The 54,647-nt window shown below is 60.5% G+C and carries 62 protein-coding genes and 3 tRNA genes (2 of these 65 only partly in view); 42 read left to right on the top strand and 23 right to left on the bottom strand.

Translation table 11 applies throughout. The annotated features are described in order from the left end of the window. The 3 genes from Q0837_RS12170 to Q0837_RS12180 form a co-directional block, all read right to left on the bottom strand. Positions 1-403, bottom strand: the 5' portion of a protein-coding gene (locus Q0837_RS12170) for a phage tail protein (RefSeq protein ID WP_298469435.1). It extends 134 nt beyond the left edge of the window; 403 of the gene's 537 nt are visible here — the first part of the coding sequence; it begins with the start codon at positions 401-403; the stop codon falls past the left edge of the window. Between the two features lie 238 nt (positions 404-641). Then, a complete protein-coding gene (locus Q0837_RS12175; RefSeq protein ID WP_298469438.1) occupies positions 642-1,310 on the bottom strand; it encodes a TVP38/TMEM64 family protein in 669 nt (222 codons plus the stop codon). Further along, on the bottom strand, positions 1,307-2,044 hold the full coding sequence (locus Q0837_RS12180) for an SDR family NAD(P)-dependent oxidoreductase (RefSeq protein ID WP_298469441.1): 738 nt from the start codon (positions 2,042-2,044) through the stop codon (positions 1,307-1,309). Before Q0837_RS12180 ends, Q0837_RS12175 begins: the two co-directional genes overlap by 4 nt. 105 nt (positions 2,045-2,149) lie before the next feature. On the opposite strand from Q0837_RS12180, the gene Q0837_RS12185 reads away from it, so the two are divergent. Beyond that, the gene (locus tag Q0837_RS12185) at positions 2,150-2,626 is read left to right on the top strand and encodes a Crp/Fnr family transcriptional regulator (protein WP_298469443.1); all 477 of its coding nucleotides are present in this window, start codon (positions 2,150-2,152) and stop codon (positions 2,624-2,626) included. Positions 2,627-2,783: 157 nt separating this feature from the next. Here Q0837_RS12185 and Q0837_RS12190 read toward each other — a convergent pair. Together Q0837_RS12190 and Q0837_RS12195 are read right to left on the bottom strand one after the other, a co-directional pair. Next, positions 2,784-2,859 (bottom strand) — tRNA-Thr (locus tag Q0837_RS12190). 42 nt (positions 2,860-2,901) lie between these two features. Continuing rightward, positions 2,902-2,975 (bottom strand) — tRNA-Cys (locus Q0837_RS12195). Between the two features lie 173 nt (positions 2,976-3,148). On the opposite strand from Q0837_RS12195, the gene Q0837_RS12200 reads away from it, so the two are divergent. Further along, entirely contained in the window at positions 3,149-3,928 is a 780-nt protein-coding gene (locus tag Q0837_RS12200) for a thioesterase family protein (protein ID WP_298469446.1), read from the top strand. A 96-nt stretch (positions 3,929-4,024) separates the two neighbouring features. On the opposite strand, the gene Q0837_RS12205 is transcribed toward Q0837_RS12200, so the two are convergent. The 6 genes from Q0837_RS12205 to Q0837_RS12230 form a co-directional block, all read right to left on the bottom strand. Further along, positions 4,025-4,837, bottom strand: a complete 813-nt coding sequence (locus Q0837_RS12205) for a crotonase/enoyl-CoA hydratase family protein (protein WP_298469449.1) — start codon at positions 4,835-4,837, stop codon at positions 4,025-4,027. 116 nt (positions 4,838-4,953) lie between these two features. After that, a complete protein-coding gene (locus tag Q0837_RS12210) occupies positions 4,954-5,349 on the bottom strand; it encodes a winged helix-turn-helix domain-containing protein (protein WP_298469451.1) in 396 nt (131 codons plus the stop codon). Next, positions 5,346-5,768, bottom strand: coding sequence for a JAB domain-containing protein (locus Q0837_RS12215; protein ID WP_298469453.1), 423 nt, complete (start codon positions 5,766-5,768; stop codon positions 5,346-5,348). The genes Q0837_RS12210 and Q0837_RS12215 overlap by 4 nt, the downstream gene beginning before the upstream one ends. Continuing rightward, positions 5,765-6,331 (bottom strand): hypothetical protein, encoded by a 567-nt coding sequence (locus Q0837_RS12220; protein WP_298469455.1) that lies wholly within the window; start codon positions 6,329-6,331, stop codon positions 5,765-5,767. Before Q0837_RS12220 ends, Q0837_RS12215 begins: the two co-directional genes overlap by 4 nt. Positions 6,332-6,548: 217 nt before the next feature. After that, complete coding sequence (locus Q0837_RS12225) at positions 6,549-7,157, bottom strand: hypothetical protein (protein WP_298469457.1); 609 nt, start codon at positions 7,155-7,157, stop codon at positions 6,549-6,551. 102 nt (positions 7,158-7,259) lie between these two features. Beyond that, entirely contained in the window at positions 7,260-8,459 is a 1,200-nt protein-coding gene (locus Q0837_RS12230; protein ID WP_298469459.1) for an LL-diaminopimelate aminotransferase, read from the bottom strand. Between the two features lie 281 nt (positions 8,460-8,740). Here Q0837_RS12230 and Q0837_RS12235 point away from each other — a divergent pair, with 281 nt between their 5' ends. From Q0837_RS12235 to Q0837_RS12270, 8 genes are all read left to right on the top strand, one after another. Continuing rightward, positions 8,741-10,612, top strand: coding sequence for a class I poly(R)-hydroxyalkanoic acid synthase (locus Q0837_RS12235; RefSeq protein WP_298469901.1), 1,872 nt, complete (start codon positions 8,741-8,743; stop codon positions 10,610-10,612). Positions 10,613-10,782: 170 nt separating this feature from the next. Next, positions 10,783-11,625: a phasin family protein gene (locus Q0837_RS12240; protein WP_298469462.1), complete on the top strand. Its 843-nt coding sequence runs from the start codon at positions 10,783-10,785 to the stop codon at positions 11,623-11,625. Between the two features lie 184 nt (positions 11,626-11,809). Beyond that, positions 11,810-12,223: an ATP-dependent Clp protease adapter ClpS gene (gene clpS / locus Q0837_RS12245; RefSeq protein WP_298469465.1), complete on the top strand. Its 414-nt coding sequence runs from the start codon at positions 11,810-11,812 to the stop codon at positions 12,221-12,223. Continuing rightward, on the top strand, positions 12,220-12,729 hold the full coding sequence (locus Q0837_RS12250) for a DUF427 domain-containing protein (RefSeq protein WP_298469468.1): 510 nt from the start codon (positions 12,220-12,222) through the stop codon (positions 12,727-12,729). The genes clpS and Q0837_RS12250 overlap by 4 nt, the downstream gene beginning before the upstream one ends. A gap of 115 nt (positions 12,730-12,844) precedes the next feature. Beyond that, the gene (locus Q0837_RS12255) at positions 12,845-14,089 is read left to right on the top strand and encodes an LptF/LptG family permease (protein ID WP_298469470.1); all 1,245 of its coding nucleotides are present in this window, start codon (positions 12,845-12,847) and stop codon (positions 14,087-14,089) included. 18 nt (positions 14,090-14,107) lie between these two features. Continuing rightward, complete coding sequence (gene lptG, locus Q0837_RS12260; RefSeq protein ID WP_298469472.1) at positions 14,108-15,205, top strand: LPS export ABC transporter permease LptG; 1,098 nt, start codon at positions 14,108-14,110, stop codon at positions 15,203-15,205. Then, positions 15,202-15,729, top strand: coding sequence for a GNAT family N-acetyltransferase (locus Q0837_RS12265; RefSeq protein ID WP_298469474.1), 528 nt, complete (start codon positions 15,202-15,204; stop codon positions 15,727-15,729). Before lptG ends, Q0837_RS12265 begins: the two co-directional genes overlap by 4 nt. Positions 15,730-15,791: 62 nt before the next feature. After that, a complete protein-coding gene (locus Q0837_RS12270; RefSeq protein ID WP_298469477.1) occupies positions 15,792-16,217 on the top strand; it encodes a hypothetical protein in 426 nt (141 codons plus the stop codon). 26 nt (positions 16,218-16,243) lie between these two features. Here Q0837_RS12270 and Q0837_RS12275 read toward each other — a convergent pair whose 3' ends face one another. Beyond that, positions 16,244-17,338 carry a fatty acid desaturase gene (locus Q0837_RS12275; protein ID WP_298469479.1) on the bottom strand — a complete coding sequence of 365 codons (1,095 nt, stop codon included), beginning with the start codon at positions 17,336-17,338 and terminating at the stop codon, positions 16,244-16,246. Between the two features lie 143 nt (positions 17,339-17,481). Here Q0837_RS12275 and Q0837_RS12280 point away from each other — a divergent pair, with 143 nt between their 5' ends. Together Q0837_RS12280 and Q0837_RS12285 are read left to right on the top strand one after the other, a co-directional pair. Continuing rightward, the gene (locus Q0837_RS12280) at positions 17,482-18,642 is read left to right on the top strand and encodes an N-acetyltransferase (protein ID WP_298469481.1); all 1,161 of its coding nucleotides are present in this window, start codon (positions 17,482-17,484) and stop codon (positions 18,640-18,642) included. 310 nt (positions 18,643-18,952) lie between these two features. Beyond that, a complete protein-coding gene (locus Q0837_RS12285; RefSeq protein ID WP_298469483.1) occupies positions 18,953-19,747 on the top strand; it encodes a response regulator in 795 nt (264 codons plus the stop codon). A gap of 3 nt (positions 19,748-19,750) precedes the next feature. On the opposite strand, the gene Q0837_RS12290 is transcribed toward Q0837_RS12285, so the two are convergent. Then, on the bottom strand, positions 19,751-21,430 hold the full coding sequence (locus Q0837_RS12290; protein ID WP_298469486.1) for a CHASE domain-containing protein: 1,680 nt from the start codon (positions 21,428-21,430) through the stop codon (positions 19,751-19,753). Positions 21,431-21,576: 146 nt separating this feature from the next. Here Q0837_RS12290 and Q0837_RS12295 point away from each other — a divergent pair, with 146 nt between their 5' ends. Further along, a complete protein-coding gene (locus tag Q0837_RS12295) occupies positions 21,577-21,795 on the top strand; it encodes a NepR family anti-sigma factor (RefSeq protein ID WP_298469487.1) in 219 nt (72 codons plus the stop codon). Next, positions 21,795-22,415, top strand: a complete 621-nt coding sequence (locus Q0837_RS12300; RefSeq protein WP_298469489.1) for a sigma-70 family RNA polymerase sigma factor — start codon at positions 21,795-21,797, stop codon at positions 22,413-22,415. Before Q0837_RS12295 ends, Q0837_RS12300 begins: the two co-directional genes overlap by 1 nt. Before the next feature lie 15 nt (positions 22,416-22,430). On the opposite strand, the gene Q0837_RS12305 is transcribed toward Q0837_RS12300, so the two are convergent. Next, positions 22,431-23,717 (bottom strand): cation:dicarboxylase symporter family transporter, encoded by a 1,287-nt coding sequence (locus Q0837_RS12305; RefSeq protein ID WP_366519676.1) that lies wholly within the window; start codon positions 23,715-23,717, stop codon positions 22,431-22,433. A gap of 104 nt (positions 23,718-23,821) precedes the next feature. Here Q0837_RS12305 and glmM point away from each other — a divergent pair, with 104 nt between their 5' ends. From glmM to thiD, 4 genes are read left to right on the top strand one after another with little or no spacing between them, the layout of a single operon-like run. Beyond that, entirely contained in the window at positions 23,822-25,159 is a 1,338-nt protein-coding gene (gene glmM, locus Q0837_RS12310; protein WP_298469491.1) for a phosphoglucosamine mutase, read from the top strand. 11 nt (positions 25,160-25,170) lie between these two features. Further along, a complete protein-coding gene (locus Q0837_RS12315; protein ID WP_298469492.1) occupies positions 25,171-25,395 on the top strand; it encodes a DUF1272 domain-containing protein in 225 nt (74 codons plus the stop codon). 6 nt (positions 25,396-25,401) lie between these two features. Beyond that, positions 25,402-26,151 carry a DUF3592 domain-containing protein gene (locus Q0837_RS12320; protein WP_298469493.1) on the top strand — a complete coding sequence of 250 codons (750 nt, stop codon included), beginning with the start codon at positions 25,402-25,404 and terminating at the stop codon, positions 26,149-26,151. Then, entirely contained in the window at positions 26,148-26,951 is an 804-nt protein-coding gene (gene thiD / locus Q0837_RS12325; protein ID WP_298469495.1) for a bifunctional hydroxymethylpyrimidine kinase/phosphomethylpyrimidine kinase, read from the top strand. Before Q0837_RS12320 ends, thiD begins: the two co-directional genes overlap by 4 nt. Before the next feature lie 15 nt (positions 26,952-26,966). Here thiD and Q0837_RS12330 read toward each other — a convergent pair whose 3' ends face one another. Next, complete coding sequence (locus Q0837_RS12330; protein WP_298469497.1) at positions 26,967-27,839, bottom strand: LOG family protein; 873 nt, start codon at positions 27,837-27,839, stop codon at positions 26,967-26,969. 49 nt (positions 27,840-27,888) lie between these two features. After that, a tRNA-Gln gene (locus tag Q0837_RS12335) sits at positions 27,889-27,962 on the bottom strand. A 166-nt stretch (positions 27,963-28,128) separates the two neighbouring features. On the opposite strand from Q0837_RS12335, the gene Q0837_RS12340 reads away from it, so the two are divergent. Together Q0837_RS12340 and Q0837_RS12345 are read left to right on the top strand one after the other, a co-directional pair. After that, positions 28,129-29,418 carry a Ppx/GppA phosphatase family protein gene (locus tag Q0837_RS12340; RefSeq protein WP_298469498.1) on the top strand — a complete coding sequence of 430 codons (1,290 nt, stop codon included), beginning with the start codon at positions 28,129-28,131 and terminating at the stop codon, positions 29,416-29,418. Then, positions 29,415-30,080: an RlmE family RNA methyltransferase gene (locus Q0837_RS12345; RefSeq protein WP_298469499.1), complete on the top strand. Its 666-nt coding sequence runs from the start codon at positions 29,415-29,417 to the stop codon at positions 30,078-30,080. The genes Q0837_RS12340 and Q0837_RS12345 overlap by 4 nt, the downstream gene beginning before the upstream one ends. A gap of 18 nt (positions 30,081-30,098) precedes the next feature. On the opposite strand, the gene Q0837_RS12350 is transcribed toward Q0837_RS12345, so the two are convergent. Next, positions 30,099-30,800: a cytochrome c family protein gene (locus tag Q0837_RS12350; RefSeq protein WP_298469500.1), complete on the bottom strand. Its 702-nt coding sequence runs from the start codon at positions 30,798-30,800 to the stop codon at positions 30,099-30,101. Positions 30,801-30,919: 119 nt separating this feature from the next. Between Q0837_RS12350 and Q0837_RS12355 the strand changes: the two genes are divergently transcribed. The 11 genes from Q0837_RS12355 (at position 30,920) to Q0837_RS12405 (ending at position 40,648) form a co-directional block, all read left to right on the top strand. Further along, a complete protein-coding gene (locus Q0837_RS12355; protein ID WP_298469501.1) occupies positions 30,920-31,813 on the top strand; it encodes a prephenate dehydratase in 894 nt (297 codons plus the stop codon). Between the two features lie 72 nt (positions 31,814-31,885). Beyond that, positions 31,886-32,596 carry a hypothetical protein gene (locus Q0837_RS12360; protein WP_298469503.1) on the top strand — a complete coding sequence of 237 codons (711 nt, stop codon included), beginning with the start codon at positions 31,886-31,888 and terminating at the stop codon, positions 32,594-32,596. Next, a complete protein-coding gene (locus Q0837_RS12365) occupies positions 32,593-33,858 on the top strand; it encodes a DUF4350 domain-containing protein (protein WP_298469505.1) in 1,266 nt (421 codons plus the stop codon). Before Q0837_RS12360 ends, Q0837_RS12365 begins: the two co-directional genes overlap by 4 nt. Beyond that, positions 33,855-34,817 carry a MoxR family ATPase gene (locus tag Q0837_RS12370; RefSeq protein ID WP_298469508.1) on the top strand — a complete coding sequence of 321 codons (963 nt, stop codon included), beginning with the start codon at positions 33,855-33,857 and terminating at the stop codon, positions 34,815-34,817. Before Q0837_RS12365 ends, Q0837_RS12370 begins: the two co-directional genes overlap by 4 nt. Before the next feature lie 4 nt (positions 34,818-34,821). Continuing rightward, positions 34,822-36,168: a DUF58 domain-containing protein gene (locus Q0837_RS12375; RefSeq protein WP_298469511.1), complete on the top strand. Its 1,347-nt coding sequence runs from the start codon at positions 34,822-34,824 to the stop codon at positions 36,166-36,168. Next, the gene (locus Q0837_RS12380) at positions 36,165-37,229 is read left to right on the top strand and encodes a stage II sporulation protein M (RefSeq protein ID WP_298469514.1); all 1,065 of its coding nucleotides are present in this window, start codon (positions 36,165-36,167) and stop codon (positions 37,227-37,229) included. Before Q0837_RS12375 ends, Q0837_RS12380 begins: the two co-directional genes overlap by 4 nt. Further along, on the top strand, positions 37,226-38,164 hold the full coding sequence (locus Q0837_RS12385; protein WP_298469517.1) for an RDD family protein: 939 nt from the start codon (positions 37,226-37,228) through the stop codon (positions 38,162-38,164). The genes Q0837_RS12380 and Q0837_RS12385 overlap by 4 nt, the downstream gene beginning before the upstream one ends. Next, complete coding sequence (locus Q0837_RS12390; RefSeq protein ID WP_298469520.1) at positions 38,161-38,625, top strand: GNAT family N-acetyltransferase; 465 nt, start codon at positions 38,161-38,163, stop codon at positions 38,623-38,625. Before Q0837_RS12385 ends, Q0837_RS12390 begins: the two co-directional genes overlap by 4 nt. Next, on the top strand, positions 38,622-39,536 hold the full coding sequence (bla, locus tag Q0837_RS12395) for a class A beta-lactamase (protein WP_298469524.1): 915 nt from the start codon (positions 38,622-38,624) through the stop codon (positions 39,534-39,536). The genes Q0837_RS12390 and bla overlap by 4 nt, the downstream gene beginning before the upstream one ends. 33 nt (positions 39,537-39,569) lie before the next feature. Then, positions 39,570-39,764, top strand: a complete 195-nt coding sequence (locus tag Q0837_RS12400) for a hypothetical protein (RefSeq protein ID WP_298469525.1) — start codon at positions 39,570-39,572, stop codon at positions 39,762-39,764. Beyond that, positions 39,761-40,648, top strand: a complete 888-nt coding sequence (locus Q0837_RS12405) for a fatty acid desaturase (RefSeq protein ID WP_298469527.1) — start codon at positions 39,761-39,763, stop codon at positions 40,646-40,648. The genes Q0837_RS12400 and Q0837_RS12405 overlap by 4 nt, the downstream gene beginning before the upstream one ends. 7 nt (positions 40,649-40,655) lie before the next feature. Here Q0837_RS12405 and Q0837_RS12410 read toward each other — a convergent pair whose 3' ends face one another. After that, complete coding sequence (locus Q0837_RS12410) at positions 40,656-41,702, bottom strand: isoaspartyl peptidase/L-asparaginase family protein (protein WP_298469529.1); 1,047 nt, start codon at positions 41,700-41,702, stop codon at positions 40,656-40,658. Between the two features lie 72 nt (positions 41,703-41,774). On the opposite strand from Q0837_RS12410, the gene Q0837_RS12415 reads away from it, so the two are divergent. Continuing rightward, positions 41,775-42,722: an SDR family NAD(P)-dependent oxidoreductase gene (locus tag Q0837_RS12415; RefSeq protein ID WP_298469531.1), complete on the top strand. Its 948-nt coding sequence runs from the start codon at positions 41,775-41,777 to the stop codon at positions 42,720-42,722. Here the strand turns inward: Q0837_RS12415 and Q0837_RS12420 are convergent. From Q0837_RS12420 to Q0837_RS12430, 3 genes are read right to left on the bottom strand one after another with little or no spacing between them, the layout of a single operon-like run. Then, positions 42,719-43,657, bottom strand: a complete 939-nt coding sequence (locus Q0837_RS12420; protein WP_298469534.1) for an alpha/beta hydrolase — start codon at positions 43,655-43,657, stop codon at positions 42,719-42,721. The two genes, Q0837_RS12415 and Q0837_RS12420, sit on opposite strands and share 4 nt — an antisense overlap. 45 nt (positions 43,658-43,702) lie before the next feature. Further along, positions 43,703-44,494 (bottom strand): DNA-binding domain-containing protein, encoded by a 792-nt coding sequence (locus tag Q0837_RS12425; protein WP_298469536.1) that lies wholly within the window; start codon positions 44,492-44,494, stop codon positions 43,703-43,705. Next, positions 44,491-45,354: a DUF692 domain-containing protein gene (locus Q0837_RS12430; RefSeq protein ID WP_298469905.1), complete on the bottom strand. Its 864-nt coding sequence runs from the start codon at positions 45,352-45,354 to the stop codon at positions 44,491-44,493. The genes Q0837_RS12425 and Q0837_RS12430 overlap by 4 nt, the downstream gene beginning before the upstream one ends. A gap of 377 nt (positions 45,355-45,731) precedes the next feature. On the opposite strand from Q0837_RS12430, the gene Q0837_RS12435 reads away from it, so the two are divergent. The 4 genes from Q0837_RS12435 to Q0837_RS12450 all read left to right on the top strand — a co-directional run bounded on the left by Q0837_RS12435 (position 45,732) and on the right by Q0837_RS12450 (position 47,756). Next, a complete protein-coding gene (locus Q0837_RS12435; protein ID WP_298469538.1) occupies positions 45,732-46,013 on the top strand; it encodes a DUF2282 domain-containing protein in 282 nt (93 codons plus the stop codon). A gap of 72 nt (positions 46,014-46,085) precedes the next feature. After that, positions 46,086-46,559 (top strand): DoxX family protein, encoded by a 474-nt coding sequence (locus tag Q0837_RS12440; protein WP_298469540.1) that lies wholly within the window; start codon positions 46,086-46,088, stop codon positions 46,557-46,559. Between the two features lie 11 nt (positions 46,560-46,570). Then, positions 46,571-47,101, top strand: a complete 531-nt coding sequence (locus Q0837_RS12445) for a sigma-70 family RNA polymerase sigma factor (protein ID WP_298469542.1) — start codon at positions 46,571-46,573, stop codon at positions 47,099-47,101. A gap of 1 nt (position 47,102) precedes the next feature. Further along, on the top strand, positions 47,103-47,756 hold the full coding sequence (locus tag Q0837_RS12450) for a DUF1109 domain-containing protein (RefSeq protein WP_298469545.1): 654 nt from the start codon (positions 47,103-47,105) through the stop codon (positions 47,754-47,756). On the opposite strand, the gene Q0837_RS12455 is transcribed toward Q0837_RS12450, so the two are convergent. After that, positions 47,704-48,480: a hypothetical protein gene (locus tag Q0837_RS12455; RefSeq protein ID WP_298469547.1), complete on the bottom strand. Its 777-nt coding sequence runs from the start codon at positions 48,478-48,480 to the stop codon at positions 47,704-47,706. The genes Q0837_RS12450 and Q0837_RS12455 overlap by 53 nt on opposite strands. Before the next feature lie 233 nt (positions 48,481-48,713). Between Q0837_RS12455 and ispG the strand changes: the two genes are divergently transcribed. The 4 genes from ispG to Q0837_RS12475 are packed head-to-tail and all read left to right on the top strand — an operon-like array spanning position 48,714 to position 51,861. Continuing rightward, positions 48,714-49,859 (top strand): flavodoxin-dependent (E)-4-hydroxy-3-methylbut-2-enyl-diphosphate synthase, encoded by a 1,146-nt coding sequence (ispG, locus tag Q0837_RS12460; RefSeq protein WP_298469549.1) that lies wholly within the window; start codon positions 48,714-48,716, stop codon positions 49,857-49,859. Then, entirely contained in the window at positions 49,856-50,368 is a 513-nt protein-coding gene (locus Q0837_RS12465) for a thioredoxin family protein (RefSeq protein WP_298469551.1), read from the top strand. Before ispG ends, Q0837_RS12465 begins: the two co-directional genes overlap by 4 nt. A 32-nt stretch (positions 50,369-50,400) precedes the next feature. Then, the gene (locus tag Q0837_RS12470; protein ID WP_298469554.1) at positions 50,401-51,294 is read left to right on the top strand and encodes a histone deacetylase; all 894 of its coding nucleotides are present in this window, start codon (positions 50,401-50,403) and stop codon (positions 51,292-51,294) included. Positions 51,295-51,327: 33 nt separating this feature from the next. Continuing rightward, positions 51,328-51,861, top strand: coding sequence for a TIGR02281 family clan AA aspartic protease (locus tag Q0837_RS12475; protein ID WP_298469557.1), 534 nt, complete (start codon positions 51,328-51,330; stop codon positions 51,859-51,861). Positions 51,862-51,864: 3 nt separating this feature from the next. Here Q0837_RS12475 and Q0837_RS12480 read toward each other — a convergent pair whose 3' ends face one another. After that, on the bottom strand, positions 51,865-52,353 hold the full coding sequence (locus tag Q0837_RS12480; RefSeq protein WP_298469559.1) for a hypothetical protein: 489 nt from the start codon (positions 52,351-52,353) through the stop codon (positions 51,865-51,867). Between the two features lie 71 nt (positions 52,354-52,424). Between Q0837_RS12480 and Q0837_RS12485 the strand changes: the two genes are divergently transcribed. Both Q0837_RS12485 and Q0837_RS12490 read left to right on the top strand, forming a co-directional pair. Further along, positions 52,425-53,885, top strand: a complete 1,461-nt coding sequence (locus Q0837_RS12485) for an NAD(P)-binding protein (protein ID WP_298469561.1) — start codon at positions 52,425-52,427, stop codon at positions 53,883-53,885. A 70-nt stretch (positions 53,886-53,955) separates the two neighbouring features. Then, a protein-coding gene (locus Q0837_RS12490; protein ID WP_298469564.1) for a murein L,D-transpeptidase catalytic domain-containing protein crosses the window boundary here: on the top strand, positions 53,956-54,647 show its 5' portion. The gene runs 7 nt beyond the window's last position; 692 of the gene's 699 nt are visible here — the first part of the coding sequence; its start codon is at positions 53,956-53,958; the stop codon falls past the right edge of the window.

Raw genomic sequence — 54,647 nt, forward strand, 5'->3', positions numbered from 1 at the left:
CCGCAGCTACGGCGTTGGCATAAATCTTTGTCGCGCCGGTTATCACGCCAAGCAGCCGGCCCGTCGGATCGCCCGAAGTTCCGGAATTGCTTTCTGCGTGCATCGTCGCGACGTGGTTGTGCGAGGGAAGTTCTGCCTGCGTTAGTGTCACATTCTGCCGACCGCCAGATTGTCCCAGAACGTTTGGTTGCAGTCCGGGGCCACTGCCCTGGCCGACTAAAACCCGCCCGCGCAAATCCGGCAAACCGAAAGTCGTCCGGCCGTCGCCGCCATAGTTGGTGCCGAGCAGTGAGAACAATGCGGAATTCGAGCTGATCGCAATCAATTGCCCATGACAAAACGCCCAACCTCTTGGTGCAAAATTGCCCGCAAAACCGATAACCTGCGCGAGATAACCTTCCATATTGTGCCTGTCCTTGTTCTTTTTGAAAGCGGACTATCCGCTTTTTACAGCAGTGTTCGGAGACAGGCGACCCGATTTTTGTTTTGGAAGCCCCCGCTATATTTAGAGCCTATACGAATCCACTAGTGCTGACAAAAGGAATATTGACCGGCAGAGACAATTGACGTTCTTCTATGAAATGCCTGACGCGGCCTCTGCGTTGGCTTTTGGGATGAAAGCGGGACACATGAACGTCCACTCAAACAAGCAATCGCACTCCGCCCTTCATCCAGTATCTTCGATAAATGAACCAGCCTGTCCACATCACCGCATATAACCCTAAGGCGGCAAAGATCGCCGGGCGCGGATCCTCTAAAGTGCTGACCGAACCTGCATAGGCGGCGATCCCCATATAGGGCAAAGATCCCACCACCCAGAACATAGCAAAGCGCGGCAATGGCATGCGCGTCATCCCAGCCATGCAGGCAGTCACTTCGGGCAGGATTGGAGCGGCGCGAGACAGCATGATCATGCCGGGCCCGTGCGAGGTGAAGGCACCGCGCATCTCGGCGCGCTCATCCTCATCTCGGATCACTTTGGCAAGCGCGCCTTCGCCCCAGCGCCCGCAAATCGCATAGCCGCCAAATGCAGCAATGGCTGAACCTGTCATAGCAGCGGCGAAACCCATCTCAAATCCGAGGAAGTAGCTGCCGAGGATGACAATGGTGAGTGTCGGCACAGCGACGAAAAGGTCGATGGCGAGAAGGCCTACCACCACCGCAACCACCGTGAGCGCGGAGAGAGTGCTTGCGATCTCCAGCCAGTCTCGCACATTGTCCTCGTTCAAGATGCCGAGCACGCGACCAAGAATGAAAGTGGACGCGAAGATCGCGGCGATGGTCACCATAACCTTGAGCAGAGTTTTCATGAGTCACCTTTTTGCATGATTGCGTTGGCAATTGAGGGAGAGAGACGGTTGATGACGCGAAGCAATCTGGCTTTGCCGATGTCATTGTCGGGCGTACCGCGTTCGATCCCGCGAATGATCTGACCCGCAACCTCTTGCGACGAGAGCTTGCCGTTTCCGCGCCCAGCAGTCATCGGCGTGTCGACCAGTGGCAGGAAGGCTTGCTGAACCCGTATGTTGGTCCCGCCCAATTGCGCTCGCAGACCGCGAGAGAGATTATCGAGCCCGCCTTTGGTCGCGCAGTAAACCGCCGACTCTTTCTTGGGCACGAGACCCAGGCCCGAATTGACGTTGAGGATGAAACTCTCAGGTCGTCTGCGCAGGCTACCGAGCAAACCGTGGATCAGCTGAGCTGGGCTGGTGAGATTGACCGCAATTTCTGTCGCGATGCTGGCGGGGTCAAAATCAATGTCGGTGAACTTGGGCAGGAATTGCACGGCTGCGCAATTGATCAGTCCATCGATCCCATCAGGAAAAGATTGGGTGATCGCTTCGATAGCCAGCTCAACGCTCACCTCATCGGCCAGATTTGTCGCGATATGGACAAATCCAGGCAACAATCGCACGACATCCTCTGGCGGAGCGCGGCGCGAAAGGTTGATGATAGTGTTGGACGCGCCGAGCGCGTTCAAAAGATCGAGGCCAACTCCAGAACTGGCTCCCGTCAGGACAATGGTTTTGTTTTCAAGCTTCATGGCACTAGGATATTGCCGAGGTGCAACGCGCCGTAATTAACCGAGGTTCATTTGTCGCAATTTCAAGAACTTGTGGTCCGGAACGGGCGCCACATCACATTGAAAATGGGCGACCATGCCTTCATGCAGGGGGACAATGATTCGAATGTCTACTTCGTCAAATCGGGCCTGCTAAAGGCGTATTACGTTCGCGCCGATGGCAAAGAGCACATCAAGTCCTTCCTCGCCGAAGGTTCGATAATTGGCAGCATGGTGGCTTTGGTCGACGGAGATCCGTGCACCTTTAGCCTCGTTGCCAGCGAGCCCACTTTGGTGATTGCATTGCCTTACAAAGTGTTGGCGGACGCCGCACAAAACGACATTGCGCTAGCCAATGCGCTGGTCGGGTTTCTCTCAACCTATGGCAAGCGCAAGGAGCAGCGCGAATACCAATTGCTGAGCCTTTCAGCAGAAGATCGTTATGCCGTGATGATCGAAACCATGCCTGAGATTGCAGAGCGGGTGAGCCAGGGAGATCTTGCCGCGTATATAGGCATCACACCCCAGGCGCTCAGCCGGATCAAACGGCGTTTGACTCAGTAAATGACTGATCTGCTGCCTTTGACCAGCGATTGGGCCGAAAGCCGAAAATCTGCCCCGACCCAGTGCCTGCCGATTGCGACGGTCATTTTCGCAACAGAACCCGCTACCAGCCGGTGCCGCTTTCACAGCAAGCCTCTATTTTCTCTACTGAAGGTGCTGGTGCCGCTTAGAGGATTCGAACCTCTGACCCCATCATTACGAATGATGTGCTCTACCAACTGAGCTAAAGCGGCACTCTTGGGCGCAGGGATCGTCCGCCGCGCGAATTCAAAAAGTGGAGGCCCGAGCCGGAATCGAACCGGCGTGCAAGGATTTGCAGTCCTCTGCGTAACCACTCCGCCATCGGGCCGAGCCGCCCCATTACAGGGCGGAAGCGGCGCACTAGCGATTCGCCGCCGCAAAGGCAATGCGGCAATCGCTGCCTGCTGCCTCAAGTAACGATAATCTGGAACCCTTCGCAAAAGCGCTAGCTTACGCAACGTCAGTCTGGACCACTGCGGATCGGATGGGCAGAGCACTCCCATGACGATAGCAAGCCTACTCGAACCGGTGACCGGTCAGCCCGGTCCCGCCCGTCTCGATCATGCCAGCAACTGGATGCAAGGACGCACTCTGTATGGCGGCGCTTCGGCGCTCGTGGCCTACACAATGGCGACCCGAGCCTTCAGCGACTTGCCGCCGCTGCGCGCTGCCCAGATCGGCTTCGTTGCGCCGGTCGGAGAAGAGATCGAGCTTTCCGCCGAGATCGTCCGGCAAGGCCGCAACGTCACCCAAATCCGCAGCGAAATCCTGTCCGAAGGCAAGGTTGCGCTCACCGCATTCTGGCTGTTCGGAACCGCGCGCGATGCCAATGCCGAGCGTACCGCCGATGCGCCGGAGAGCTGGCCGGGCGGCCCGGAGGAGAACGCCGCCGCAATGGGCGGGCAAGGCCCCTCCTTCATTCAGAACAACTTCGACATCCGGTTCGGTCAGGCGAAGGACGAGGATCACGGCGCGACCATTCGCCGTTGGGCACGCCTGACCGAGGATCACTCGCTCGACCCGGTCAGCAAGCTGGTTCTGATGGGCGATGTCATGCCGCCGGGCGCGATGCGCATCATGCAGCGCATGGGCCCGATCAGTTCGATCAACTGGTCGTTCAACGTGCTCGACCCGGACACCCAATCCGAAGGTGGCTGGTATCTCGCCGAGAATGCGAGTCAGCACGCCGATGCAGGCTATTCTTCGGAACGCTTACGGATGTGGGACCGCGAAGGCCGCCAAGTGCTTGACGGCCTGCAATGTGTGGCGGTTTTTGGTTGAAGAGGGGCCTCGCCCTGCCTCCCCACCCGGCCACCGATTGTACCACCAGGCTTTGGTGGCCGGGTGGGGAGGCGGGGCGGGAGGCCTCGCGCTAAATCAAACGTCCTCGAATTTCGGCGCGCGTTTCTGCATGCCAGCCATAACCGCTTCGACCTGATTCCGGGTGCGCATAATCGCGTGCTGCTCAATGCTTTCTTCGAGCAGAATGGCATCGGTGCCGCGTTCGAGCATGCCGGCTTGAAGACGCTTTGCCGCGCGGATTGCATGAGGGTTCCGATTGGCGATCTCGCTGGCAATCATGGTCGCCCGCGCGTGAGGTTCGGAATCGACATGCGTTGCCAGCCCAAGACCCTGAGCATCCGCGCCGCTGAATTCGCGATTGGTGTAAATCAGTTCACGCAGCACATCGTCGCGCACCAGCCCGCGCCACAGTGCGTAGCCGCCCATATCGGGGACCAGCCCCCATTTGAGTTCCATGATAGCCATACGGGTTTCTGGATGGACCACGCGAATATCGGCGCCGCTGGCGATCTGAAGGCCGCCGCCGAAGCAAACACCGTGCACCGCTGCGATCACTGGCACGGGCAGCTTGCGCCAGAGCATGGCTACCTGCTGGAACTTGTTCGAGTTGCCATATGTGCGTTCAGTTAGCTCAGGCTCATCGGGGCTGGGCGTACGGCTAAAGCTGGCAGTATCAAGCCCGGCGCAAAACGCCCGTCCCTCACCCGAAAGTACAACAGCACGAAGCCCTTCCATCTTGTGCAACGCGCTGCCCGCTTCGATGATCCGCTCGAACATTTCCGGATCAAGTGCATTCATCTTGTCCCCGCGCGTCATGCGCACCTGCGCGACGCCGTCCGCGTTCATATCTATCGAAATTCTGTCATTGGCCTGCATGGGCTCGGTCATCCTCGAATTCTGTTCAATTCTAGTGCCTGTGAGCGTGACCGATGCTTTTCGGCAAGTCCAGACGGAATTGTGGTGAGGCCTTTCCGCTCATTGGCAGTTCCGCTCGCGATTGAAAGTTAGTCGGGCGCCTTGCCGCCAAATGCGAACGCGCCTGGCCCCAAAGGTGTGTCGAGAAAGTATCCTCCATCCGGATGGGTCGCCAGTATCTTCGCAAGGCCAAATGACGCCAACTTCGCCCGCACCCGGGCGACATGCACGGCCACGCTGTTCGTCTCTGGCTCAATTGTGATCCGCCACACATCCGCGAGCAGCTGCTGCTTCGTCATCACTTGGCCGGGCTGTTCAGCCAAACGCCAGAGCAGCTCAAATTCGCGCGGGTGCAACGCGAGCCACTTATCCTCCACACGGCCGTCGCGATGAAACAGGTCAAGCGTTACGTCACCCGCTTCCCTGAAACGCGGGATCAGCGTGTCGCCATCGGGAAAGATGCTGTAGGCTGCTGTTGGATTCACAGGTCCCCTCCTGCGCGCATCGAATAAACAGCGCTTTCTGTGAAAATGAGATGATCGAGCAACTCGATATCCAGGGCCAAGGCGACAGCGGCCAGCCTGCGCGTTGCGTCGACGTCGATCTTGCTCGGGCGGCAGTCGCCGGAAGGATGGTTATGCGCCACGATTATGCCTGTTGCTCCAACTGTCAGCGCTCGGCCGAACAGATCGCGCATCCGCAATGAGAGAGCAGCGGCCTGTCCTTGGCCCATCGGTTCGTCAGCCAGATAAGCGCGCTCTGAATTGACGAAAATCGCGTGAAACCGCTCCATGTGACCAGGACCTTCCACGACCATATTGCGGAGGTAATCGATCATCGCCGCAATCCTCGTTTCTCGAGGATCGCTGCGCCTTTCCTGCGCGCGGATTTGAGTCATGATCATCGCTCATCCTTCTTGGCAAACAAATCATATTCAAAGACAGCCGCCAGCCGTGCTCGCAACGGATTGGCAGCGATGCGGTCGGTCCACTGCGGGGGTATTCGCCAATCTCGATAAGCCCCATATTTCCGTTTGCGCAGAATGTGCCGGGTCAGACCGATTCCAAGGAAAATCAGCAGCAACCAGCCAGGCGCTAGGACCATGGCGTTAAAGGTGACAGGTGATACCGCCTCAAACATGCTGCGAACAAAATGAACGGTCACGGCAAGAACCTGCATGCCGGCAATGAACAGCGTGTAGTTGCGGTTGGCGTACAGAGCGATACCGGTCAGCATCAGACCGGCGCAGACGTCAATCGTGATGGGGAACGGGTAGATATCGGCAAGTGCCGGACCTGCCTCAACCACAGAATCATACGCCCAGTCGCCCAACTGAAAGACGACCAACCAAGTCAGGGCAACCGCGCGCTCTGGCCCGCCTCCCAGGACAAGCGCGGCAAGACACAAAGTCACAGCCAGGATGTCCTGTGCTACAATGCGATATTCGGAGGCGAGCAGCTCTAACATCAGCCTTTCATCCAATCAGGACGGCGTGTTTACTGGCATCAGCTCGGGCAGATCTACTAACGCCGATGACATATCGGTCGATGCCGATTTGACGTTTGTAAAACTCAATCATTGGAGCAACTGCGAGCGCTTGGGTTCCGCGAACTGGCGTGCGGACGGATTGAGGTTTGCGATCGTGCGGTCGGTCACAATTGAACTCCCGCCTCATCCTCGCTCGTCAGGAGAAGCCTTGTTCGTCTGTGGGGACGGCGGCACGGCCTTCCAATGCTTCGCTGATCGAGACCGCGGCAGTGACCAGCAGGACGACCGCGGCAAGGATACCGAACGCGATTACGATGATCGCGCCCAGACGAAACAAGGCAGCGTGCTCGCCATCGAGCACCCCAGGTACGACCCTTGGCTCGCCAGGACGCAGCCAGGGCGCCTGTTCAAGCAGCGGCAAAACGTCGCTCATCACGAGTTCGCCTTGGTCGACTTGAGCACCATTAGTGCCACCAGCGCCGCCCGAAGGAACCTGAGAATTGCTGTATGCAGGTTCACTAAAGCCCTTAGGCGAATCCGCAGGTGATTGATTTTCTTCCGTTTTCCCATTCTCTTGGGCTTTAGGTTCCGTGCTCTTGGCCGGCCTGCTCGCCCGGTAGAGTTCAACCAGATCGCCGAGACTGCCAGCCCCATAGATATCCTTAAGGGCCCGAATGTGCTGGTTGATTCGGGTTTCGGACACGCCAAGTTCCTGCGCGATGACCTTGATGGGCACGCGCCGATCGATTCTTTCCATCACGGCGCCCTGACGTTCAGTCAGTTTGCGCGGCGTGGCGGGCGGCATCTCTTCCTCCTAGTCAAAACGGGTTGCCAAAGTCAGTTAACGTTTAATGTCCAATATGGCTCCGAAAACTTATCTGCAGGCTGCCGGACACCTGATTCAAGATCATGCGGCCGAACTATTGATGCCAAGAGAGGAAAGGTAACGCTTTACATTGCGCGCGGCTTGTCTGAGCCGTTGCTCATTCTCGACCATCGCGATCCGGACAAAGCCTTCGCCTTCCTCCCCGTAACCAACCCCTGGTGCGACCGCGACTTGCGCCTCGGTCAGCAATTGTTTCGAGAATTCAAGACTTCCCATGCTCGCCAGTGCCGGCGGCAGCGGAGCCCATGCGAACATCGAGGCCGCTGGTGAAGGGATGTCCCAGCCAGCGCGGCCGAATGCCTCGACCATGACATCGCGGCGTTTGCGGTACAGTTCACGGTTCTTCTCGACGATATCCTGCGGGCCGTTGAGCGCTGCACAGGCGGCCGCCTGAATGGGAGTGAAAGCTCCGTAATCGAGGTAGGATTTCACCCGCGTCATGGCTGCAATCAGCTTCTTGTTCCCGACAGCAAAGCCCATTCGCCACCCTGCCATCGAGTAGGTCTTGCTCATGCTGGTGAACTCGACCGCGATATCTTTGGCACCTTTGACCTGCATGATCGAAGGCGTCGGATTGCCGTCGTAATAAAGTTCGGAATAGGCAAGGTCGGACAGCAACCACACCTTGTTCTCTTTCGCCCACGCGACCAAACGCTCATAGAAGGCGAGATCGACAGTCTCGGCAGTCGGGTTGGACGGATAGCTCACAACCAGCACACTGGGGCGCGGCACCGTAAAGTTCATCGCGCTTTCGAGCGATTGCCAATACCGCTCGTCCGGCGTCGTGGGGACCGAGCGAATTGTTGCCCCAGCGATGATAAAGCCAAACGTGTGGATGGGATAAGACGGATTGGGCGCGAGAATTACGTCACCGGGTGCAGTAATCGCGTTGGCGAGGCTGGCGAGACCCTCTTTCGAGCCCATCGTCACCACCACTTCGGTTTCAGGATCGAGATCGACCCCAAACCGGCGCGCGTAATAATTGGCCTGGGCACGGCGCAGGCCGGGGATGCCTTTCGACTGCGAATAGCCGTGAGCATCCGGTTTACTTGCCACCTCGCACAATTTGTCGATCACGTGCTGCGGTGGGGGCTGATCGGGATTGCCCATCCCGAGATCGATGATGTCCTGACCCGCCTGACGCGCCGCATGACGCATCGAGTTTACCTCGGCGATCACATACGGCGGAAGCCGCTTCATGCGGTAAAACTGGTCATTCATTGCGATCTACACCCTTGTTCGCGCAATCAAGATGATTGACGGCGCAATGATCAGTCTAAGGCAATGTGGGTCGATGTGGGAAGGCGTTTTCGCTAAGCTTCCGTGGACTCGTTGTTTATAGCGGTCGAAATCGACTGGAAATCAGGCCGATGTCAGGTCGGGATCAGGCCAAAATCAGGAAAGTGAGAGCCGCCGTGCCCCAGAAAAATGACGGATCTGCGTTCGATGCGACCGAGCCGTTTCGCGCGTTTTTCGATATGCAGGGTGAAACCATGCGGGAAATGTTCACGCAGGCGATGGCCGGAAAGATGCCCGACATGGCTTCTGCCAGCGGCAGCGAAGAATCAGCCGGTGCCAGTTCTCTGCCGGGGGCACTCAACCCGGCAGACATGGCCGAATGGGCCAAAGCCAGCACTGAAATGCAAAAGATGTGGCTGGAGTTCGTGACGCATCAGGCGGGCCAGGCAGCGGCCAAGGCAACGGATGGGGCCAACCTGATGGATCCCGCGCAGTGGCTTACAATCTCCAAAGGCATGCTGAAGCAGCTACCGGGTGCCACATTCGAAGGCACGACCAAGCTGGCGCAGGATTCCATGCATCTATGGCAGGGCGTGCTGAGCCGCTTCGTCGCGTCGGCTGCTACCGGCGGAGCAGATGAAAGCGATCCGGCTGCCGCTCTGCCGCACAAGGACCGCCGCTTTGCCGATCCCGCCTGGAGTGAGCATCCGGCATTCGCCCTGCTCCACCAGACCTATCTGATGCTGACCGAGTATTTCCAGCAATCTGTGAAGGCGATGGGCGGCCTCGACAATGAAAAGCGCAAGCAGCTGCAATTCGCGGTCAGCGCGTTGTCGGAAGCCATGAGCCCGGCGAATTTCCTTCTGACCAACCCGGTGGTGATGAAGCGCACCATCGATACGCGCGGGCAAAACCTGGTGCGCGGCATGCGGCACCTGATCAACGATCTGAAGCGCGGGCAATTGACCCACACCGATACCAATGCCTTCACGCTGGGCGAAAACCTGGCCGCGACGCCGGGCAAGGTGGTGCACGAGACACCGCTCTATCAGCTGGTGCAATACTCGCCGTCGACCAAGGACGTGTACGAAGTGCCGCTGGTGATCTTCCCACCATGGATCAACCGCTTCTACATTCTCGACCTGACGCCAAAGAAGAGCTTCATCAAATGGGCGGTCGATCAGGGGATCACAGTGTTCGTGGTCAGCTGGAAATCCGCCGACGAAACGCTCGCCGACGTGGTGTGGGACGACTACATTCGCGGGCAGATCGAAGCAATCGACACGGTCCGGGACCGGCTGAAAGTACCGAGCGCCCACACCATCGGCTATTGTGTGGCGGGCACCACGCTCGCGGCAACCCTGGCCATCCTTGCCCGGAGGGGTGAGGCGGACAAGGTCAAATCAGCGACCTTCTTCACCGCGCAGGTGGATTTCGAAAAGAGCGGCGAACTCAAACATTTCATCGAAGACAGCCATATCGAGATGATCGGGCAGCTTTCGCCCAAGGGCTATCTCGATGGGCGCTATCTGGCCGCGACATTCAACGCACTGCGCGGCAAGGACCTGATCTGGAATTACGTCGTCAACAATTACCTGCTCGGCGAAGACTATCCCGCGTTCGACCTGCTCCACTGGAACGGCGATGTCACCAACCTGCCGGCCAAGTGGCACAATGATTACCTGCGCGATCTCTACCGCGACAACAAATTGGTCGTGCCGGACGAGATGTCCGCCGACGGCACGAAGATTGACTTGGCCAAGGTTGAAGCCCCGTGCTTCATCCAAGCGGGCCGCGAAGATCACATTGCGCCTGCGGAAAGCGTATGGCGCGCGACGCAGCACTTCTCTGGCCCCGTCGAATTCCTGCTGGCCGGTTCGGGCCACATTGCAGGCGTGGTCAATCCTCCTGTCGCCAACAAATACCAATATTGGGTCGGCGACAGCGATGCGCCTTCTCTGAGCGCCTATATAGAAAGCGCCGAAGAACATCCGGGCAGCTGGTGGCCGCACTGGCTGGCTTGGCTGGAAGGGCAGGACAATACCCGCGTCCCGGCCACTGGAAAACGCAAGCCCGGAGGGCGCGGCGACACGGTCATAGAGGACGCCCCAGGACGCTATGTGAAAACGCGTTAGCGGCGATTTGCGCGAACAGAATTTTTCGAAAATCGCCGCTACTGCGCAAGTTTTCGGTGAATTATCCTGATTTTCCAATCGCTTCACGCATCAATTGTGCAGTGCACAAAAACCTTGACTTCGCATCTGCAATCGCTATTTTGTGCAGTGCAACATGAAGCGAGGATTTTATGGCTGACGCCAACACTCAATCGAAGATCGATGCTGCCGCAGAGAAAGCATACGAAGAAGCTGCTGCCAAAAAGGCGAGCGCTGAGAAAGTAGCTGAAGCGGTCGCAGTCGATGCGCCCAAGCCCGCCCCAAAGGTCGCGGCTGTCAAGAAAGCTGTCGCTGCTCCGGCCAAGAAGCCTGCTGCGAAGAAAGCCCCGGTCGCGAAGAAAGTCGCTGCAAAGCCAGCAGTCAAGAAAGCGCCCGCGAAGAAGGCTCCGGCAAAGACCGCTGCCAAGAAAACCCCAGCACGCAAGCCTGCTGCAAAGAAGGCCGTCGCCGCGAAAACCAAGACCGCTCTAAAGAAGGCGGCTCCGAAAACCACAACTGCAACCAACCCAGTTACCAAGCTTAAGGACACTATCATGGCCACTGCTGAAAAAACCGACATCACCGCATCCGCCAAGGAAATGGCTGCCGACGTGCAAGAGCGCGTGAAGACTGCCTACGCCAAGGGCGGCGAGTTCGCTGGCGAACTGGGCGACTTCAACAAAGCCAACGTCGAAGCTGTCGTTGAAAGCGGCAAGATCTTCTTCGCCGGCGCCCAGGAGCTCGTGAAGGGTGACATCGAAACCGGCAAGACTGTCGTTGAGACCGTCACCGAAGACGCCAAGAAGATGACCGCCGTTAAGTCGCCGTCCGAACTCATGCAGTTCCAGGGCGAACTCGCACGTCGCAACTTCGACGCCGTCGTTTCGTTCGGCTCGCAGCGCACCGAAGCGCTGGTGAAGCTCTACAACGACGCTTTCGCTCCGATTTCGAACCGCGTTAGCGTTGCTGCCGAGAAGATCTCGAAAGCTGCCTAACCTACCAAGTTTCTAAGCCGGGCCTCTCCTCTCTCTCCCAAACCCGGTTTACGAAAGCGCGCCGTTCAGGCGCATGGGCCGGATGGACCGAATGGGTCCGTCCGGCCCTTTGCTTTTCGCCAAATATTCTCCCGCGTTGGAGAATCCTTGCGAATGCCCAAACGAATCCCATAATGGAGAGCCGATGCTCGCCCCTTCTCCTTCTTTTGCGGAATACGCAGCCCTGCCTGAGCTGGCCCAGCCTGAACTGGACCAGCCTGTTGCGGCGGACGATGGGGATTCCGACAAAGATGGCGGTAGCGACAGCGAAACCGGCGTAGCGACCAAGACCCGGACCAAGCCGAAGAAGCCGAGCCAGTACAAAGTGCTGATGCTCAATGACGATTACACGCCGATGGAATTCGTGGTGATGGTGCTAAAGCGCTTCTTCAGCATGGATCTGGAACAGGCCACACGTGTGATGCTGCACGTCCATCAAAAGGGCGTCGGCGTGTGCGGTATCTTCCCCTACGAAGTCGCCGAGACCAAGGTGAACCAGGTGATGGACTTCGCCCGGCAGAACCAGCACCCGCTGCAATGCACGCTTGAAAAGGCGTGAGCCTATTCGGCGGTCATCCGGAACCCGATCCGGTCGGCCTCGGTCAGGAAAGCGTGTGGGATTACCCTCGCCCCGCCATTGCCGAACCCACCGAGCGGCGCATCCAGATTGTCCATAACAGCGTCGAACTGGTCGATAGCCGATCCGCCTACCGCACGCTCGAAACCAGCCATCCGCCGACCTACTACATCCCGCAATCCGACATCGCGATGGAGCACCTGCAACCGAACCCGCGCCGCACGATGTGCGAATGGAAGGGGCAGGCGAATTACTGGGACATTGTAATCGGAGACACGCGGCTGGAGGCAGTCGCGTGGTCCTATCCCAGCCCGACACCCGGCTTTGCGCCCATCAAGGACTACCTCGCATTCTACCCCGATCCGCTCGACCGATGCATGGTCGATGGCGAGGTCATCACACCGCAGCCGGGCAGCTTTTACGGCGGCTGGATCAGCCAGTACGAAGCCGGTCCGTTCAAGGGCATTCCCGGCAGCCGCTACTGGTAGCGGAAGTCCAAGTTCAGCACTGGTCAACAGGCGCTCGCACATCACCCCATGACCGCGCCGGAATTTCGCGCTAAGGCGCGACCTGCAACTGCGAGAACTAAGGCAACGTACCGAAGTGTTCAGCTTCATCCCCAGCGTCGACCGGTACATTTTCCGGCTGGTGATATTCCCGATGATCGGGGTGTTCGCGCTCGCCGCCTCGCTGTTGCTGCTCGACAAGATGCTGCGGCTGTTCGATTTCGTCGCGGTGGAAGGCGGCCCGGTTGGCGTCGTCTTCAAGATGCTCGGCGCGCTCATTCCGGAATATGCCAGCCTCGCCATCCCGCTTGGCCTACTGCTTGGCGTCCTGCTGGCCTTCCGCCGATTGGCAACGTCGAGCGAGCTCGATGTGATGCGCGCGGTTGGCCTGTCCTATTGGCGCTTGCTGCGTGTACCCTACGCAATCGCAATCATCCTGATGGGCGTGAACATCGCTTTGGTGTTCTACATCCAGCCGGTCAGTCGTTACTATTACGAGCAGATGGAATACGAGCTGCGTTCCGGCGCGCTTGGAGCGTCGATCAAGGTTGGCGAATTCACCACCCTGGCAGACCGCATGGCGCTTCGGATCGAGGAAAGCGAAGACGATGGTCGCCGCCTGATCGGCATTTTCGCCCGTGTCGCCAATGAACGTGATCAGGTGCTATCGATCAGCGCGCGCGAAGGCGCCTTTCTGGCCACCAGCGATGATCCCGATACCATCATCCTGCGCCTGACCGACGGGACCATCGTGCAAGACACCGGCAGCAAGACCCCGCGCGTGCTCTCCTTCAGCCGTCACGACTTGCCGATCGACTTGCCTGCAATCGAGGAGTTCCGCGCCCGCGGCGACGCGACCCGCGAGTATATCCTGCCCGAATTGCTCCGCATCGGCTGGAGCGAAGAAAGTCAGGTCGAGCAGCGCGATGCGAGCCAGGCGACCTTCAATTTCCGATTGGTCGAGATTGTGATGATGCTGCTGATGCCGTTGCTCGCGCTTTCGCTTGCGATACCGCCCAAACGATCGACCAGCGCGCTCGGCGTATTTGTCTCGATTGTGATGGTGGTTTCGTATCACAAGGTGAACCAATACGGCGAAGACATCGCCTCGCTTGGGCGGGTCGACCCAATCATTGCGCTATGGGGGCCGTTCTTCATCTTCGCGAGCCTGATCTTGTGGATGTATTACCGCGTGGCGCATGTGCCCGGCGGGCAGCCAATCGGCGCGCTGGAAACGGTGTTCGCCAAGATCAGCAAACGCATCGGAAAGCTGTTTTCGCGCAATGGCGCGCGCCCAAAAACACCACCACTGCGTGACACGCAAATGGCACCGGCAGAATAGGCCCGGCACCCGCTTCCCATGCAGCTCGACTTTTTCCCTTCACGCACCCTGACCACGTATCTGGCCAAGATGTTCATCGTCCGCATTTTTGCGGTGCTGGTGATGCTGGTGCTGGTGCTGATGGCGCTCGACTTGCTCGGGTCGACCGGCAAGATCCTGGAGCCTGAAGGCAACGGACAGGCCGAGCTGATCAAGTATGCCAGCCTGCGAATACCGCAGTTAATTGCGAGGTTCCTGCCCTATTCGGTGCTGCTGGCGACGCTGATCACACTCGTGACGCTCAACCAGAACAGCGAAGTGGTGGCGATGAAAGCGGCAGGGCTTTCGGCGCATCAGGTGCTTGCGCCGCTTCTGCTTACCGCTGGTGTAGTCGCCCTAGTCAGCTTTGCCTTTAATGAGCGGCTCGTGACGCGCGCCAATGCAACGCTGAAGGCCTGGGAAGCAGCCGATTACGGCACAATCCCAGAAGAAACCGGGGTGCGCGCCAATGTCTATCTGACCGACGGCTCCAACATTCTGACCGCATCCTCTCTGGTGGGAACGGGCGAGGGAATCGAGCTCGACGATGTCACGTGGTACGAGCGCGCGCCGGGCGGGATCATCAGCAAGCAGATCCGTGCTACCGGCGCGACCTATGCTGGCCCCGGATGGGCGCTCGCAAACCCGGTCCGCTTCGATGTCGGCAGCGCGGAAACCGAGGAGGTCGAAGGGCTGATCGTCGGCGAAAGTCTGACACCCGAGCAGATCGACCTGCAATCGATCGACCCCGACGCGCAGTCGTTCTTTGAGTTATCGGAGACAATCGACGCCTTCGAAGCGGCAGGCCGGCGCACCACTGAAATGCGCGCCAAATGGTGGCACCGGATATCCGGGCCGTTGTCGGCGTTTCTGATGCCCTTACTCGGTTCAATCGCAGCGTTCGGCCTCGCCCGTTCGGGACAGCTGTTTGTCCGAGCGATCATCGGCATGGCACTGGGGTTTGCGTATTTTGTGGTCGACAATGCCGCGCTGGCGATGGGAAGTTTCGGCGGATATCCGCCCTTCCTCGCCGCATGGGCGCCGTTCTTCCTGTTCTTGCTGGTGGGTGAAACGGTCCTCATCCGCACCGAAGAGTGAGCGAGTTTACGATCCGCCTTGCGCGGCCCGGAGACGCAGCGGACTTTTTCAGGGTCGAAGACGACGCGGCGGAACTGCTGCGGAGCGAGCCTTTGCTTGAAGGCATCCCGATCCCGCCCACAACCACCGCAGATCATCATGCCAAAGTGATCGCGATGCGCCGCTCGCTGACTGCGCTGGTTGGGGACGAGATCGTCGGCTTCGCCGAATCCGGTCAGGTCGGGCGGGAATTGCACTTGCACGAAATGAGCGTCGCACGCGCACATCAGGGGCGCGGGATCGGTATGACTCTGCTCCGGGCACTCAAGATAGATGCGCGCAATTCAGGTTTCAGAGCGATCACGCTCAACACCTTTCGCGACGTGCCATGGAACGCACCGTTCTACGCCAGGCACGGCTTTGTCGAAGTGACAGAGTTTGAAGGCCGGCCCCATCTCGCTCAATCGCTCGCCAGTGCCGTCGAACTAGGCATACCGGCCGAAACCCGCTGCGCGATGATCTGCTTTCTGGATCAGGCCTCGTAGGGCGTTTTGCGCGTTAGCCAACACGCGCTATGATACGGGAGAAACCCTAGGAGACCCCCGCCATGAACCGTTTCGCGCTGACTGGAGCACTTGCACTGGGGCTGACCCTGGCGGCCTGCAATAATGAGCCTGAGGAAGAGACTGGCTCCAGCGACGACAGTGTCGCGCCGGCGGAAAACGACACAGTCGATGGCGACGAAATCGTCGGCGAAGGACCGAGCGACGATGCAACGCCCTATGCCGGGACGACGGGCGGCTCGAATGCGAGTTCCGGCGGAAGTTCGGGAAGCGGCACTGGCGCTGTTTCGAGCGGCAATAGTGGCAACGCTGGTGGAGGGTCGAGAGCGATACCCGGAACGGGCGGCAAAGATGGTGTCGTAAGCGGGTCGAGCGGTGGAACGGCTAGCACCATGACCAAAGGCGGAAGCGACAATGTTGGCACTCGCCCGCCCAAAGGTTCGAAATTGCAAAAGGCCGATCCGCGCTAGGACCGGCGCAAGGCGTCAACGGCGCGTCAGCCGCGCATCATCGTGCTGCGAGCAATGCGTCCGACCAGCGGCAGCATCCCGCCATGGTTCGCGCCTTCATAGGTCGAACCTGTACCGAGCTGCCCCGCCAGGCGCCGATGCGCCTCGGGTAGGTCGTGATACGGCATCGATGGCATCAGATGGTGGAGAGCGTGATAGCGCAGTCCAACCGGCGCCCATATCTCCGCAGCGACACCCGGCGGCGGCACGTTGACGCTGTCGAGATATTGCGCGGTCACCGTCATCGGCTCGCCTTCATTCTCCCAAAGGTGCGCGACAAGAGTGCGCAGCTGGTTGAGCGTCGCGGTGAGCGAAAGGATCGCAAGCGCCACCAGCAAAGGTTTCCAGCCCAGAACCTGAGTGCTGCCCAGCAAAGTCCATGACCACACGAACACTCCAAACTCCTGCCATGCGACCCGTTTCCTGAAGTCGCCTTCTGGTGGCTTGCGGCGAAAATCAGGGTTGATGGAAAGCGACGAGGCGCGCTCCCAGATCAAACGGCGCACGGCCGGGATCACCGCGCCAAGTGGCACAAGGATCGCCGCGCGGATCATCAACCCAATCGGTGCGAGCAAGGCCACCAACACGAAGGCGGGCAGGCTCCACGGTTTCATCAGCGCCAGCGGAAGGTATTCCGGGTCTTCGATCGTGCCATATTGCGTGCGCTTGTGATGGATCACATGAACGCCTTCATACATGAAGCTGGGCGTGAGCAGGGGGATGCCGACCAACAGGTTCCAGCCCGTGCGGAAGCCCGGCAGCGCGTCCTTCTTGATATGCGTCAGCTCGTGGATGAACATCAGCGAGCGGTACAGCGCCAAGGCTGCGATCAATCCGGCTACGATTGCCAGTGCGATATTGTCGGCAAGGATCGCAGTGGCAATTCCGGCATAGCCCACGCCGGTCGAAATCAGCATGTCGGGCCAATAAATGCTCGGCTTGGCCTCTCCCAAATCCTTGGTCAGGTCGCGCGCCGCGCGCAGCATATCCTTGTCGTCTTCAGTCTGGAACTGCGCACGCGTCGCGGGGCCGCCTTCTCGGGCAGTCGCGGTCGCGGGATCAAGGCTGTGCTGTACGTTCATCGTGTATTTCTCGGCTGCGCCCTTACAGCAAAACGCACGGGCGAGACAAATGCGTCTTGTTGGCAAGAGTGATCGACTGGGTTGCACGTATCGCCTTGGGGCGACACACACGCATTGACATAACTCAATACGGGATAGGCAGCGTGACGGACGCGGAGATAAGTATCGAAGCAGTGAGCGGCAAGCGCGGCAGGGCGCGATTTGTCGATCTGGGGCGCGTTTTCTCCGCGCGGCTGGAGAATTTCGTCCCGCAATTGCGCGGTGAGCAGCTCGAACTGGTGAATCCCGACAAGAACCCGTTTTTTGGCCATGCGCGCGCGCAGTTCTTCATCGCGCAACGCGGCGGGAAGCAAGTCGGACGCATCTCGGCTCATATCGATGAAATGGCGCTCACCATGCCGGCCGAGCAGGGCTTCGGCCCCGGCACCGGGTTCTTCGGGTATTTCGATGCTGAAGACGACGCGGTGGCAGCGACCCTGCTGCAAACGGCCGAGAAATGGCTGCGCGACCAAGGCATGAACCGCGTCGTCGGCCCGATTTCGCTATCGGTGTGGGAAGAGCCGGGCCTGCTGGTCAGCGGGCAGGATCATCCACCCATGCTGATGATGGGGCACCATCCGGCGCATTATGCAGGCTGGATCGAAGCACGCGGGTATGAACGCGCCAAGACGCTCTATACGTACGATCTCGACATCCAGGGCGACTTCACTCCGCTGATCCAGCGCATCATCAAATCGGGAGAGCGCAACGAACGGATCAATGTTCGCCGGGTCGACAAGTCACGCTGGGACGAAGAAGCAGCAATCGTTCTTTCGATCCTGAACGATGCCTGGTCGGACAATTGGGGCTTCGTGCCCTTCACGCCGGAAGAAGTCGCCTATGCCGGCAAGAAGCTGAAACCGATAATCTTTGAAGAACTCAACATGATCGCCGAAGTCGATGGAAAGCCCGTTGCCTTCATGCTGACCTGGCCCGATATGAATGACGCGCTCGCCAAGATCGATGGCAAGCTGTTCCCGTTTGGATGGTTCCATATGCTGCGCTGGCTTAGGGGGCCGCGTGGATCGGGCATGCGCGTGCCATTGATGGGTGTGCTGAAAGAGCTGCACAATTCGCGGCTCGCCAGCCAGCTCGCTTTCATGATGATCGAATATATTCGACGCGAAGCGACCGGAAAATTCGAGGCCACGCGCGGCGAGCTGGGCTGGGTTCTCGAAGACAATCAGGGCATGCTGGCGATCGCCGATACGATCAAGAGCAAGGTCAATCGCGAATACGCGATCTACGAAAAGCCGCTCGCCTGATCGAACCGCCCCAAACCGAACAGATCAGAGTACCGCAAGAAAAAAGGCCTCCACTTGGGAAAGTGGAGGCCTTTCGGGATCGTATCACCAACCGCTTGGACGGGAGGGGGGTCTCGGCGGTGATATAGTACAAATGCACGTCTCAAAAAGCGGTTCCCGCCGTTTCAATTTTTTCTTCGAGTGCTTCAAAAGGCTCTGACCTCAGGTGGTTCTGCCACTTTGAGGAGACGACAGAGCAATCACGCGCTATGGCCGCGAATCATGGGTTTAACAGGCGCGTCCCCGCGGCGTGCGATGAATGAGGATCGCTATGAGTTTGGGCCAGCAGGTAGCCACCAACCTCCCTTTTCTACGCCGCTATGCCCGCGCGCTGACCGGCTCGCAGGCAACAGGTGATGCGTTTGTTCGCGCCACGCTTGAGGCTGCGCTGGAAGACGAAGAATTGAAGGCCTCGCTCGATGGCGGCCGGATCCCGCTTTACCGCGCTTTCAACAAGGTCTGGTCCAGCGCGTATCTCCAGATCGAAAACGAGGGCGCTGCGTCAAGCGAGCACGAACTCGGGGCGCAGGATAGCCTCGGCACGATCACACCGCTCAATCGCCAGGCGCTGCTCCTCACCACGCTAGAGGATTTTTCGGCAGCACAGGCTGCTGAAATCATGGATCTGGAGCCATCGGAAATCGAGGCGCTCGTAAGCGAAGCGGTGAGCGAGATTGATCGCGAGCAGGCAACCTCGGTGTTGATCATCGAAGACGAACCGCTGATTTCGATGCAACTTGAAGACATGGTCCAATCGCTCGGCCACGAAGTCTATGGCACTGCCGCGACCCGGACTCAGGCGCAAGAGATCGTCGCAAACGGAAACCCCGGTCTTGTGCTGGCTGACATCCAGCTCGCAGATGGATCATCGGGGCTGGACGCGGTCGATGACATTCTTGCGATTGGCAGCGTCCCGGTGATCTTCATCACGGCGTTCCCCGAACGTCTGCTGACCGGCGATCGCCCGGAGCCGACCTACCTCGTGACGAAGCCTTTCGAAGAACGCACCGTACGCGCGGCAATCAGCCAGGCGCTGTTCTTCGGATCGAGCAAACCGCTCGCGTAAACTTCAGCTGCCGGGCCGGTCCTGGCGAATCTGAAAATCGCTCAGCCGGCGGATCGGGACCCGCATGATACAACGGACGCCTTGCGGGTCGAAATCCAGCTGAACCGGCTGCTTTAGCTCGAGCGCCACGATCTTCTCGATCAGATCTGTGCCAAAACCGCGCTCGCGTGACGCGCTGACGACGGGTCCTTCCCGTTCGCACCACTCAACCTCGGCCAGTTCCTCGTCGACGAGCCTCCAGGTGACCGAAACCGATCCGCCTGCGACACTCAAAGCGCCAAACTTGGCGGCGTTGGTTCCCAACTCGTGCACGGCCAGTCCGAACGACAAAGCGTTGTTCGGGGCCAGCTCCACTGCTGGACCTTCGAGCGTCATCGCATGATCGCTGACGGCGTTGAAATGCTGGAGCTCTGCTTCGATCACCGCCCGTAGCGGAATCGTGCCCCAATCGGACCGAGTGAGCAGATCATGCGTCGCCGACAGTGCGCGGATGCGCCCATCGAGACTATCCGCAAACTCATCAAGATCGTTTGTGCGGCGGCGCGTCAAAGACATGATCGAAAGCACGTTGGCGAGAGTGTTCTTGACCCGGTGGTTCAGCTCGCGCGTCAGCGAATTTCGGATCGAATACTGCTCTTCGAAAAAGGCTAGCCGGGTCTGATCTTCCAAGGCTTGCTGGGTCTGAAGCCGCACCAGCAGCATGAGCAGGCTAGCCACGGCAATCCCGAACAGCAGCGTCACCATCGATAGCGGCGCAAGCGTCTTGATCCGGGGTGAATCGACCACCAGAAGCAGTTGGCGATTGGCAATCGTGACCAGCTGCTCCACCTGCCGCCGACCTGGATTGTCGAGGCTGCGTGAAACGAGCAGATTGTCGGTGCCAGCCTCGCCATCATAGAGCCGCACACCGAGTTCGCTGGGTTCGGCAAGGTCGATGGCGGAATCGAGAAACCGCGCCGCGTTGAACGGGCTGTAGACGAAGCCAGCCAGCTGCTGATCACTCTCGACCGCTTTGTAGACCGGCATGAAGATCAGGAAACCCGGCGCTTCATCTGCCCCTTCCTGAGCAAGCACAACGCGTCCCGACGCAGTGGGTCGGACCGTCCGGCGTGCTTCCTCCAACGCTGCGGCGCGCACGGGATCGGAATACATGTCAAATCCCAGCGCCCGGCGGTTTCGCTCGGTGTCAGGGGAGAAATAGGTGACCGGGGCAAGCGGGCTAGTAGGTGTGCCGGGATTGGGCCGCACACCTTCAAACGCATCATGGGCGGCGCGATTGCGAGCGAGATAGTCGGTAAAGTCATCAGGCTGCACAACTTCGATCCAGCCAATCCCTTCAGCGCCGCGATATTCGACATCGAGCCTTAGCTCGGCCACGAATTGGCGGAACATCTGAGGGCGCACCTCATCGAAGCTTGAGAAAAACGCCGCGCCCGCGCGAATGTAGGAGGAATAGCTGTTGCCCCGACGTTCAAGGGCCGAAGCCACTGACGTGGCGTACTCCTCAACTTGGGCGTTCTCCCGAGCTCGCGCATTGCTTTCGATCGCGAACACACTGAGAGCGGTAATCGCTGCGATGGCTAGAAAGATGGCAATGGGGACCGCGCGCGGATAGCGGACCAGCCAGCGCCGGGCGCGACTGATCGACGGAGCTTCGCTGTCCAAATTTGCGTCTTCTCTCATTGACCCCACAATCCCTGAGTGTTTGAGGGAACCGAGGAAGCGCTTGATCGTTCCCATTTTGCCCGAGTTCGATGTGTCACACTATCCGCTGGGCAACTACGACATCGAGCGACGGAGAACGGGACCAAGGGTGGTCGAAGAGGCGCATGACATCCGACAAGAAATCGACTGAGACCGCTTCAGACGGTGACCTGGCATCGAAAGATGGCCAGTCTCCCGAATGGGCGAACGGCCTGAAGCAGCTCTACGACTCGGTCGTGGACGAGCCGCTGCCCGATGCGTTCAAGGATCTTCTCGACAAGCTGGATGACGTCGATTCCGCAGACGATGCGCCAAATGCCGCCGAGGGCGGTGGCGATTCTTGATGGCGGACAAGAAAGAAATTCCCAGCCGAACGCCGAGTGAGAAGGCAGACTTCAAGCGAGAGCTTACCGAAGTCGTGCCGCATCTGCGTGCGTTTGCACGCGGGCTGTGCGGCCGTCCCGACATGGCTGACGATCTGGTGCAGGAAGCGCTACTGAAAGCGTGGGCCGCGCAAGATCGCTTCGAACCGGGCACATCCATGCGTGCATGGACATTCGTGATCCTGCGCAATGCTTATCTCACCGACATGCGCCGGAACCGGTTTCGCGGCGAATATGATGAAGGCGTGGCCGAGCGCATCCTAACGGCACCCGCAGGCCAGGAAGAACCGATCCACCTGTCGGACATGCATCGCGCTTTGCTGACATTGCCACCCGAACGGCGCGAGGCGCTGTTGCTCGTCGGCGCGGGCGGCTTCTCTTACGAAGAAGCTGCGCAGATCTGCGGCTGCGCCGTGGGCACGATCAAGAGCCGCGTGGGCCGCGCGCGGGCCACGCTGAACTCGATGCTTGCCGAAGGCGACATCCCGCAGCGTTCAATCGGCGACGATATAGCGCACCGCGCAATTCTGGAAGAGCTGGATGAAGTCGCGGCTGGCAACGGGGCGACGGCGAAGACGTAAACTAGAGTCAGGCCCCTATTCGCCGTCTGTTCCGCCGGCTCCACGATCCACTGCTGAAGTCACTGCAACATTCATCGTCACATTGGCCAGCGTACGCATGATGTCCGGCAGCATTTCAACGGCGACCAGCAGAGCGAGCGGCTCGATCGGGACGCCCATCGCGAGCGCGATCGGACCGATTGAGACCACGAAGCTGATCGAACCGGGCAGGCTCACGGAGCCGATGCTGATGATCACTGCGACCGCGATCCCGACCACTACAAGCGGCAAAGAGACTTCAACGCCCGCCAGCGTGGCAACATAGAGCGCGACCGCAAGGTTCATCGCAACACTCGTCGAGCGGAAGATCGCCACCGCCAGCGGCAAGACGAACTCGCTGGTGCTGTCGCGCAGCTTCAGGCGGGTCGCGCTGTCCAGCATGGCAGGCAGGCTGGCGAGCGAACTTTGCGTTGAAATCGCCACCGCCTGTGCCGGAACGACCGCGCTCGCAAACCGCAGCGGATTGATGCCACCCAAGAGCCACGCAAGCAGATATGCGAGCACAAGAATGAAGCCGCCCATCGCCGATACGATCAAGATGTAATGCGCCAGTGCCGCAAATGCGCCGCCTCCGCTGCGCAGTCCCACACCGAATGCCAGCGCCAGAACGCCAAGTGGAGCAAGCCACAACACCCAGCCGATGATCAGTAGCATTGCATTGGCGATTGCATGGAAGAAACCGAGCAATGTGTCGCTCTGCCCCTCAGGCAAGCGCGTGATCGCGACCGCAAACAGAGCGAAGAAGATGGTCAACGGCAACATCGCGGTCTCCGCAGCCGCGGCGATCACGTTCGGCGCAACCAGGGAAGCCAGAAAATCAAGCGCGCCCGGCACTTGCTGTTCACCCTCCGGCACTTCCGCGAGAAATCCGGCGGCCGCTTCTGGTATTGGAATGGCTTGCAGCACCAAAGGCATGACGAGCGCGGTGAAAATGCCGCCCGCGATCAGCACACCAAATACTAGGGTTAGGAACTTGGCCGCAGCCGCCCCGGCACGCGCTGCTCCGATCATCTGCGCTATGCCGAGCACCAACAGGCTCGCCACCAGTGGAATGATCGTCATTTGCAAAGCGCGCAGCCACAGGCTGCCCACCAGCGCTACGGTTTCGCGCAGCCATTCCGGCAATCCGCCGCCCGCGAACGCCACGCCCAGCCCAAGGCCGATGATGAGCGCTGCAAACGTCAGCATCACTGGCAGTCGGATCGTCACCAGCTCGAAACGCTGATCAAGTGCGGGAACCGCGACTTCGCCCTTATCGGTCAACAATTTGGTCCTTTGTCACGGCCTGAGCCCTTCCCTTTGCGAGATAACCGCGCCAGAAGCGCCTGACAAATCGAGCGGCAAACCAACAAGGGGCTAAACCCGCAATGTCACGCAAGTTCTTCGGCACCGATGGGATCAGGGGCCGCACCAATGCAGGGGTAATGACCGCCGAAACCGCAATGAAGGTGGGGCAGGCAGCTGGACGGCACTTCGTGCGCGGAGGACACCGGCACCGGGTCGTGATCGGCAAGGATACGCGCCTGTCGGGCTACATGATGGAAAGCGCTCTCGTTGCGGGATTCACCAGCGTCGGCATCGACGTGATCATGACCGGGCCGCTCCCCACCCCCGCCATCGCCCTGCTGACGCGCGAGATGCGCGCCGATATGGGCGTGATGATCTCCGCCAGCCACAATCTTTTCGCCGACAACGGGATCAAGTTGTTCGGCCCCGACGGGTTCAAACTTTCCGACGAAGCGGAGCTGGAAATCGAGCGGCTGATGCAGACCGACATTCCGCTTGCTCCGGCAGAGAAGATCGGACGCGCACGGCGGATCGACGATGCGCGCGGGCGCTACATCCACGCCATCAAGGATTCGGTCGCCTCCGAAGTCCGCTTTGACGATCTCAAGGTCGTGGTCGATTGCGCCAATGGAGCCGCCTATCAGGTCGCTCCTTCCGCGATCTGGGAACTGGGCGCGGAAGTCATCACTTTGGGCGTCACACCCAACGGCACCAACATCAATGACGGTGTCGGCTCGACCGCGATCGAAGCGTTGCAGGCAAAGGTAGTCGAAGAAGGCGCCGATATCGGGATCGCGCTCGATGGTGATGCCGACCGCTTGATCGTGGTCGACGAGAAGGGACGCGCAGTCGACGGCGATCAGATCATGGCCTTGATCGCGACCCGTATGCACGAAAAGGGCGCGCTCACCGGCGGCGGCGTGGTTTCTACAGTGATGTCGAACCTCGGACTTGAGCGCTATCTGGGTGCGCGAGGTCTATCGCTTGAACGCACCAAAGTCGGTGACCGCTATGTCTTGGAGCGCATGAAGCAAGGTGGCTTCAATGTCGGCGGCGAGCAATCGGGTCATATGATCCTGCTCGACCATGCGACGACAGGCGACGGCAGCGTGGCCGCCCTGCGCGTACTCACCAGCCTTGTCCGCGCGCAAAAGCCGGCAAGCGAGATTTTGCACCTGTTCGATCCGGTGCCGCAGCTGCTCAAGAATGTCCGCTACGAAGGCGGTGCGCCGCTGGATAACGACACAGTCAAATCGGTGATCGCCGACGCTGAGGGTGAACTCGAAGGCAAAGGCCGCCTGGTCATCCGCCCATCCGGCACCGAGCCGGTGATCCGCGTGATGGCCGAGGGCGACGATTCCGCGCAAGTCGAGCAAGTTGTCGACAGGGTGTGCGATGCGGTTCGCGCAGCGGCTTAGGAGGCACAGACATGCTTGAAATGCGCCCCGATTGCGAACGCTGCGGCACCGATTTGCCCGCCGAAGCCCCCGGCGCATTTATTTGCAGCTTCGAATGCACATTCTGCGCGCCGTGTGCCGAAGAGCTCGACGATGCCTGCCCCAATTGCGGGGGTGAGCTGATGGATCGTCCCACCCGCGCCAAGGCTCTTCACGAAAAGTTCCCGCCTTCTACCGCGCGTAAGTTCGCAGGCTAGGAGACAATGCCCAGCCTGCCCCGGATCGCGCTGCAATCGCTCCCGCTCACGCTGTTTCTGATGGTGTGCTCGGTCGGGCTGGTGGCGCTGTCGGCGATCCCCTCGATTGGTGTGCAATTGGGGCCGCTCGTATGCGAAGCGGGTGAGACGATGGTCTACGAAACGACCCGCTGGTCTAGCCCCGGGAAATCGGGCGAGAGCGTCGCGTACTTCTGCGAGAGTGAAACCGGCCGCACCCCTGCCGACACGTCACAGATCATCTTCTGGGCCGCCATCGCCTATGTCGTGCTCTGGATGCTGATTGTCTGGCCAATCGTAACTCTGTTTCGATACCGCTCGGCCCGGAACGAGCAGCGCCTCAGCCGCGAAGGCATTCCGGCGAGCGCGACAATCCAGTCGGTCCAGCAGACCAATATGGTCGTGAACCGCATGCCTGTGCTCAGAATCACACTGAAGGTTGAACCCGACGGTCGGCCCCCATTCGAAACGACCATGCGCCGAACGACCCCGGAGATCTTCATTCCCTATCTGCAACCGGGCCGCACTGTTCCCGTCCTGCTTGATCCCAGCAAGCCCAGCAAAGTGATCCTGCGTTTCGACGAGATCGCACAGCATTCGATCGCGGCTGACGCTGCCCATGCAGACCAAGACGAGGGCCTCGAAACCCTCCGCTCACTCAAAACGATGCTCGACGAAGGCCTGATCGAACAGAGCGAATACGACGCCAAGAAGACCGAAATCATGGAGCGGATGTGAGCAAGCCGCTGCCCCGTATCCTGTCGATCGCCGGTTCGGACTCCTCCGGCGGCGCGGGGATTCAGGCCGATATCAAGACCATCTCGATGCTTGGCGGCTATGCGATGACAGCGATCACCGCCGCAACCGCGCAGAACAGCATCGGCGTGCAAGCCATCACCCCGCTGTCGGGCGAATTTGTCGCAACCCAGATCCGCTCCTGCATCGACGATATCGGCGTCGACGCGATCAAGATCGGGATGCTGCACGATGCCGATATCATCGCGCACACGGCCAAGGCTCTGGCCGATGTCGATGCGCCAATCGTGCTCGACCCGGTGATGATCGCAACCTCCGGCGCGGCTCTGATCGACCAGACCGCGATTGCGGCCATGCGCGATCAGCTGTTCCCCCTCGCGACCTTGCTCACGCCCAACCTGCCCGAGCTTGAACTGTTGACCGACACCCAGCCGCGCACAGCCGAGGCCATGGGCGAAGCGGCGATGACGCTGGCAGACAAGTTCGATTGCCACGTTCTCGCCAAGGGCGGACACACGCAAGACAAGCGAATCTTCGACGTATTGGTCGGCCCTGCAAGCCGCGCGGTCTCATTCGACCATGCACGGATCGACACGCCGCACACCCACGGCACAGGCTGCACGCTGTCATCGGCCATCGCCACGCTGATTGGACACGGCCAACCGCTTGAGCATGCCGTGCGGTTGGGTCGCCGCTTTGTGGTCTCGGCCATCGAAGCCGCGCCGGGTTTTGGCGCTGGCAACGGGCCGCTTGGCCATCAGGCAGTCAGAAGTCTGAAATAGGACCCGAGGGTCCGCTCAGCCATCCAGCTCATAAAACTCGGCGATATGCGCCCATGCTTCATCAGCTGTCTCACACCAGTGAAACAGGTCGAGATCCTTTTTCGAGATCGTGCCTTCTTCGGCAATCGCTTCGAAATCGACGACGCGAGTCCAGAAATCCTTGCCGAACAACAGGATCGGGATCGGTTTCATCTTGCCGGTCTGGATCAGCGTCAGCAGCTCGAAGAACTCATCGAATGTCCCGAAACCGCCGGGGAATACCGCTACCGCCCTTGCCCGCAGCAGGAAGTGCATCTTGCGCAGCGCAAAGTAGTGAAAGTTGAGTGACAGATAGGGCGTCACATAAGAGTTGGGCGCCTGCTCGTGCGGCAGGATGATGTTAAGACCGATCGATTCACTGCCTGCGTCGCTCGCGCCGCGATTGGCGGCCTCCATGATCGAGGGGCCACCACCAGAGCAGACAACGAACTGCCGCTTGCCATCTTCGATGATCGCCTTTTCGGAAACCATCTTCGCGAGCCTGTGCGCCTCGTCGTAATATTTTGCTTTGTCGGCAAGCCGCTGCGCGACCTTCTGGTCCCACTCGTCACCGTCTTTGGCCGCATCGATCTTGGTCTGCGCCTGCTCCGGCGAAGGAATGCGCGCCGAACCATACATCACCATAGTCGAGCCGACGCGAGCTTCATCGAGCAACATTTCCGGCTTAAGCAACTCAAGCTGAAAACGCACCGGACGCAGCTCGTCGCGCAGCATGAAATCATGGTCGCGGAATGCCAGCTTGTAGGCGGGATGCTCGGTTTGCGGCGTGCGCTCCGGGCTTTCTTCGGCGAAACGGCTCTCTTCGCCTGCGCGATAGAACTTGCGGTCGGTTAGATCTTTATCTGTCATGACCGGCACTTAGGCGGGCCGGATGAAGCGAGCAAGACGCGAGATGGTTTGGATGCCCCGTGAGGATTCGAACCTCAATTGACGGAGTCAGAGTCCGTAGTCTTACCATTAGACGACGGGGCATCAGCGGGCGGGCCATTTGCGCTGCCCTGCGAAGCGAGCCGCGCATCTAGTTTTGGAGCGGCGCAAGGTCAAGTGCGCTCGCTCGCTTGCTCTCACGCGCCGGTTCGGTTAGTTTTCATGTCAGGTCCTCGCATCATATGTGTGCGAGAGGAAAGAAAGAGTGAGTATGGCGGACACGCTTCCGCCGGACGAAAACAGGAGTGCTGGCAAGAAAAGGGGCCGTAAGTCCGGCAAGGTAGCCGATTTTCGCTACAAACGTCCCTCCCAGCCCGGAAATTCCCCGCGCGCCCGCAAAGATCGGGAGCGTCGTGGCGGCGCAGGCCGCAAACGCGGGAATGCATCCACACAGCACTGCGATTCCGCGCGCCCTCAAAGCGCAGCGAATGGACATGCGCGTCCGCAGCAAGGCCCGGCGCGGCATGCTCGTCCGGGTGAAGCCTATGCCGCGCTGGACCTCGGCACCAACAATTGCCGCCTGCTCATCGCGCGTCCTTCAGGCAAGGACTTCACCGTCATCGATGCGTTCAGCCGCGTGGTGAAACTGGGTGAGGATCTCGCCACCAGCGGACGGCTTTCGGACCAGGCGATGGACCGGGCACTGGGCGCGCTGTCAGTCTGCGCCGACAAATTGCGCCGCCGCAAGGTGCGTCTGGCGCGCTCGGTTGCGACCGAAGCCTGCCGCCGGGCAGCCAACGGGCCAGCCTTTATCGAACGGGTGCACCGCGAAACCGGCATCGTGCTCGACATCATCAGCGCCGAAGAAGAAGCGCGGCTCGCTGTGCTCGGCTGTCACATCCTGCTCGAACAGGGTGAAGGCCCCGCGGTCATCTTCGACATTGGCGGTGGGTCGACGGAGTTGGTCCTGCTCGAACCGAGTGGCCCCGAAGCGCGCAGAGTGCCGCGCATCCTCGACTGGCAGAGCGTGCCATGGGGTGTGGTTTCGCTGACTGACACTGTGGGACGCGGAGAAAACACCGAAGAGGCACGGCTAGCACGCTATGCCGAAATGCGCAGGGTGGTGTCGGACAGCTTTGCTCCCTTTGCAAAGCGTATCGCTGATGCCGCCACGCATGACGATATTCGCCTTCTGGGCACCAGCGGCACAGTAACCACCCTCGCCAGCCTGCATCTCGAATTGCCGCATTATGACCGCAAGGCCGTCGATGGATTGATCGTCCCTTCGACGTCGATGCGCACAATCAGCACCGATCTATCGCGCATGTCGCCCGCCGAGCGCAGCGAGCTGCCCTGCATCGGACATGACCGCGCCGATCTGGTTGTGGCGGGCTGTGCGATCCTCGAATCGATCCTCGACCTATGGCCAGCCTCGCGGCTCGGCGTCGCCGATCGCGGCATTCGCGAAGGCATTTTGCGCAGTCTGATGGCCAATGAACGTCAGAGCGAGCGAGCGCTGCGAGCACTGCAAGAGACGCGCACAGGCAACACCGAATCATGAGCCGCTCCGGGCGCAACCCTGATCGCCGGGTGAAAACCGCAAAGAAGCGCACGGCATCGCAGGTCCGCTGGCTCGAACGCCAGCTCAACGATCCATATGTGAAGCAGGCGAAGGCCGATGGCTACCGCAGCCGTGCGGCCTACAAGCTGATCGAGCTGGATGATCGGTTCGGCCTGATCCGAGGCTCCAAACGCGTGGTCGATCTCGGCATCGCTCCGGGCGGCTGGGCGCAAGTTGTGCGGGCCAAGGCGCCCAAGGCCAACGTCGTCGGTATCGACTTGCTCCCGACCGAACCGATCGAGGGCGTCACCATCTTCGAAATGGATTTCATGGACGATGCTGCACCGGCTGCGCTTGAGGAAGCCCTGGGAGGACCGCCTGATCTGGTTTTGTCGGACATGGCCGCCAACACTGTAGGGCACAAGCAGACCGACCATTTGCGCACAATGGCACTGGTAGAAGCAGGCGCGTGGTTCGCCACCGAAACACTGGAAAAGGGCGGCGCGTTTGTCGCCAAAGTGCTGGCGGGAGGCACCGACACGGAGCTGCTCACTCTGCTCAAGCAGCATTTCACCAGCGTCAAACACGCCAAACCACCGGCGAGCCGCAAGGGCTCATCCGAGTGGTATGTCGTGGCTCAGGGTTTCAAGGGGCGCGGCTAAGCGCCCGGTTGAGCAAGCTTACTCTTCGCCTGCTGCTTCGGCGATTTCTTCGCCAGCATTTTGTTCGGCTTCGGCCTCGGCAACTTCACCAGCTTCGCCATCCTCAGGCGTTGCTTCGGCGGCTGCTTCCTCGACATATGCCGGGATTTCGAGGTTTGAACCCAGCGAATTCATGTAAAGCGCAACAGCGGCGCGATCCTCGATCTTCGACAGGCCAGCAAAGCTCATCTTGGTTCCATCGGCGAAAGCGCGCGGGCTCTTGAGCCATTCGCTCATGGTTTCCCAGTCCCACACGCCGCCTTTGTCAGCGAGCGCAGAGCTGTAGTCGAAACCCGGCTTGGCAGCGAGGGAAGCTCCCATGATGCCGTGCAGATTCGGACCAACGCCGTTGGCGCCGCCTGCTTCAACCGTGTGGCATGACGAGCACTTTGCGTAGACCTTTTCGCCTTTGGCAATCAGTTCAGCCGGTGCCATCATGTTGAGCGCTTCGACCATACCAATCTCGGCCGGACCGGCGCTTTCATCGACCACGCCTTCGATCACATATCCGAGCTGCTCGGGGCGCTCGGGATTGTCGCCGTGGAAATATTTCCCCGACAGGATCGAAAGGCCAAGGCCAAGGCCAGCCGCGAACAGAACCCAGCCCGCTGCCGTGTTGAACAGATCGCCACCGCCCGTCTCGGCTTCCGGCGTCGTTTCCGAAGAGTTTTCTTGTGTCATCCCGGCGCCCCAATAATGCCGCCTCCACGTGGTGGCAAGGGCGATCACAACATCATTTCTTGCACAGCTTGCAAGTAGGGTTGCCGCCCGGTCGATGCCGCTATAGCAAGCGCGTAATCATGCGTAGCTTTCCCGGTCCTGCTCTCGAGATTGTCGACAAGTTGCGCACAGCCGCATCGGTCGATCCATCAAAGGCAATTGCGTTTCAGGGTTCGCCGGGGGCCAATTCGCACCGCGCCGCTACGGAAGCGCGGCCCGATGCCTTGCCATTGCCGTGTTTCAGCTTCGAAGATGCGCTTGAAGCGGTCAAGGACGGGCGCGCTGGTCAGGCGATCATTCCGATCGAAAATTCGCAGCATGGGCGCGTTGCCGACATCCACTTTCTGTTGCCGGAAAGCGGGCTTGCGATTGTCGGCGAGTATTTCCTGCCGATCCATCATGCGCTGATGGGTCTCGGCAAAGGCCCCTATGAAGCCGCCTACAGCCATCCGCAAGCGCTGGGACAATCGCGATTCTTCTTGCGGGAGCGCGGCATCGTACCGTTGAGCTATGCCGACACAGCGGGCGCGGCGGCGTTCGTGGCAGAGCGCTGCGATCCCAAGCTGGCGGCAATTGCGCCTGCCATTGCCGCTGAACTCTATGGCCTTGAGATCGCGGAAACGCATGTCGAGGACAGCGAAGACAATATGACGCGGTTCGTCGTTTTGGCCGACGCGCCGGTCGCTCCGGAGACGCTCCAAGGCAAGGACGCGATCACCACTTTCATCTTCGAGGTGAAGAATATTCCGGCGGCGCTCTACAAGGTGCTTGGCTGTTTCGCGACCAATGGCGTCAACATGACCAAGCTCGAAAGCTACCAGCAGGGCACCAGCTTTTCCGCAACGATGTTCTATGCCGACATCATCGGCATGCCGGGTGATCCGGCAGTCGACCGCGCGCTGGAAGAATGCGCGTTTCATTCCAAGGAATTGCGCCTGCTCGGCACGTACGAACAAGCACGTCCGCGCGGATAATCGACAACAACCTCGTTTCGCTTGGCTTGGGGTGTTGCACCCTGCGGTGAGCCGTGCCACCACTTCAGATGCATGACCACCGTGATGCAATCTTCCTCGGCACAATCCAATGCCTTCTCAGGGTCCTCCGCACCGGAGGGGTGGGAAGATGTGCGCAGCGACCCCGACATCCAGTTCGAGCGGGTAGATATCCCGCAGCAACCACCGCGCGAGCCGAACTGGTTCGAAAAGATGATTCAGAGCGTTCTCGAATTCCTTGCAGACCTGCTCGCGCCGGTCGGGCGAGCTCTGGGCAGCTCATGGCCGGTGCTGCAATGGATCCTGCTCGGCCTGCTTGTGCTGTTCGTGGCCTACCTGATCTATCGCCTCGTCGATCCGGGCTGGTTCGGCCGAAATGCTTCCAATGCCGCAGAGGGCGAAGACGAAGGCTGGGCTCCGGATCAGGAAGAAAGTATCGCTTTGTTGGAAGATGCTGACAAACTCGCCGCCGAAGGACGCTTTGATGAGGCGACCCATCTGCTGCTCAAACGCAGTGTGACACACATCGCGGCGGCGCGGCCTGATTGGGTCGAACCTTCCAGCACCGCGCGCGAACTCGCCGCACTGCCGGCCTTGTCCGATGCCGCACGCGGAGCATTCCGGATCATTTCGGAGCGGGTTGAACGCAGCCTGTTTGCGCTGCGCTCACTCGATCGCACCGATTGGGAAGCGGCGCGATCGGCCTATGCCGAGTTTGCGCTGGCTAAAATTGGCGAAAGCCGCGCCTTGGGGACGCAGGCATGAACGCGATAACGGATCAGCGGCGCGGCGGCGGGCCGTTCGGACGCGGCGCAGTGCTTGGCATGGTCGTGATCGGCTTCACCGCCTTCATCGCCATGCTGTATTTCCTCAGCACCGGGGACACCGGCGGCAAGGACAATAACGGAGCCGCCCACGCGGCTGCCAACGGGCTTAACGGCTATTCGGCTTTGGTTCGGATGCTCGAGGCCGAGGGATATGAGGTCAATCGGTCGCGTGAGGCCAGCGGCATGGATACGCCCGACCTGCTAATCCTGACGCCTCCATCCTTTGCCGATGCAGAGGAGATGACCAAGATCCTGCGCGACCGTGCCTATACCGGTCCGACGCTCGTCATCCTGCCAAAGTGGATGGCATTCGGCTTCCCCGCAGGGACGCCGGAAGAAGTGCGCAGAAAGGTAAAGGATGGCTGGGTCCAGTTGGGGGACGCCTTTGCGCCGGATTGGATGGCCGACCTGGACGAACCCTTTGCGATTGAAACCGAAGTCGCCACCGACGAAACACCGACATGGGCTGGATTGCAGGCGCAAGGCGTGTTGCCCGATAGCAGCGTTGTTGGAGCGTCACGGAAATCCGGCCAAACGGCTTTGCTGATGGACGGTTCTGGCAGACCGCTGGTTGTACAGTTCAACAATGTCGACATGTTTGGTGGGGCAAGCGATACGGAGCCGGTCACCTATGTGATCGAGCCGGACCTGATGAACAACTACGGCTTGTCTGACGGTGAACGGGCAGCGATGGCGCTAAGGCTCGTTGAAGAGGCCGGCTATGGCTCGGATTACCCGGTCACATTCGACCTCACGCTCAATGGCCTCGGCGCTTCGGTGAACCTGCTGACGCTTGCATTCAGGCCGCCATTCCTGGCTGCAACGCTATGCCTGATTGTAGCCATGCTGATCGTCGGTTGGCGCTCTTTCCAGCGTTTCGGGCCTGCGGTGGCGAATGGTCCTGCGATTGCATTCGGCAAATCACGTCTGGTCACCAATGGCGCAGGCTTGATCATGCGCGCCGGGCGGCTGCGGTTGCTGGCCGAGCCCTATGCCGATCTCTCGGCGCGCCGGTTGGCCGATGCGCTTGGCCTGACCAAGCATGACCCGGAGAGCATCGACGCTGCCCTTGCGGTGCGATTGCCACAGGAAGAACCCTTTTCACGCCGCGCGGCCCGCCTGCGTGACGCCAAGAAACCATCCGAAATTCTGCGCGCCGCACAGGCGCTCAAGGAGCTTGAAGGGAAGTTGAGCAAATGAGCATGACCCTCGAAGAATTGCGCGCGCTGGCCGATGCGATCCGCGCCGAAGTCGCCAAAGCTATCGTTGGCCAGGACGACATGGTCGAGCAATTGCTGGTGGCCATGGTCAGCGAAGGGCACGTGCTGCTCGAAGGACCTCCAGGCACCGCCAAGACATTCCTCGCCAACAGCTTCGCAACCGCGCTGGGGCTGGATTTCGGACGCATTCAGTTCACGCCGGACCTGCTGCCGGGCGATATCCTTGGTTCGAACCTGTTCAACTTCCAGACCAGCCAGTTCACGCTGACACGCGGCCCGATCTTCTGCGAGCTGCTGCTGGCGGACGAGATCAACCGCACGCCGCCGAAAACGCAGGCTGCCTTGCTGGAAGCGATGCAGGAACGGCGCGTTACTCTCGACGGCGAGACCCACGAACTCCCGTCCCGTTTCATGGTCGTCGCAACCCAGAACCCGATTGAGAACCAGGGCGTCTATCCTCTGCCCGAAGCGCAGCTCGACCGCTTCCTGTTCAAGCTGCTGGTGCCCTATCCCGACGAAGCGGAGGAAACCCGGATCGTCACCGATTACGGCAAACGTCAGGGTCCGACCCGGCCTGCCGATCTGGGCGTGACGGCTGTGGCCGATGCGGCGAAACTCACCGAAGCGAGCGCCGCGCTAGACCAAGTGACGGTTGCCGAAGAGATCACACACTATGTCGTCCGGTTGGTGCGCGCGACTCGTGACCATGCCGAACTCGCGGTCGGCGCCAGCCCGCGCGCCGCAGTGATGCTGGCCAATGCCGCCCGCGCCCGTGCCGCGCTAAACGGACGCGCCTATGCGATCCCCGACGATGTGAAAGCGCTCGCCGTCCCTGTGCTGCGCCACCGTCTGACGCTTAGCCCCGCGGCCGAAATCGAAGGCCGCGATATCGAAGCGCTCGTCGCCGAACTGATCGAGACCACCGAGGCGCCGCGTTAAAGCAATGAAGCTGCGCGAGATCTCCTGGTCCCTGCCAATCGTGCCGACCGAGCTGACCGCTTGGCTGGCCGCTGGCTTTGCGCCGATCGCGGTCGTGATCGCGGCGGTGGTTCCGGGCCTGTGGATCATCGCGCCGATTGCCGCCTTGGCCTTGCTCGCGCTCGTGGTGCTCGATGGAATGCTGGCAGGAAAGCGGAGCGACTGGCGTATTTTCGTGCCCGCCGACACCGAAGTGGGCCAACCGACCGAATTGTCGATGCAGGCGAAACTGCCCTCCGGCTCAATCTCCAAGGTGGAAGGCGCATTGGAGTTCGACCCGCGTCTCGGCGACAAAGGCGTCGCGCGGTTCCGCCTGAACCCGGTCGAATTCGAAGAGCACGTGCGCGGAAGCCATATCGCGCATCCGACGCGGCGGGGGACCGCCAAGGTGACGCGGGCATGGCTGCGGTGGACCGGTCCGCTTGGCCTTGGCTCGCGCCAGATATCGGGAAGCCTCACCGACGAAGTGCGGATATGGCCGGACCTTTCACCTGTGCGCAGCCGCGAATTGCAGACATTCCTGCGCGATGCTCAGACGGGTCTAATAGCGCGGCGCATTCGCGGCGAAGGCACACAGTTCGAAGCGCTTTCGGAGTACGAAGCCGGCATGGATCGCCGCCGGATCGACTGGAAAGCGAGCGCGCGGCACAATCACCTCTACGCCCGCGAAAACGAAAGCGAGCGCAACAACCAGATCGTCTTCGCCTTCGATTGCGGGCAAGCCATGTGCGAGCCGGTCGACGGGATGCCGCGCATCGACCGCGCGGTCTCCGCTGCTCTCACTTGCGGCTATGTCGCGTTGAAAGGCGGCGACAAGGTTTCGCTGTTCGGATTTGGCCAGCGCCCGCAAGTGATGACGCCGTTCGTTAGCGATGCGCGCGCATTCCACCGCTTGCAAAGCGCCGCAGCGGGTCTCGATTACACGGCGAATGAGCCGAACTTTACCCTCGCGCTCGCGACCCTGACGGCCAAGCTCAAGCGCCGCTCGCTGATCGTATTGTTCTCCGACTTCACCGATCCGACTGCGGCGGAGATGATGGTCGAAAGCATCGGCAGGCTGGTCGACAAGCACCTCGTGCTGTTCGTCACGATCGCCGACAGCGAGCTTGAAACGTTTGTTGGCGAAGAGCCCGGCGATATTGCCACCCTCGCCCGCAGCGTCACCGCCGATACGCTCGCGCATCAGCGCAGCATCGTGCTCCAGCGCCTGCGCCGGATGGGTGTCGATGTGATCGAGGCGCCATGGGACAAGATCGGCTACCAGCTGATCGACCGCTATTTCATCATCAAGGGCAGCGAGGCGATCGGATGAAGGCGCCTACGCTCTCTGGCTGGTTCGGGCGCGGTGAGATTGCCGCCCCTGCCGATATCGAAAGCGCGGCCTTGCGCTCGGATCGCTTCCGCTTGGAACGTGAGAGTGATTGGCGGCGACTAGAGGATATCGTCAAGCGCATGGAACGCGGCGGCTTGCGCCGGGTCGATGATGCCGAGCTGCTCGCCCTCCCAACCCTTTACCGGACCGCAGCATCTAGCCTCTCAGTCGCGCGCGAGACATCGCTGGATGCGGCGACACTGCGCTATCTCGAAAGCCTGGTGCAGCGCGCCTGGTTCCAGGTGTACGGCCCGCGCAAAGGCTTCTTCGGATGGCTACGCGAGTTTCTGATGGGCGGGTGGAGCCGCGCGGTACGCGAGATCTGGCTCGACATGTGCGTCGCGCTGTTCGTGATGGTTGCCGGTTCGATCGTCGGATGGATCCTCGTCGCGCAAGATCGCGACTGGTATTACCGCCTCGTCCCCGCCCAATTCACCGACACCCGCGTACCGGGCGCCACGCGTGAGCAATTGCTGGAGACGCTCGGCACGGAAGAGGGCGCGGGCGGGCTTTCGGTCTTTGCCGCGCAATTGTTCAGCAACAATGCGGGGGTCGCGATCCTCGCCTTTGCGCTCGGGTTCGCGTTTGGCGTGCCTTCGCTGCTGCTGCTCGTTTACAATCTCGCAGTGCTTGGTGCGATGTTCTGGCTGTTCGCAGGACAGGACCTTGGCTGGGAATTTGCCGCGTGGCTCAGCGTGCATGGCACGACCGAACTGCTCGCGATCCTGCTGGCAGGCGCAGCAGGCATGCATATCGGCCGGTCGATGGCATTTCCCGGCGACAGATCCGTACTCGAAGCCGCCGCAATCAGCGGGCGGCGCGGCGCGATGGTGATGGTCGGCGTGGTGCTGATGATGGTGGTCGCGGCCTTGCTGGAAGCCTTCCCTCGGCAGCTTGTCGGCGGGGTCGAGAGCCGCTTCCTGATCGGCGGGGGGATGCTGGCCTTCTGGATGGCTTATTTCTTCCTGTACCGCCCACAGCGCGTTGGGGATGAGCGATGAGCACAGTTCCCGCGACCGTCGCCCCTTCGGCGCCCGCCACCCATCAGACGAACAAGCGCGAGCGCGTGCTGATCACGCCCGAAGGCATTTCAGTGCCAGTCACGGTCGCATCGCGCGGCGCACGGGTCGCGGCTCTGATCCTGGACTTCGTGATCCTGTATGTCGGCATGATCATTGTCATCATGCTGCTGGCATGGGTCGCGGGAGGCCTGTTCGAGCAGATCGTCAACACCGCCGATCAGTCGATCAGCGGAGCGGGCGAGTTTCTGTTCATCGTGTTCGTCCTGTTCCTGTTCCTCGCGCGCTACGGGTATTTTCTCGGCTTCGAGCTGGGTCCGCGCGGCGCCACGCTGGGCAAGCGGGCGGTCGGCATCCGCGTCGCCGCGCGCGACGGCGGTCGGCTCACCCCTGAAGCCGTGATCGCCCGCAATCTGCTGCGCGATATCGAGCTGTTCATGCCGCTCGTATTCGCAATGGTCGCGCCAAGCGGCGAGATGGGCAATTTCGGCTATGCCGGTCTGGCTTGGCTGTTGGTGATCCTCGCTATCCCGTTGCTCAACAAGGACGGACTGCGGGCTGGCGATATTATCGCTGGAACCTGGATGGTCGAGGCCCCGCGCACCAAGCTGGCCGATGCGCTCTCCACCCAAGGCGCGTCCAAGGGCACCAGCGAGGTGACAGGCGCGCGCTACGACTTTGGCGAAGCAGAGCTGAGCATTTACGGCGAACGCGAGCTGCAGACGCTCGAACGCGTCCTGCGTGAAGATCAGCCCGACGCAATTTCCGCGGTGCACGAAACGATTTGCCGGAAGATTGGCTGGGACCCCGGTGCGGGTGACGAGCGCGCCTTCCTTGAGGCGTTCTACGCCCAACTGCGCGCCAAGCTCGAAAGCGACATGCGCTTCGGCAAACGCAAAGCGGACAAGCATTCGTGAGCAGGTGGCGGATTGAGCCGGACGATCTCACCGGCGAAGCCGTGCTCGGACTGCTGCAACTCCACCTCGATGAAATGTATAAATGGTCACCTGCTGACAAGGTCCACGCCATGCCAGCCGAGCGGCTGCGCGAACCCGATGTCTCCTTCTTCGCAGTGTGGGACGGAGATCATTTGGCAGCGGTCGGAGCCTTGAAGGCGCTCGGCGAAGATCGCGGCGAACTTAAGTCGATGCGCGCGGCCCCTGATTATCGCGGCAAGGGCGCTGGTGAGGCCTTGCTGGTACACCTGCTGGAAGAGGCGCGGCGAAGAGGATACACTTGGGTCGGTCTGGAAACAGGACGGCCGGAGGAATTCCGCCCCGCCCAGCAGCTCTACGAGAAACATGGCTTTGCCGAATGTCCTGCCTTCGGCGACTATGTCTCTGACGAGTTCAGCCTGTGTATGGAGAAGCACCTGTGACCATTGAGCGGCGCGCATTCCTAGGGGGAGCATTGGCACTCGGCGCGAGTGCGTGCGTGCCGATTGACCGCACCGTGCTCGGCAGGTTGGACGCACGGCTCCGGATCATCGAAGCCGCTGGGAATGGCACTCTCGGCGCCGAGATCTACGACACCGGCACTGGGGAAACGCTGGGGATCAACAGCAATCGCCGGTTCGGGCATTGCTCCTCATTCAAACTCTCGCTCGCGGCCATGGTACTCGCACGGCACGCCAGCGGAGCCATTGATGCAGACAAGCGCGTGACATGGACCGAAGATCAACTGCTTAGCTATTCCCCTTTCACAAGGCCCAAGCTGTCGGAAGGCGCGAGCCTCCGCGAACTCGCTCGTGCGACCCAGGAAACCTCCGACAACACCGCAGCCAACATTCTACTGCAAGAGTTGGGTGGGCCATCGGCGCTAACAGCTTTCTGGAGAGAGATCGGCGACCCGACCAGCCGTCTCGATCGGATCGAGCCCGCGCTCAACAATGTCCCGCTGGCCGAAGTCCGCGACACGACAACGCCTGCTGCCATGGCCCGAACGGTCGCGGGGCTGGTGTTCGGGGACGTTTTGCCCGAGGCAGAGCGCGCGACGCTCAGGCAATGGATGGCCGATACGTCCACGGGCCTGCGCCGGGTGCGCGCCGGACTGCCCGAGGAATGGCGGGCGGGTGACAAGACGGGCACCTCGTTCTGGCCCGGCATGGGCAGCCTGTATGTCGATATCGGCTTCGTCGAGCCGCCGGATCGCGCGCCGCTGACATTCGCGACCTATTTCCGCGCCCGCGAAACGCATGGCGCTATCGACGCGGCAGCGGAGGCAACGCTCGCCAAGATCGGCGATGTGATTGTCGATTTCGCCGAGGTCGATGACGGATTTCCGTTCTAGCCGCGATCTGATACCTTCTTCGCCGGAGGGATCATGGAACGGGCACTCAAATTCATCGCTGGCATCTTGCCGCTGGTATTCGCCTTCGCGTTTCTTGTGCCCGTGATCGATCAGGGCATGCAGGCCGTTGGCGTCAGCGCGCCGCTTGGTCTCTCCACGCTCACTTTCGCGCTGATTGTTGGTGGCGGTTGGGGTCTGTTCGCGCAGATCACGGGGCGGTTCATATGAACGCGCAGTCGCCAATCCTGCCCGCCGATCTATCGCAATTGAGCGATGGTGAATTGCGCAAGCTCGAAAACGGGATAGCGCGCAAATATTCCGGAAAACTGCCCTGGATCGCAGTTGTCTGGGCGTTCGGAAATCTCGCGGCGTGGCTCAGCCTGTGGCCACTTGTGATGCTCGATATTCTGCCGCTCTGGGCTGCTTTCCCGATTGCCGTCATCAACATGGCGCTGGTCTATCTGCCGACGCACGAAGCTCAGCACGATATCATCGCCCGTCCCGGTACGAAGCTTCGCTGGCTCAACGAGCTTGTCGGCCATGCGACGAGCTGGATGATTGTGCTGCCGTTTCAGGTGTTGCGGATCACCCATCTCGACCACCACCGGCACACCAACGATCCCGAAAAGGACGTCGACATCACGTCGCAGGCGAGCGGTCCATGGCACGCTCTCGCGCGGATCATTCGCCAGCGTCAGCCCAATGCGAAGCGCAACCGCGACTACATGGAAAGCCTCGCGCGCAATGGGCGGCTCGACCTGATCGTCGTTTCGCTGGCCTATAAGATTGGCTTCATTGCGGTGCTTGCTGTTCTGGCGTGGAATGGTTTCGCGCTGGAGGCGCTGTTCCTGTGGTGGCTGCCCTACCACATTGCCATAACCTACATCGTGTTCTTCCTGTCATGGGCACCGCATCATCCGGGCACACACCAAACGCGTTATACGAACACGCGCAGCTGGAAATCGACCGTAGGGAATATCGGATCGATGGGCATGCAGTTCCACATCGTGCACCACCTGCACCCTTACATTCCGCTGCATCTCACCCCGGCGGCCTATCGCGAAATGCGCCCGATCCTTGAGGCGCGCGGATGTAGGCTGGGCGACAACTAGCGGCGCCTTATTCGCCTCCAAATATCGCCACTTCGCTCATGCCTTCGCTATTCGCCCGGCCGCGATACATGCCGCTGGTGTTGAAGCTGTAGATCGCGTGGCCTTCCGGCGTGACGAGGATGATCCCGCCATCGCCGCCAAGCTCCTTGACCTCGCCCATCACTGCATCGGCCGCCAGTTGCGCCGTTGAGCGCTGCTCTTCGGGCGAAACGGGCGCAGTTCCGAGGCTGAGGTAATTGGTCGCGCGCAGCAGCCGCATCCGGGTGCAGATTTCCTGCGCCACGCCAACGCGAATGAAATATTCGCCCCAGCCGGTTGCCGAGACTGCACAGGCGCGGTTGTCGGCATATGTGCCCGCGCCGATCACGGGCGCATCGCCGATGCGGCCCCAACGTTTGCCTGTCATCCCGCCCGTCGACGTGCCCGCCGCCAGATTGCCGTCCTGATCGAGCGCCACAGCTCCCACCGTGCCAAACTTCAGATCCACATCGAGCGAGGAGAGATTGCGCGCTTTCATCCGCTCAAGCGATTCCCGTCGCCGCTCGGTCGCGAACCATTCAGGCGGCGCGGTTTCGAGACCTTGCTCGCCAGCAAACTGCTCCGCTCCTCCGCCCATCAGGAACACGTGCGGGCTGTCGGTCCGAACCTTGTCCGCGAGCAGGATCGGGTTCTTGATGCTCTTCACACCCGTAACTGCTCCAGCGCTTCGGTCGCGGCCATCCATCACCGAGGCGTCGAGCTCGTTCTCGCCTTCCCAGGTGAACACTGACCCACGACCGGCATTGAACAGCGGCTCGTCCTCCAGCGGGACAATCGCCGCCTTCACGGCATCCATTGCGGTTCCACCGTCGGCTAAGACCTTGGCCCCAACATCGAGCGCGTTCTGGAGAGCGGCTTCGTACGCGGCGCGTCGCTCCGGTGTCATCTTGTCGGGATCGAGTGTCCCGGCCCCGCCATGGATCGCAATCGACCATCGCGGCTGGCCCTCCTGCGCGTGAGCGGGGACAGTGGCGAAAACCAGCGCGAGCAGCGCCATCACAAGAGTGTTTTTCATGAGACAAATTCCTACCGCAAATAGGCGCGCCAAGCTACTGCCAAGAAAACCATGTCGGAAGGACTGAGGAACATGAGCGAATTTGGCTGGGGATCGACCACAGATGAGGTCCTTGAAGGCAAGGATCTGACCGGCAAGACCGTGTTCGTGACCGGCGGGAATTCCGGGCTTGGTCAGGAGACCGGGCGCGCGATGGCTGCCAAAGGCGCGCATGTCGTGCTGTCAGGCCGCAGCCAGGGCAAGCTCGACGAAGCGGTGGCTGCGATCAAGGCCGATCATCCAGAGGCCAATGTCGAAACGATCATATGCGATCTTTCTTCGCTGGAAGCTGTGCGGTCGTGCGGCGCAGAGGCGCGTGAGCGCTTCGAAAAGATCGACATCCTGATCAACAATGCGGGTGTAATGGCCTGCCCGCTAACTCAGACCACCGAAGGGTTCGAAATGCAGTTCGGCACCAACCATGTCGGCCATTTCGAACTGACGCGCCAGCTCATGCCGTTGGTCGAGGCGGGCAGCGACAAGCGCATCGTCAACCTGTCGAGCCGCGGGCATTTCATCGCTCCAGCCAATCTCGATGACCCCAACTTCGAAAACGCTGCTTACGAACCTTGGCTAAGCTATGGCCAGTCGAAGACGGCCAATGTGTTGTTCTCGGTCGGGTTGGAGGATCGCTTCGCAGCCAAAGGCATCCATGCCTACGCCGTGCATCCCGGTGGTATCGACACCAATCTGGGTCGCCACCTGAGCGAGGAACAGGCCGAGGCACTCGTTCAGCGCGTAACGACCTCCGACCCAAGCTTCGAATGGAAGTCGATTCCGCAGGGCGCGGCGACATCGGTCTGGGCGGCAACCGCTGAAGATGTCGAAGGCAAAGGCGGCGTCTATTGCGAGGATTGCGGCGTCGCCCAGATCGACGATGAATCGTCGAACAAAGGCGTACGCAGCTATGCTCTCGACAAGGCCAGCGCCGACAGGCTCTGGGTCATCAGTGAGGAGATGGTGGGCGAAAAGTTCGCCTAGTTAGCGAGGAATTCCCGCAGCAGCTTGAGCGTATCCTTGGACTCGCGCGTGGGCGTCACCGCCATAAACACGTGCGGCGCAGCTTCGTATTCGTAGAGCTTCGCATCAACCCCGGCGCCGCGCAGCTTGCCGGTAAAGGTGCGGGAATCAATGATGAAAAGGTCATGGCGCCCTGTCCATATCCGGGTTGGCGGAAGCAGCGCCAAGTCCTCCGCTGAGGTGTAGAGCGGGCTGCATTCGGCGCTGGCCGGATCGCGGTCGCCTGCGAACATTGCGCCGCAGGAACGCAAGGTTCCGATCTTGAGCATGATGTCGTGCGGTTCGACCGCACGGATCGCCTCGTCCTGCATCGTCACATCGAGCCATGGTGCGAACAGGGCAAGTTTGCCCGGTTGCGGTCCGCCTGCCCGCGCCAGCCGCAAGGCGAGGCTCAGCGCCATGTGCCCGCCCGCGCTATCGCCATTCAAGATGATCTTCGCCGGATCGTGGTCCCCGGCAAGTTTTGCGAAGGCGGCATCGGCGATGGCGTCCTGCACCGCGTACGAACTCTCGGGCACCACTTCGTAGAGCGGCACAGTAATACTCACCCCGCATTGCTCGACCATCTCGGCGGCTAGCGGCCAGTGCTCCTTGAACATCGGAAGCACAAACCCGCCACCGTGAAAATAGAGCATTTGCCATTCTGCCGCGCCGCTCTTGGGATGTAGCGTCACTACAGGCTGGCCCGCAGCCTCCCAATGCTCAACGCGGAATCTCTGTTCGAATTTGGCAGGCATTGGCGCGTCTTTGGGCAGATCGCGCGCGGCCATATAGTCGCGGAAATCCGAGGCAGCATGCGGGAAGACCGGCGTGCGCTTGCTCATCAGCCAGGTGACCGCACGCAGCATTATGCTCGGCTTGGCACTGCGTAGTTCGATGGATGTGTCGGTCAGCATTGGCGTTTCTCCTTGCCCGCGAACCTGACGGAGCGCGGCGCGGAGTCAAGCTTTGAGGCCGGTGATCAATCCTTCTTGCAGCCAGTGGCCAAGATACGAACCGGCGCGCATCGCCGCGTCCTGAACGCTCTCTTCGCTGGGTTCATCACCAGCAAGCAATTCGATGATCTCACCGTAGCCTGCATCGTCCTGCATTGCGGAAAAGGCGCGGGCATTGTCCGGTTCGACCAGCATAAAAGTGGGCCGCTCGCCTTCACGCCAGACAAGGCAGCCTTGCGGCTCGGGCAAGCGAGGATCAGGGCGATCCTGACCGTCTTCTTCGAGCGCATTCCAGAGCGCTGTGAGGTTATTCTCGACCAGCCGTGCCCCTGCACGCGGCTGCAATTCGATCTTCAATTGCATCCAGTCTTCATCACCGAATTCCGCCGTTGCCGCGCCAAACCCGGCGGGATCGAGTGGCGAAGTCTCGGCACCGGTCGAGACCTCCAGCATCGCCCATTCCAGCCATGCGATCTCGGCAACTTCGGGATTGTCGCCAAACAATTCGGCGCAGGTCGTCTCGAAGCCTTTTCCGGCCTCATCGATCGTCCAGCCTGATGGCGGATGGGTGATGGCATGATGCGCGCTCGCCTGTTTGAAGGCACCTTCACCCACATAACGCGCGGTGCGTTCAAAGGTGTTTGCAAGCGCATCCATCAAGGCGGAGCGGTAATTGCCGCGATAGACCGCCATGCCAGCTGCCTGAGAATTGCCCCAGCCGCTGGGCAAAGGCGCGCCTTCATCAAGGATTGCGCGCATGAAAGTGGCCTGCCGCTCGGCTAGCGTCTCTTCGGTCATGCCGGTTCAAGCGCTCTTGAGTCACTGGCGATGCCGCGCGCACGGTCCAGCTCAGCAAGCAGCTCCGGCAGCGGCGGAATGTGGTCGTCGCGCTCGATCATGGTCGCGACCGGCTGCGGCATCATGGCCATCGCCTTGGCATAGAGTGCCCAGACGCCGTCCGCGACTTCGCGGTCATGCGTGTCGATGATCACTGCGCGCTCGGACGTCGCTGGGTCATGCCCAGCCAAATGGATCTGCCGCACGCGGTCCAGCGGCAAACCTGCGAGATACTCATCCGCCGAGAACCCATGATTGGCCGCGCTGACATAGATGTTGTTGACGTCGAGCAGCAGGTAACAGCCCGTGCGCCGGGTCATCTCGGTTAGAAACTCCCACTCGCTCAGTTCGTCTTCCGGGAAGGTGAGATAGCTCGACGGGTTCTCGAACAGCATCGCCCGGCCCAGCGTCTCCTGCGCCTGATCGATATTGGCGCACACTGCCGCAAGTCCCTCTTGTGTGAGCGGCATTGGAAGCAGATCGTGGCTGTTATGTGCACTCGTACGAGTCCAGCACAGGTGATCCGATACCCAGAGGGGGTCGATGCGCCGCTCCAACCGCTTCAGTTTCGCGAGATAGTCCGCATCAAGGCCCCCCGCCGATCCAATCGACATCGAGACGCCGTGGATGATCACGGGGTGCTTTGCGCGCACCTGCTCCAGAATGCGCAGCTGCCGCCCGCCGTCGATCATGTAATTTTCGGAGATCACTTCCACGAAATCGACCGGCACGTCGGTTTCGACAAAGTCCTCATAATGCGTGCGCCTAAGGCCAAGGCCGAAGCCGCCAAACGGCTGAATATCGTCATGCTGCTGCGTCATCGGGGGCTCCATAGCAGAAGTCTGCGCGATCTTGGACGGCAGTCTGGCGGGATTATCACGGTCATGCCCATCCAAGGGGTCAGGTTCAGGAACAATGTCCATGTCGTCTCGCCAGACTGCCTAAGCGATCCGCGGCCAGAGCCGCACAGCGCCGTTCGCAAAGATTGTCTCACGCACGCGCACCGCCTAGGCAGTGCAAATGCGTTCATGGGAGGTGTTCGCTGACCGACCGCACAGCGTTACAGAGAGGCCAACAATCGTGAGCCGAAAGGATTTTGTTCAAAAAAATGTAACCACCAGCGTTCGGACGGCGAACAGCAGGTCAGTTCCGGTACAAATGCCGGACGCCCCAAGAGTTTAGAGTTAGGAGAAACATCATGAACGCCAAGACGATCGCTAACTTCGCTGGCCTCGCCCTTACCGCAGGCATCGCCGCCGGCCTCGCTACCACTCCGGTTGTGGCCCAAGGCGCCAAAGAGAAATGCTACGGCGTTTCCAAAGCAGGCAAGAACGATTGCGCCGCAGGCCCAGGCACAAGCTGTGCCGGCACCTCGACCCGCGATTACCAGGGCAACGCCTGGACGTATGTCGACAAGGGCACCTGCGTGAAGATCAAGACGCCTAAGGGCAAAGGATCACTGAAACCCATCAAGCGCTAAGGCGCGGAAAAAGGTTCGGGCGCCCGTCAGGCTAGAACCGGGCGCACCGAATTCGAGATTTGGAGGAATACAATGAGCAGCATCGTTTCAATGTACCAACGATTGGTCGGATTTTTGTCCGGCAGCTTTATGGAAAGCGTTGGTCTGTTGTTCGCCCGCATCGCGTTAGCGCTGGTGTTCTGGCGCTCGTACAAAACCAAGGTGGTCGAAGGGACCTGGCTGGAAATCGATGAAACCCAGTATTTCATCTTCGAGAATGAATTTTCTGGCCTGCCAATCCCGACCGACATTGCCGTGCCGATGGCAACTTATGCGGAATTTGCATTCCCGATCCTGTTGTTCGTCGGCCTGTTCACACGGTTTTCGGCTGTCGCTCTCATGATGATGGCGCTGACGATCCAGTTCTTTGTGTTCCCGACAGCGGATCACTTCTGGGGCTGGGCCATTACTCCGATCGCCCTGGCGCTGATTTTGATCAGCCGCGGTGGTGGACTGTTCGGGCTCGATCGTGTGCTCGAACGGATCTCGGGTTCCAAAACGGCCTAAATGCCAGAGCAATGGTAGCCGACGAACCCACCTTCGCCCGCCTCATGGCGGCAACACAGGAAGGCGACAAAGCCGCCACCAATGTGTTGCTGTCAGAGGTGGGAGTGTGGCTGGAGCGGTATTTTCGCCGCCGCCTGCCACCGCACCAGATCGACGATCTGGTTCAGGAAGTGCTGATTGCGTTTTATACAAAGCGGGCAACGTGGGATCCCTCGCGCCCGTTCCTGCCATGGCTTGCAGCCATCGCGCGGTATCGCTGGGTCGATCACCTGCGCAAGGTCTACAAGCACGATAGCAAGGAACTGATGGAAGACGACGCGGTAGAGGACAGCGAAGAAGAAGTTGTCCTCGCCCGTGTCAGCCTCGATCGCTTGTTCGGACAATTGCCCGACAAGCAGGCCGAGGTCATCGAAATGGTGAAGATCGAAGGCCTCTCAATCCGAGAGGCCGCAGATAAGACCGGGCAAAGCGAAAGCCTGGTGAAAGTGAATATCCATCGCGGCCTCAAGAAACTGGCCACCATGGTTGAGAAAGCTGATTGATATGGAAAAGTTCAACAACCGAGAAGATCTGATCGCGGCCCTGACCGAGGACCTGACGCCTGTGAAGCGCGTCAAGCCGGTCGACGGGATCATGCTGATCGCCTTTGCCACTGTCGTTGCGACAGTCGCGTCGATCGCCATTTTCGAATGGTGGAATGGTCTGCTTACCGGCGAAGCCTCGGGCTATTTTCTGATCACCCACGGGCTCTTACTCGTGCTGGGTGCAGCCAGCACGGCGGCGCTTGTGAGCGGTGCTCTCCCAAGGGTCGGCGCGCGTGCCAATGGGCCGCTCTGGAGCGCGATCATGCTGGGCATCCTGCCTTTGGGTGCGATTGCGAGCCTGCTTTCGGGACACGGCAACCATGCTCGCGAAGGTCTCAATGATCCGGTAGCCTTTATGTGCACCACCGCTTCGCTTTCGGCAGGCGCGCTGGTTCTGGTGGCCGCCGTGATGTTCCTGCGCCGCGGCGCTCCGGTCTCACTCGAACGTTCGGGCTGGCTCGCCGGTCTTGCGGCGGGATCGCTTGGAACGCTGGCTTATGGAATTACCTGCCCGCTCGACACTTTCTCGCATGTCGGCCTGTGGCACGTTGCTCCGGTAGCTATCGGAGCAGTGGTTGGACGGATCGTGGTTCCCCCGCTGATCCGCTGGTAAGTTCGGCACGTTGCGCGATGTTGGCGGCAGAGGACCTCTGCCGCCATTCGCGATCAAAAAAGCCGACGGTGAGCAGGAGTGCGAGGATGATCATCGCGAACTCGCCTGCGTCCTCGACGAAGGTCAGGATCGCGTGGAAGACCTTCCCCTGCTCTCCCCAGACGACCAGCAGATCGATCACCACGCCGAACATTGCGGCTCCGATAACACAGCCCGCAAGAGCCAGGTTGAACACAACCGCCTGACCTTTCGCAGCCCTTAGGCCCAATGCCAACGCCGCGGCCCAGAAGACCCCGACACCGATCATCAGCGACGCCTCTGCAAGGTGCGAGCCTTCAACAGGGATACCCTCGATCATGCCCAATGTGGGGCCTGCGGCTTGCCCGAACTGCTCATGCAGCTCGATCCAATTGTCGACCGTTAGGAACGCGAACAGCACCGAGTTCGCAAGATAAACGGTCGTTCGCTCACTGTGCCAAAGGAGAAATGTCATCACGGCCACGGCACCGGTAAGACCGTATTCCAGGAACTCGCCAAACGACCTGTCCGAAGCGAGATAGAACTGAACTGGGAGCAGTGCATCGGTAAGCGAGCCATAATGCGCGGCCACATCCAGTCCGATGAGCACACCGGCATATGGGAGGATCAGGAGCGCGGCGCGAATCGTCGCAGGTGATTGCGCCAATTCAGCGAAGAGGGTGATAATGCTGCGAATATCCCTCATCTTCCGATTCTGCCCCCTCTCAGCGTGACATAGACGTCAATTATGCATCTTCATTCGGTCATAAATCGCTGACCCGACCTGATAAACCGAACCAAAAATCCAAACCGTCTCGCATTGCGACAATCGCCATCCAAACGTTTCCGTTCGCTTGGGGCCAAAGAAGGCCGAGCTGCACCATTCGTCGGATATTCGACGTCATTGCCCCTTCATCCACGCGGGCCTATATGCGGCACATGTCCATAAGACCTTGGCGCGATATTGAGCGGCGCGAATGCCGCCAGATTATGGTCGGCGATGTGCCGGTGGGCGGCGATGCGCCGATCACCGTGCAGACGATGACCAACACCCCGACCGAAGATGCGGCGGCGACGATCGATCAGATCCGTCGCTGCGAAGAGGTTGGGTGCGACATTATCCGTGTGTCCTGCCCGACCGAGGAAGCGACTGCAGCCTTCCCGCTCATTACGCGGGCCGCGAACATCCCGGTCGTCGCTGACATCCATTTTCATTACAAACGCGCATTGGAAGCCGCCGATGGCGGCGCAGCGTGTCTGCGCATCAATCCCGGCAATATCGGATCGTCCGATCGCGTTGCCGAAGTGGTGCGCGCGGCGAAAGCCAATGGCTGCGCGATCCGGATCGGCGTAAACGCCGGGAGCCTCGAGAAAGATCTGCTCGAGAAATATGGCGAGCCCTGCCCCGAAGCGCTTATCGAAAGCGCGCTCGATCATATCAAATTGCTGCAGGATCACGACTTCCACGACTTCAAGGTCGCGGTGAAAGCCAGTGACGTGTTTCTCGCAGTCGCCGCCTATCATGGTCTTGCAGAAACGGTCGATTGCCCGCTGCATCTCGGCATTACCGAAGCGGGCGGATTGATCGGCGGGACGGTGAAATCCTCCATCGGCATGGGAAGCCTGCTGTGGGCCGGGATCGGCGATACGATCCGCGTCTCGCTCTCCGCTGAGCCGGAGGAAGAGGTCAAGGTCGGCTACGAAATGCTGAAGGCTTTGGGCCTGCGCACGCGCGGCGTGCGCGTGGTGTCATGCCCCAGCTGCTCGCGGCAGGGCTTCGACGTGATCCGCACGGTTGAAACGCTCGAAAAACGCCTCGAACACATCAAGACGCCGATGAGCCTGTCGGTGCTGGGATGCGTCGTAAACGGCCCGGGCGAAGCGCGCGAAACCGATATCGGCCTGACAGGCGGCGGCAATGGCAAGCACATGGTCTACCTCTCCGGCATGAAAGCGCACGCGATCGAGGATGAGGATATGCTCAATCACATCGTAAAGCTGGTCGAAGAGAAGGCCGCGAAGATCGAAGCGGGCGACGAAGTGGCGTTCGATCCACACGCGCGAGCCGCAGAAGCGGCTGAATGATCAAGGCGCTGTTTTCCGGCGTGTTCGCCGCACTTCTGCTGGCGGGGTGCGCAACCGTTGCCAGCAAGGTTGCGGGCGGCGGTCACGATTATCCCGAAGCGCGGTCTTATGCGGTGTCCGACGATGCCTCAGCGGATGTCGACGCGGCGCTGGCCCGCGCGGCGGAGAACGGCAAGCGCGTAATGGTGGTGATGGGTGCCAACTGGTGCCACGACAGCCGCGCGCTGGCCGGATGGCTGGCGACCGAGCGGTTTCAGACGCTGATCGATGACAAATACGAGCTGGTCTTCGTCAATATCGGCATGCCGCAGCAGGATGACGGGCATAATCTTCAGATCGCTGAGCGGTTCGGGCTGGATGAGTTGCCGGGCACGCCGAATCTACTGGTGCTGACCGCTCAGGGTGAGTTGGTGAATGCCGACACGGCGACGACCTGGCGCGATACAGCGAGCCGAGAAGAGGACGCAATTTTTTCAGAGCTTCAGACGCTCGCCGACAAGGCTGTCTAACCCTGCTCCACGTCGTCCATCACGCTGACTATATGGCTCCTCGTCCTGAGCGCGGGACGTTCAAGTTCGACAAATACTACCTCGTGATGGAGGCACTCCGGGAAAGCGGCGCGGCGATTACCGAACACGCTCCGGAGCCGATGCCGCGCGACTGGCTCGAAGCGGTGCATGATCCGGCCTATGTCGACGAGGTGTTCCGCGCCGACGTTCCGCGTGAGAAGGAACGCCGGATCGGCTTTCCCGTTACCGAGCGTATTCGCGACCGGGTCCGTCACACCAATGGCGGCACATGGCTCGCCGCGCAGCTGGCGATGCAGCACGGCTATGCCGCCAACTCAGCCGCCGGGAGCCACCATGCGCTTGCCGATACCGGCGCGGGGTATTGCGTGTTCAACGATCTCGCGGTCGCATCCAACCGGCTGATCGCAGAGGGACACGCGCGGCGCATCCTGATCATCGACCTCGACGTGCATCAGGGCGACGGCACCGCCAGCCTTACGGCTGCTCGCGAAGATATCTCCACCTTCTCTGTCCATGCCGAGAAGAACTTCCCGGTGCGCAAAGCGCGCTCGAATATCGATATCGGGCTGCCTGACGGGACCACCGATGCGGGCTATATGACCGTATTGAACAACCACATTCCCAAGACACTCGACGGGTTCAAGCCCGATTTCGTGTTCTACCAGGCGGGCGTCGACCCACATTCGAATGACAAGCTCGGGCGGCTCTCGCTGTCGGACGAAGGCCTCACGGATCGCGACCGTTTCGTGGTGTCGCAAGTGCGCCAGCGCGGGCTCCCCATCGCCTCGGCATTGGGCGGCGGATATGGTGACGACCAACGCGAAGTTGCCGAGCGCCACGCTCGCTCCATGCTTGCAATGGCGGATCAAAATACCGCGTTTTCAAGCATTTCGACTGCTCTTTAGGGTGCCTTAAGCTTCCCGTCGTACCAATGCCGCATGATCGGACGCACCATCCTGTTTGTCGCTGCCGTATTCGGCTTCACGGCGCTGGTCGTGCCGTCCTCGTCCGATAGCGAAAGCGAAGACGGATCGGGCGGCTACGTCCCGCGCTCTGCGGGCAGCAATGGATCGAACTCCGTCGCTGGTTCGGAATGGTATGCAGGCGACCACACCTTGCAGCGGCAATCGGACGGGCATTTCTATGCATCGACGCATGTCGACGGCGTGCCGGTGCGGATGATGGTCGATACAGGGGCGAGCGTGATTGCGCTGACCGGTAGCGATGCGGCCGCGATTGGCATTCAGTGGGACGATGCACAAGTCGGCCATATTGGCCAAGGCGCGAACGGCGCGGTCTACGGCGTGAACACGCGGCTGAACGAGGTCGAGATTGGCGGGATCACCCGCCGCAACGTCTCGGCAGTGATCATCCCGCAAGGGCTCGGCGTCTCACTGCTCGGTCAGTCTTACCTGTCGCAGCTAGACGCGGTTGAAATCGCCAACAACCAGATGGTCATGAGCGGCAGCTAGGCGCTAGCCTCTCAGGCGCGGCGAAAAGTAGACATCGACATAGTCGGTCAGGCCGTCGCACCATTCAAACTCGCGCAGCCGATAATAGGTGCGGTCCTGCGTGACCTCGAAACGCCAGACCTTGTCCTGCACGCAAAGCCGATCTTTGTCCGGCGTCCCTGAAATGACGATCCGGCCGTCGAGCAGGAAGTAATCCTCGCCAATCTCGGTGATCACGCCGTCGACGGCTAGCCGCCCGCCATCGCCGCGCTGCAGCCCGTTGATCCGCCAAACACCGCTCGGGCCGTGTTCGACATAGACCTCACCGCGCTGTTCCCAGCCGATCCATTGCACCGTGACGCCCTGTGCGGTGCGCAAACGCTTCGCATCGCGCTCGCTGGTGATCTGCGTTGCGGAATGTGTTTCCTGCGCAGTCACCGCTCCCCCCGACAGCGCCAATCCGGCGCTGCATGCAATGGCGATACATGTCTGTTTGAGTGCTAGTCGCATCATCCGTTCCCCTGTCGATCATTCTATGTAACAGAGCTTCACCGATGTTGCTTGTATAAGGACGCCGCTGACCCATGGCTGAATTCGAGACCGATTATCTTGTCGTTGGCGCAGGCGCGGTGGGCCTGGCTTTTGCCGATACGCTGCTCGATGAAGACCCTGATTGCCACATCACTCTGGTCGACAAACACGCCAAACCGGGCGGTCACTGGAACGATGCCTATTCCTTCGTCGCGCTGCACCAGCCGAGCGCGACCTACGGCGTCAATTCGATGGAGATGTGCCCGGATAAGGTCGACACAATCGGCCACAACAAGGGCATGTATCCGCTGGCCAAACACGCCGAGATCCTCGCCTATTACGGCAAGCTGATGAACGAGCGCATGATCCCCAGCGGGCGCGTGGCGTATCATCCACTGACCGAATATCAGGACGACGAAGGCGGCGTGCACAGCATCAAGGGTATTCTCTCCGGCGAGCAGAACACGGTGAAGGTTCGCCGCAAACTGGTCGATGCAACATGGTTCCAGACCTCGGTGCCTTCGACCCACAAACCGGGCTTCGAGATTGCGGACGGCACCCGCTTTGCGATCCCCGGTGAGCTGCCCGCACTGTGGAAGGAAGCAGGCAACCTGCCCGATCACTACGTCATTCTCGGCGGCGGAAAGACCGCGATGGACAGCGCGGTGTGGCTGCTCGAATCCGGTGTGCCAGCGGACAAGATCGGCTGGGTTCGTCCGCGCGATTCCTGGATGCTCAACCGCACGCTGCTGCAACCGGCACATGTGGCAATCGAGGGGCTGATGGAGTTCCAGACCGCGCTTGTCGAATGCGCCAGCGGCTCCGAAACCGGTGACGAGATGATGCAGAAGCTCGGCGAGCGTAACGTCATGCTGCGGATCGACGAGAGTGTGACACCAAAGATGTTCCACTTCGCGGTGATCTCGCCGGGCGAGATCGACCTGATGCGGCAGATCACACAGGTCTATCGTCAGGGCCGCGTCACTAGGATCGAGCCGGGCAAAATGCACTTTGCAGGCGAGACATTGGACCTGCCCGAAAACACCTTGTTCATCGATTGCACAGCCAGCGCCGTACCCTTCGATGTGCGCGAGGGCACGCGGCCATTCTTCCAGGGCGACCAGATCACACTTCAGCTCGCACAGACACCATTCGTGCCATACAGCGCGGCACTCGCAGCGTTTCTGGAGGCCAATTTCGAGACCGACGACGAAAGGAACAATCTCTGCCCGCCCGCGCCGCTGACGGATTCGACCGACACCTATCCCTATGCGGTGATGGCGAACCTGATGAGCACGGGCATTCTGTCGAACAATCCCAAGACCAACGAGTTCAACGCGCGCAGCCGCCTGCACCCGACCGGCCCGGCGATTGCCAAGATGATGCGCGAGGGCGATCCGCGATTGGCCGGGATGAGCAAGATCGGCGAGGTCATCCGCGAAAACATGCCCGGCGTCATCAAGCTCGGCATGAAGGCGAAAGCGATCCACGAGGAAGGCGAATTGCGAGCCTGAGCCAGTTCGGGAAACTCGCGCATTTGCCTATTCACGGGAACGCTAGGTTTGCGCTATTAGTATGGTCGTTATGAAAAGACGCGATCTTCTTAAAGGAAGCCTCGTTGCCGGAGCGGCTCTGTCGCTCCCTGCGAGCGTGGCCGCTGCCCCGCGCAAGGGCTCCGCCCGCGACCGGGCGCTGTTCGATATCGCCAAACGCGAGCTCGACCGCGCGGGCAGTGTGATCTGGAAGAAAGACATTGTCGGGATCGCCGATTTCGGCGTTCATTCCGCAGCGCGCCGGTTCCACTTCGTCAATCTCGACCGCGAAGAAGTGCAAAGCTACCACGTCAGCCACGGCACGGGTTCCGATCCGGAGCACGATGGCTGGCTCAACAACTACTCCAACGTCGAAGGCTCCAACGCGACCAGCAAAGGCGCTTACATCACGTGGGAATGGTATCAGGGGCGGTATGGCACCTCGGTCCGCCTCGGCGGGCTGGACTCGACCAACGATGCTGCCCTGCGCCGCTACATCGTGATGCACCGCGCGAAATATGCCGAACCATCGCATATCGACCGCTGGGGTCGACTTGGGCGCTCGAATGGCTGCTTTGCCTTGGGCGAAGAGCAGTTCCGGATTGCGCTGCTCAACCTGTCAGGCGGGCGGCTACTGTTTGCGGACAGTCTCGGGTTGCAGGAGGATGGAACGCTGCAACCGGGTAATCTTAGGACGCTGCAGCCAGAGCAGCCCAGCGACTTGCAACGTTACGCGCCGGGGAC

The sequence above is a fragment of the uncultured Erythrobacter sp. genome (genome assembly GCF_947499705.1).
In the GTDB taxonomy this organism is placed as follows: domain Bacteria; phylum Pseudomonadota; class Alphaproteobacteria; order Sphingomonadales; family Sphingomonadaceae; genus Erythrobacter.

Bases quoted from the DNA above. Each gene is read 5' to 3' on its own strand.
- Q0837_RS12370 (WP_298469508.1), top strand. From the start codon at position 33,855: ATGAGCATGACCCTCGAAGAATTGCGCGCGCTGGCCGATGCGATCCGC.
- Q0837_RS12400 (WP_298469525.1), top strand. From the start codon at position 39,570: ATGGAACGGGCACTCAAATTCATCGCTGGCATCTTGCCGCTGGTATTC.
- Q0837_RS12355 (WP_298469501.1), top strand. From the start codon at position 30,920: ATGCGTAGCTTTCCCGGTCCTGCTCTCGAGATTGTCGACAAGTTGCGC.
- Q0837_RS12205 (WP_298469449.1), bottom strand. From the start codon at position 4,837: ATGACCGAGCCCATGCAGGCCAATGACAGAATTTCGATAGATATGAAC.
- Q0837_RS12480 (WP_298469559.1), bottom strand. From the start codon at position 52,353: ATGATGCGACTAGCACTCAAACAGACATGTATCGCCATTGCATGCAGC.
- Q0837_RS12410 (WP_298469529.1), bottom strand. From the start codon at position 41,702: ATGAAAAACACTCTTGTGATGGCGCTGCTCGCGCTGGTTTTCGCCACT.
- Q0837_RS12315 (WP_298469492.1), top strand. From the start codon at position 25,171: ATGCTTGAAATGCGCCCCGATTGCGAACGCTGCGGCACCGATTTGCCC.
- Q0837_RS12275 (WP_298469479.1), bottom strand. From the start codon at position 17,338: ATGAACGTACAGCACAGCCTTGATCCCGCGACCGCGACTGCCCGAGAA.
- Q0837_RS12220 (WP_298469455.1), bottom strand. From the start codon at position 6,331: ATGTTAGAGCTGCTCGCCTCCGAATATCGCATTGTAGCACAGGACATC.
- Q0837_RS12285 (WP_298469483.1), top strand. From the start codon at position 18,953: ATGAGTTTGGGCCAGCAGGTAGCCACCAACCTCCCTTTTCTACGCCGC.
- Q0837_RS12425 (WP_298469536.1), bottom strand. From the start codon at position 44,494: ATGACCGAAGAGACGCTAGCCGAGCGGCAGGCCACTTTCATGCGCGCA.
- Q0837_RS12330 (WP_298469497.1), bottom strand. From the start codon at position 27,839: ATGACAGATAAAGATCTAACCGACCGCAAGTTCTATCGCGCAGGCGAA.
- Q0837_RS12175 (WP_298469438.1), bottom strand. From the start codon at position 1,310: ATGAAAACTCTGCTCAAGGTTATGGTGACCATCGCCGCGATCTTCGCG.
- Q0837_RS12445 (WP_298469542.1), top strand. From the start codon at position 46,571: ATGGTAGCCGACGAACCCACCTTCGCCCGCCTCATGGCGGCAACACAG.
- ispG (WP_298469549.1), top strand. From the start codon at position 48,714: ATGTCCATAAGACCTTGGCGCGATATTGAGCGGCGCGAATGCCGCCAG.
- Q0837_RS12415 (WP_298469531.1), top strand. From the start codon at position 41,775: ATGAGCGAATTTGGCTGGGGATCGACCACAGATGAGGTCCTTGAAGGC.
- Q0837_RS12345 (WP_298469499.1), top strand. From the start codon at position 29,415: ATGAGCCGCTCCGGGCGCAACCCTGATCGCCGGGTGAAAACCGCAAAG.
- Q0837_RS12435 (WP_298469538.1), top strand. From the start codon at position 45,732: ATGAACGCCAAGACGATCGCTAACTTCGCTGGCCTCGCCCTTACCGCA.
- Q0837_RS12295 (WP_298469487.1), top strand. From the start codon at position 21,577: ATGACATCCGACAAGAAATCGACTGAGACCGCTTCAGACGGTGACCTG.
- Q0837_RS12215 (WP_298469453.1), bottom strand. From the start codon at position 5,768: ATGATCATGACTCAAATCCGCGCGCAGGAAAGGCGCAGCGATCCTCGA.
- Q0837_RS12465 (WP_298469551.1), top strand. From the start codon at position 49,856: ATGATCAAGGCGCTGTTTTCCGGCGTGTTCGCCGCACTTCTGCTGGCG.
- Q0837_RS12340 (WP_298469498.1), top strand. From the start codon at position 28,129: ATGGCGGACACGCTTCCGCCGGACGAAAACAGGAGTGCTGGCAAGAAA.
- Q0837_RS12365 (WP_298469505.1), top strand. From the start codon at position 32,593: ATGAACGCGATAACGGATCAGCGGCGCGGCGGCGGGCCGTTCGGACGC.
- glmM (WP_298469491.1), top strand. From the start codon at position 23,822: ATGTCACGCAAGTTCTTCGGCACCGATGGGATCAGGGGCCGCACCAAT.
- Q0837_RS12320 (WP_298469493.1), top strand. From the start codon at position 25,402: ATGCCCAGCCTGCCCCGGATCGCGCTGCAATCGCTCCCGCTCACGCTG.
- Q0837_RS12185 (WP_298469443.1), top strand. From the start codon at position 2,150: ATGGGCGACCATGCCTTCATGCAGGGGGACAATGATTCGAATGTCTAC.
- Q0837_RS12455 (WP_298469547.1), bottom strand. From the start codon at position 48,480: ATGAGGGATATTCGCAGCATTATCACCCTCTTCGCTGAATTGGCGCAA.
- Q0837_RS12475 (WP_298469557.1), top strand. From the start codon at position 51,328: ATGATCGGACGCACCATCCTGTTTGTCGCTGCCGTATTCGGCTTCACG.
- Q0837_RS12240 (WP_298469462.1), top strand. From the start codon at position 10,783: ATGGCTGACGCCAACACTCAATCGAAGATCGATGCTGCCGCAGAGAAA.
- Q0837_RS12230 (WP_298469459.1), bottom strand. From the start codon at position 8,459: ATGAATGACCAGTTTTACCGCATGAAGCGGCTTCCGCCGTATGTGATC.
- Q0837_RS12200 (WP_298469446.1), top strand. From the start codon at position 3,149: ATGACGATAGCAAGCCTACTCGAACCGGTGACCGGTCAGCCCGGTCCC.
- Q0837_RS12360 (WP_298469503.1), top strand. From the start codon at position 31,886: ATGACCACCGTGATGCAATCTTCCTCGGCACAATCCAATGCCTTCTCA.
- lptG (WP_298469472.1), top strand. From the start codon at position 14,108: ATGCAGCTCGACTTTTTCCCTTCACGCACCCTGACCACGTATCTGGCC.
- Q0837_RS12405 (WP_298469527.1), top strand. From the start codon at position 39,761: ATGAACGCGCAGTCGCCAATCCTGCCCGCCGATCTATCGCAATTGAGC.
- Q0837_RS12470 (WP_298469554.1), top strand. From the start codon at position 50,401: ATGGCTCCTCGTCCTGAGCGCGGGACGTTCAAGTTCGACAAATACTAC.
- Q0837_RS12420 (WP_298469534.1), bottom strand. From the start codon at position 43,657: ATGCTGACCGACACATCCATCGAACTACGCAGTGCCAAGCCGAGCATA.
- Q0837_RS12350 (WP_298469500.1), bottom strand. From the start codon at position 30,800: ATGACACAAGAAAACTCTTCGGAAACGACGCCGGAAGCCGAGACGGGC.
- Q0837_RS12380 (WP_298469514.1), top strand. From the start codon at position 36,165: ATGAAGGCGCCTACGCTCTCTGGCTGGTTCGGGCGCGGTGAGATTGCC.
- Q0837_RS12450 (WP_298469545.1), top strand. From the start codon at position 47,103: ATGGAAAAGTTCAACAACCGAGAAGATCTGATCGCGGCCCTGACCGAG.
- Q0837_RS12440 (WP_298469540.1), top strand. From the start codon at position 46,086: ATGAGCAGCATCGTTTCAATGTACCAACGATTGGTCGGATTTTTGTCC.
- Q0837_RS12235 (WP_298469901.1), top strand. From the start codon at position 8,741: ATGTTCACGCAGGCGATGGCCGGAAAGATGCCCGACATGGCTTCTGCC.
- Q0837_RS12225 (WP_298469457.1), bottom strand. From the start codon at position 7,157: ATGCCGCCCGCCACGCCGCGCAAACTGACTGAACGTCAGGGCGCCGTG.
- Q0837_RS12290 (WP_298469486.1), bottom strand. From the start codon at position 21,430: ATGAGAGAAGACGCAAATTTGGACAGCGAAGCTCCGTCGATCAGTCGC.
- clpS (WP_298469465.1), top strand. From the start codon at position 11,810: ATGCTCGCCCCTTCTCCTTCTTTTGCGGAATACGCAGCCCTGCCTGAG.
- Q0837_RS12300 (WP_298469489.1), top strand. From the start codon at position 21,795: ATGGCGGACAAGAAAGAAATTCCCAGCCGAACGCCGAGTGAGAAGGCA.
- Q0837_RS12180 (WP_298469441.1), bottom strand. From the start codon at position 2,044: ATGAAGCTTGAAAACAAAACCATTGTCCTGACGGGAGCCAGTTCTGGA.
- Q0837_RS12385 (WP_298469517.1), top strand. From the start codon at position 37,226: ATGAGCACAGTTCCCGCGACCGTCGCCCCTTCGGCGCCCGCCACCCAT.
- Q0837_RS12430 (WP_298469905.1), bottom strand. From the start codon at position 45,354: ATGACGCAGCAGCATGACGATATTCAGCCGTTTGGCGGCTTCGGCCTT.
- Q0837_RS12485 (WP_298469561.1), top strand. From the start codon at position 52,425: ATGGCTGAATTCGAGACCGATTATCTTGTCGTTGGCGCAGGCGCGGTG.
- Q0837_RS12375 (WP_298469511.1), top strand. From the start codon at position 34,822: ATGAAGCTGCGCGAGATCTCCTGGTCCCTGCCAATCGTGCCGACCGAG.
- Q0837_RS12270 (WP_298469477.1), top strand. From the start codon at position 15,792: ATGAACCGTTTCGCGCTGACTGGAGCACTTGCACTGGGGCTGACCCTG.